The organism is Psychrobacter submarinus (assembly GCF_904846685.1).
Taxonomy (GTDB): domain Bacteria; phylum Pseudomonadota; class Gammaproteobacteria; order Pseudomonadales; family Moraxellaceae; genus Psychrobacter; species Psychrobacter submarinus.
In genome coordinates this window covers 863,096-920,766 of sequence record NZ_CAJHBQ010000001.1, presented here as the reverse complement: position 1 = coordinate 920,766, position 57,671 = coordinate 863,096, and the positions used below count along the sequence as shown (strand labels likewise).

Here is a 57,671-nt window from a genome sequence, read left to right as displayed (position 1 = left end):
CATGTCGAAATAGCTGCTAGTAGCATCTGTTATAACATCTGAGGGCTTATGATCCTCCTTCCTGTTACTTTTAGTATAATGTTTGTTGCTCATGAGATATTCCTCCCTTGATGGAAGCTCTTAGCTAAATATTACCTACATATGATACATTAAAAAATTTAGATAGACTTTAGTATTTATATTAACATTTTATACAGTTATCTGATTATACAAGATAATAGAAGTCATAATATTGTAAGAACGCTAAAGATATGACGGTCATATTTACCTTTTTAATAATCGATGAAAAGACCTTACCATATTACACAGTAAGGTCTTTTTGCTATCAAATATTCAATCTTAATTAAAACTTATATAACAAACCAAGCGTCGTCGTAGCATCAGTACGCGAGTCAACCATAGGGCTATCGTATTGCTCATTAGACAGGTAGCTTAAGCTTTGATTAAAAAAACCTGCCCAGCGCTCGTTGAAATCGTAGTTAGCGCTAACGTTAATATAAGGGTTTAAGCTTGAGTTTGATTTATAAGCGGCGACGCCTGTCTTTGCGGACTCTTCATCGCTAACGCCGTAATAGTATTCGTTGTAGTCATCATCATGATACTCAAAGCCAATGCTCGGATAGACGGTCAGCTTATTCTTAGTGATACGCGCCAGATAGGTTAAGCGGGCAGTATTACCACCACTACGGTCTAAAACGTCAGTAGCGGCTTGAATACGGAAGCCGCCAACCGGGGTACGGCGTAGATAAGTGATACCGGCGGCGGCAGATATCTTACGCTCATCAAGACCTTGCAGCGCGCCATTGGCATCATCAGGATCGAATGAGTTGCCTGCTAATTGGGCGTAGGCAGATAGCTGGTTAGTGCCGTCATTGATCAGATAAGCACCAGCTTGAGCGCCGCGCGCATAGACTCTGTTGTTGTCATAAAACACGCCCGGCAGTACCCGTACTACTTCATCGTCCAAATCATAAGCGCTATTAGAGTACAGTACGTTAACGCCTACGCTAAGTACCGCGTCTTGATCGGTAGGCAGGTTTTTGAAGGGAGCGGCGCTTACGGTGCCAGCTGCCCCTAAGAGCATCGTAGCAGCAAAGGTGGAGAGTACAGCGCGATAAGTCATGCTTGGAGCAGGTAGTTTAGACATAGTTGGGTCTCATGGGCAGGGAGTTAGGAAATAGTTTTAGCGTTATTTGCAACATCAATATTAACTTAATTTGTTATTCAGTAGCAGCTAGTATTTGCAAGATTTGGTTATGAATATCTTGCCACCACCACAAAAAACCAATGACAATAACGAGCATGACTAGCCAAGGCAGTAGTCGCCAGATCAGGCTTACGTCAACAGGCTCTGGCGCAAATTTCTTGGGATCAATATAAGTGGGGTAGTTATTAATGTAGCCCCCACTTTGGTCAAAATCAGCAGTATCCGCGGTGTTGTTTGAGTCTACAGGGGTTTGGCTATTATTATCAGCAAATATATTGGTAAGCGGCGGATTATCGCGCTGATTATCGCGTGAGCTCGTTTGATAGCTTGGCTGATGATTGCTTGCATAGCTCGCTTGGACCGCGTTTTGATAAGCTTGCTGAGCTTGCGCCATAGCTGCTTGCTGTGCCAGCTCTCGCTTACGATAAGCAAGAGCAATAGGCAAGGCGATAAGCAAGCCAGTAATCGCGCCGCCGATATGGCCGGCGTTATCGATACCCGGCACTGCAAAGCCGTAGACTAAGTTGATGCCCATGATGATAATTAAGCTTTTTAGATTGAGCACCATGCCATTGACTGACATCTTAAAAAATGCCGCGACGAGTAAAGCCGCACCGATGCCCATAATTCCGCCAGACGCGCCAGCCGACAGTCCAGGCTGACCGCTACCGTCTATGATCGCTTGCCAAGTCACATAGTTATTGAGGACGTTACCGCCGACCACTGCGAGCAAGAATAGCGCCAAGAATTTAACGGAGCCAAACATCGGCTCAGCAATTTGACCAAAAAAATACATCGCAAAGCTATTAAATAATAAATGCATCAAGCCAATATGCAAAAAGCCGCTAGTGATTAAGCGCCAAGGGTCTTCACCCATGGTATAGGGTAGAGCGTTTGCGCCCCAATTCAATAACTGCTCAGTAGAAGGGTCATTGGCATCGACACCTGTGAGCAGTTGTATGATAAATAGCCCAATAAAACTGATAAGTAATACAGTGGTGATAGGCGCGGTGGCGAATAGCTGCTTAATAGTCATAAATGCCGTTATTTATTAACAGTAGGGCGTGTTGAACATTCGCAAATAGGCACTGCTGATTGCTAAAATTGTTCCAGACAAGGCACAAAGCGACGATAATGCAGATGCCTTAGCGAGATTTGTAACGCAGTATGGGGCAATTTTAGCATCAGCCCTCACGACAACAACAGGGACAGGACTCTTTTTTGCCGCTTCATCGTTAAAAATAAGCGCTTAGAATGACTAAACTTATTATTTTTAACATCGAATCGCCTAAAAAATAGTCGCTGTCAGTGCCATGGTCGAATGTTCAACACGCCCTAATTAAAGAGTAGCAGTATAAAGGTTTGCGTGGCTACAACAAACAATCCGTATGTATCTAGCCATCTTAAATACTCAAGAGTTTAAGCTACGCTTTGTATAGCTTTGAACTTAGTATAGCTTTGAACCTACAAGATAATACTACCAGCGCATCGGCGCAAGATAAGGTAAAGCGGATTTGAGCTGCTCATAAGTACCATTGACTAAGATGTCGTCAGTGACTTTATTGATATCAGTATGACCACAGAACGCCATGCTGACATCGCACTCTTTGTAGATTAGCTCCAATGCGCGGCGCACGCCGTCTTCACCATAAGCGCCCAGTCCATACAGAAACGCACGCCCAATCATCGTACCATTTGCGCCTAATGCTATTGCTTTAAGCACATCTTGCCCTGATCTGATACCACTATCAAGCCAAATCTCAATCTGGCTATTCTCAGCTCTCACCGCTTGCACGATATCGCTTAGCGCGGCGATAGAGGAGGGTGCGCCATCGAGCTGACGACCGCCATGGTTAGAGACGACTAGAGCATCAGCGCCGCTACGCGCGGCTAATATTGCATCTTCAGGCTCCATGATGCCTTTGATAATTAGCTTGCCACCCCATTGATCCTTGATACGCGCCACATCATCCCAGCTCAGGCCAGGATCGAATTGCTCTGCCGTCCAAGCAGAGAGTGATGACAGATCCTCAACATTTTGTGCATGACCGACGATATTACCAAAGGTTCGTCTTTTGGTGCCGAGCATATTTAAGCACCATTCAGGCTTTGTCATCAGATTAAGTATATTAGCTAACGTAGGCTTCGGCGGTGCAGAAAGACCGTTTTTGATATCTTTATGACGCTGGCCGAGCACTTGTAGATCGGCGGTTAATATCAGCGCTGAGCAGTTGGCGTCTTTTGCGCGTCGTATCAAATTGGCCATAAACTCTTGATCACGCATCACATACAGCTGAAACCAAAACGGCGCATTAGTATTCTGTGCGACATCTTCTATTGAGCAAATACTCATAGTCGACAGCGAAAACGGTACGCCAAACTTCTCAGCGGCGCGCGCAGCATGAATCTCACCATCCGCCCACATCATGCCCGTGAAGCCAGTAGGTGCAATGGCGACAGGCATGTTGACTTTTTCACCGATCATTGTGGTTGCCAGCGAGCGATTTTCCATATCGACGAGTACGCGTTGACGCAGCTTAATACGATCAAAATCGGTTTCGTTATTACGATAGGTGGTTTGCGTCCACGAGCCTGAATCGACATAATCATAAAACATACGCGGCACTTTACGCTCAGCAACGCGGCGCAGATCTTCGATTTCGGTGATTTTGGTTAAGTCTTTCATGGCAGTTCCGTTATGCTGGCAAACGTTATGAGATATTGATTAGGGTATTTAGACTAGCAGTTGCTGTAAATCCAGCACTGAAAAAGGATAGTTCAAGCGCTGGGTTGGCGTGAGTACCACCGGAATAGTAGTAGCAAAGTGCATCATTAACGGCTCATTGAAATCGCTGATGTCTATGTAATGATAATTGACAGGCTGTACCGCGGCTAGCTGATTTATTAGACTCTCAGCGACATCGCACAAATGACAGCCTGTGGTGCCGAGCAGCCATGTTTGCTGATGGATATCATCATGGGCAAGCTTAGGTGACGCGGCTATTATGCTTCTTCTGAGCGCTGCGATGGTTTCGTGATTAGCGCCATTATCTGTTTGATGATTTGGTAGGTTGTCATTAGGCATAGTTATACTCATCTTTGATCCATCTTTACAATTATCATATCTTTATGAGCACCGTATACTTTGGGTCTTACTTTAAGCTTGCTTATGCCTTTAACATTATAAGATAGAGGATAATCATATCATATCATAGAGAAATCCTATCTATAATAACAGTAGCCGTGACAGCGATTGTGAGATTGGGTAAGATAGCTTGCTCGCCGACAGTTTAGATTGCAGCAGCAAACGAATATTTTGAATGATCATTTTGAGCTTTTTAGTTTTGCTACATTTTATAACGCTTCATCCTTACTTATTTGGATATATTGTGCATGACAAGTTTTGCTAGTTTTTTTAAGCGCTTATTAGGAGCAATTATACTGATAATCGTTGCTTTTCATATCCTAGTTGCAGCATTGCTACTGGTGTGGAAGAGCCAGCCTATTAACAATAGTATGTTTATGCTGACCCATCGTCTGACCGGCGGCGAGGTCACCCAAGAGTGGGTAGAATATGATCAAATCGCCAAGTCCGCCAAGCAAGCCGCTATTGCTAGTGAAGACTCGACTTTCAGTCAGCATAATGGCTTTGACATTAAAGGCATAAAAGAGGCGCAAAAGAAAAATGAAGCGTCAGGAAAAACGACAGCTGGCGGCTCAACCATCACTCAGCAATTAGCCAAAAATCTATTTTTGACCTCGCACCGCTCTTACGTACGTAAAGCGGAGGAAGCGGTTATCACGGTGATGATTGAGACGATTTGGGATAAGCCGCGCATTCTGACCGCTTATCTAAACGTCGCTGAGTTCGGTAATGGAATCTATGGTATCGAAGCCGCCGCTCGGCACTATTATGGTAAAACTGCCGCCGATCTCAACCGTGATGAGTCAGCACTGCTCATTAGTATGCTGACTAACCCCAAATATTATCAAGACAATCAGGGCAATAAGCGGCTGCGTAATAAACAGCGTATTATCAAAAAACGGATGAACAATGCGGTGTTGCCACAAGCTGCATAGCCACTATTCAAGTCTTAATAGCTCCAAGCACGAGGCTATAACATAAGGGTGTAGTACAAGGCTAATTTTTGACACTAATGTGAGTGCGCTGTCGTATTTTTAATCATAATAAGGAGTAGTGAGATGGCTGATAATCCCAACAAGGCAAACATCACCGATAATGGCACTGATAAAAATCAAGGTGCGTCACTCAGCCATGAGCGCTTAAACAGCCATGAGCGCTTAAACAGCCATGAGCGCTTAACTAATAGTAGCCTTACCCAAATCGACTGGCAGCGTTTTGACGATGGCAGCTACTCATCGAGCAGTTACATTCATCGGGATCTATCTTTATTGCAGTTCAATCTGCGCGTCTTAGCACAAGCAGCCAGACCTCGTCATCCGCTTCTTGAGCGGCTGTTCTTTTTGATTATATTTTCTTCAAATATGGATGAGTTTTTTGAGATTCGCGTGGCAGGCATCATGCAAAAGCTCAATATAGGCGATGTGCCTAGTAGCCCGCATGGGATGCGCCCAAGTGAAGTGCTTAAAGAGATATCAGCGGTGGCGCACGAAGCTATCGATGAGCAGTATCGTATTTTAAACCAAGATATCTTGCCAGCGCTTGCCAAAGAAGATATTCGCTACTTGCGCCGTGATGAGCTAAATGCCGAGCAGTCGGCGTGGATGAAGCGTTACTTTATCGAGCAAGTCTTGCCAGTGCTGACGCCAATTAGTATTGATCCGGCGCACCCGTTCCCGCGCCTGGTCAATAAGAGCCTGAATTTTATCGCCACTTTAGAGGGCAAGGATGCTTTTGGCCGCGATATCAATTTAGCGATTGTACCGGCGCCGCGTAGCCTGCCGCGGGTGATTCGTCTGCCTAATGAGCTGACGGGCGGCAAAGAGCATCATGTCATGCTCTCAGCGGTAATCCATGAGCATGTGGGTGAGCTCTTCCCCGGCATGAATGTCACTGGCTGCCATCAGTTCCGTCTGACTCGAAACGCTGATTTGGACTTAGCGGATGATGTCGACGATATTGCCAAAGCACTAGAGGGCGAGCTTGAAAACCGCCGTTTTGGTGACAAAGTACGCCTTGAGGTTACCACCGACTGCCCAACGCCTATCAGCGATTATCTGCTTGAAGAGTTTGGGCTGCATGATAACCAGCTATACCGAGTCAACGGCCCAGTCAACTTAACGCGGCTGTTATTTGACTTTAATATTCCCAAACTGCGTTATCAGTCCTTTACCCATATCGTTCCTAAGCCGTTTCGCCGTGAGTTCGATAAGCTCGATCGTTCCACGAGTATGTTTGGCGCGATGCGTAAAGGCGATGTGCTCGTCCATCATCCTTTTCATGCCTTCTCGCCGATTGTCAATCTGCTATGGCAAGCAGCAAGCGATCCAAAAGTGCTGGCGATTAAGCAAACCTTGTACCGCTCAGGCACCAACTCTGAGATTGTCCAAGCGCTAGCGGCCGCCGCGCGTAATGGCAAGGAAGTGACAGCGGTGATTGAGCTGCGCGCGCGTTTCGATGAAGCCTCTAATATCGCAGTTGCAAACTTCTTACAAGAGGCAGGCGCGGTCGTCGTCTACGGTATCGTCGGCTACAAGACCCATGCCAAGCTGATGCTTATCGTGCGCCGCGAAGACGACCGCATTCGCCGTTATGTGCATCTTGGTACGGGTAACTATCATGCTGCCAACGCCAAAGTCTATACCGATTATGGGCTGTTCACCGCTGATGATGATATCTCAGAAGATGTGCACAAAATCTTCCAAGAGCTAACGGGGATGGGGAAGCCTGCCACCCTCAAAAAGCTGCTACACGCGCCTTTTACCTTGCACGATAAATTGATGAGCTTCATTGACGATGAGATCGCTCATGCCAAAGCCGGTAAGCGCGCGCATATGATTATCAAAGTCAATGCCTTAACCGAGCGGCGACTGATTGCCAAGCTCTACGACGCCTCGCAAGCTGGAGTCAAGATTGAGCTTATTCTGCGCTCAATCTGCTGTCTGCGCCCGCAAGTCAAAGGGCTGTCTGAAAACATCACTGTGCGCTCTGTCGTCGGACGGTTCTTGGAGCATACACGCATCTATTATTTCCATAATGGCGGCGATGAGCGCATGTATTTAGGCAGTGCTGATTGGATGGATCGCAATCTGTTCCATCGTGTTGAAGTGGCTTTCCCTATCGAAGATAAAAAACTATTCGCGCAAATCTATCAAGACGGTCTGCAAAATTACCTAAAAGATAATGTACAAGCTTGGACATTAACAGGGAACGGGCGTTGGCAGCAGTTGAGTCCAGTTAATGACGTCTTGCCACACGTTGCGCAAAACCATTTACTCAGTGTCATTAACCACGTCAACGAATAAACAATAATCATCGCCTCCTACTATTAGAGGTTACAAACTGTCTTGTAACCTCACATTTATTCACATATTGATACGGCAGTGCACTAGCGTATGGTTTATGCTTTTTTCTATACTTAAAAGTACAGTAATCAAAAGTACAACTTATCTATCATCTAATTATAAGAATAGGAATAATACTATGAGTAACGCTAGTGATAATAAATCTGATGTTCAGCAAGCTGCTAATACAGCCAATGCCGACAAAATCGAAAAAAACTTACAACAAGATAATGATTCAAAAAAGCCTAAAGACTTAGCAGAAAACGAAAAGACACCCTTTATAGATGAGCAAACTCGTACTGACAAATAGCGCGCCGCTAAAAAAGCAAAAGATCATCAGAACAATCAATAGAGGGATAGATTATGGTTAATAAATCGACAATTACGGACAATAAAACACGAACTCGTGTGGATGATATGAGGCCGAATGATGAAGAGGTCGTGCCAATTGACGATCTGGCAGATGCCAAACGGGAGAATCCAACCAATAGCTATGAAGGCCGCAAGCATGAGCCAAAGATAGATGGCCCTGAGCAAGCCTCTCAAGAGACTGACGAGGTCTACGCTGACCCGCGTCGAGAAGAGAATCTTCCGGCAGGTGGTAAGAATGTCGCTGATCTTAATGCGCACGATCTAAGTCAAGACAATAACCAAATTTAATTTATACTCGCTTGTCTTGTATAGATAGCTGTATAGAAGGTTTTTACCTTACTTATTTAAACGACGTCCACATCTATAATTACAACAAAGGATGAAACCATGCAAACTAAAGATCCAGCTTTAACTAAGACACCTATTAGTAGCCATGACGCTATAAGTGAAATGGTCGAAAATACAAATGGCAACAAAGATCCTAAATATTCTGAGCGCGAGCAGCGCCACATTGATGAGACAGTGAGTGCTAGTGACAGAGTAGATGGCGTTGCTACTGTTAGAAATGATGCTAATGTGCCTCGTGAAGGTTCCGAAGAAAACCACGAGGATATTGAGCGCAATACCACTGTTAATAAAGGTACAGATACCTTCGAAGACGACATTGTAGACTCAGAGCATGTCAATGATGGTGATAATCCAGCACGTCAACCGGATCGCCGTGACCAACAAGGCAGTAGCCCCTTTGATGATAATGTCAACGACCGAACTGTAAAAAGCGCAGAGCCTAAGAGCGAAGAGATCAATGATTTAAACCGTTACGCCAGTATCGACAACGCGCAAACGCGTATTTTAAATCCTGATGAAAAAGATTAAATTTCGCATCAGTAAGATTTGAGCATATTCTTAAGTTGAGCGGTTAAGTAATTGAATGGCTCATTTATTTGAATTGAGGATATGCTCTAGCATTAGGGTTTAAAATAAATTATTGAAAAGGATTATTCATGAAAAATAACAAAGAAGACTATAAGTTAAAAGACGCGGATGACAATGAAGGTATTGTGCCCGATGATGCTCTACAAAAGGTAAATCCAGCTGCTGCTGAGCAAGTCTCAGACGATCATGATCCGCATAATATTGCCAAAGATCATAAGCAACACGATACTAGCATTACTGAAACCAAAGATCAGTAAGTATAACCAGAAACAGAAGTATAAATAATTACTGAAAAAGCAGCGTGTTACTGTCTCCTAAAAGATAGTAACACGCTGCTTTTTTTATGGGGAATCAATCAGTGGCATTAAGCCATTTACTAGGGCGTGTCCCTAATTCAAGCGTTTATGACTAAATGGGCTAAAAATGGCTAAATCTTTGGCAAACGGTGTCAAATAGCTGGTCAATATCTTGATATTACCTGCGCTATTTTCCTTGTTTGCCTGCGATTTATCTCATTTTTATCATCATTTTTGAAATAGGGACACGCCCTAGAATTATTGTTAGCTAAACCATGAATTAAACAGGTACGCCGCTATGAAAGCGTAGCTCATTATCAGGACTGGTAATAAGCTCAGCTTCTACCGCTCTAAAAAAAGCCACACGTTCATCGATATTCTCAGCCGCTAGCGACTGCGCTAACTGTATATAATCTTCAAAATGACGACTCTCTGATTTTAGTAAATAACGGTAGTATTTAGCCAAGCGCTCATCATCTATTACATCGCTTAGCGCCGCAAAACGCTCACATGAGCGCGCTTCTATAAAAGCGCCAATGATGAGTACATCAACCATAGCTGCAGGCTCAAAAGTGCGCTTGTGTTTTAGCATGCCTTTTGCATAACGGCCTGCGCCTAGATGTTGCCACGCTTGACCACGCTCTTTCATAATCCCTAATACTTGCTCGTAGTGCAGCATCTCTTCCCGGACTAACTGAGCAAGCTTGCATTGTAAGTCATGGGAGAATTCATAGCGAAACATCAGATTCATTGCGGTTCCCGCCGCTTTTTTTTCGCAGTTCGCATGGTCTTGGATAATGATGGGTAAGTTATTGACCGCCGCATCTATCCAATCCCGTGTCGTTCGCCCTGCCAAAAACGTATAAATCGCTGATAGATCGACATTTGAAGGTGAAGTCTGAGCTAAAGTTTGACCGGCAGCAGCCCGTTCATTTGGTTTTTTATTTTCGCTTGTTGCTTTGATTTTGATATCAGTCATAGTCTAATCAGGTAAAGTGGACAATTTGGTAAATTTTATCATTGAGCGCTTTGCTCAGCCGAAATGATTACTTACAGTTTAATCATACTCGTAAGTCATCAGCACCCTAGCGCTTCCTTGTACGAGTTAAACAAGCCGTGGTAAAGGCTATCATATTTATACAAGGCGACTATTTATCTACTAAATAGCGCGTTCTTGTTAATTTCTTGATTTGATAGTAGGATAATCTTTGATTTTAGAATCATTATGTCATAGATTATTTTAGCATGAGCCTATCATTCATATAAGAACATTGATTATAAGACTTCTAAATGCTTGTTCGCTATAAAGGTATAACGATAATCTCAGTTAAGCACCCTTTATTGCTCAAGCGCCTCCCTAAACTTATTACAAGGATATCATTATGAGTCAGGATTTAAACGCCAATCGCATCCAAAAAGGCAGCCTTGCTATCGATAAGCAGATGTATGACTTTATCGAAAACGAAGTACTGCCAAAAGTAGGCGTCGATTCAGAGAGCTACTGGTCAGGGTTTGAAAAGGTAGTCAAAGAGTTCACTCCGCGTAATAAAGCCCTGCTTGCGACTCGTGATGAGATGCAAAAGCAGATTGATCAATGGCATCTAGATAACCCTACTAATAGCGGCGAAGTCGACTTTGCAAAGTATAAGCAATTCTTACAAGAGATTGGCTACTTATTGCCAGAAGGCGAGGACTTTCAGGTCTCAACTGAGAATGTCGATGAAGAAATCGCTCATATCGCAGGGCCACAGTTAGTCGTACCGGTGCGTAACGCTCGCTATGCTTTGAACGCGACTAACGCTCGTTGGGGTAGCTTGTACGATGCGCTTTATGGTACTGACGTTATCAGTGATGAGAACGGTCAAGAGGCTAAAGGCGGCTATAATCCTACTCGCGGCGCCGCTGTCGTGGCTTATGCCAAGCAATTCTTAGATGAAAACTTTGCGCTTGCATCCGGCTCTTACACTGAGGTTACTGGTTTTGAAGTGGTCGATGGCAAGCTACAAATCACTCAAGGCGACAGTAGTACTGAGCTTAAAGATGCAGAGCAATTTGCAGGTTACATGGGAGAGGCAAGCAGTCCAACAGCGGTGCTACTCAAGAACAATAATCTGCACGCCGAGATTCAGATCGATAAAGACAGCCCAATCGGTAAAGACGATGCAGCAGGTATCAAAGATGTGCTACTCGAATCGGCTATCACTGCCATTCAAGATGGCGAAGACTCTATCGCCGCAGTTGATGCTGAAGAGAAAGTGGAAGTGTACCGTAACTGGTTTGGCCTAATGAACGGCGATCTGCAAGAGACTTTTGAGAAAGGCGGTAAGACTCGCACTCGTCAGCAAAACCCAGACCGCGTTTATACTGCACCAGATGGTAGCGAGCTAGTCCTGCCAGGCCGCGCTTTGCTACTACTACGTAACGTCGGACACTTAATGCAAAACCCAGCTATCTTAGTGGATTTGGGCGAGGGGCAAGAAGAGATCTTTGAGGGCATCATGGACGCTCTAGTGACGCCATTACTGAGCCTAAATGACCTAAAAGGCAAGACTAAGCTGTCAAACTCACGCAAAGGCTCTATGTATATCGTTAAGCCAAAAATGCACGGCCCTGATGAAGTGAAGATGGCCAATGACTTATTTAATGCTTCTGAGGACTTATTAGGTCTTGAGCGTAATACCTTAAAGATCGGTATCATGGACGAAGAGCGCCGCATGACGGTCAATCTAAAGAACGCTATTCGTCAAGCTAAAGAGCGCGTCATCTTCATTAATACCGGCTTCTTGGATCGTACAGGCGATGAGATGCACACCAGCATGAATGCAGGGCCATTCGTACGTAAAGGTGAGATGAAGTCGCAAGCATGGCAGCCAGCTTACGAGCAGTGGAACGTCGATGTCGGTCTTGAGGTAGGTCTGCAAGGCCGCGCTCAGATCGGTAAAGGCATGTGGGCTAAGCCTGATGAGATGAAAGAGATGATGGAGACCAAGGCGGCGCATCCGCAGTCAGGCGCTAGCACGGCTTGGGTACCGTCACCAACGGGTGCAACCTTACATGCCATGCATTACCATCAAGTCAACGTAAAAGACGTACAAGACAAGCTAAAATCGCGTAGCCGCGCCAATGTCGATGATATCTTGACTATTCCTTTGACCAGTGAGGCCAATTGGAGCGAAGAAGAGAAGCGCCAAGAGCTTGAGAACAACGCTCAAGGCATCTTGGGCTATGTCGTGCGCTGGGTGAACCAAGGTGTTGGTTGCTCAAAGGTGCCAGATATCAATGACGTCGGCCTAATGGAAGATCGTGCGACTCTACGTATCTCAAGCCAGCACATCACCAACTGGCTACATCATAATGTAGTAAGCGAAGAGCAAGTCATGGAAACCATGAAGCGTATGGCAAAAGTCGTCGATGAGCAAAACGCGGGCGATCCTAGTTACCAAAATATGGCACCTGATTTCGATAACTCTTATGCGTTCCAAGCGGCTTGTGATCTAGTATTTAAAGGTCGCGAGCAGCCTAGTGGTTACACTGAGCCACTACTGCATCAAGCGCGCCGTGATCTAAAAGCTAGCAGCGCTTGCTAAGTAAGCGGCTCAAAGCTGTCATATAAGGTTTTAGTCTATTATCTTATATGACGCGTTATTAGCCCTCCTATTCGCTCTAGAAGATGAGTAGGGGTGTTATACCTTTACAATCGTAAGTCGCTAGTACAAGCACTCCTATTAAGACGATAGGGGTGCTTTTTTATGGTTAACATATCTCTTAATACACAGCTTTGAGCTACCTTCTAATCCTTATGAAAGACTAACTAGAATCACGAAGTTTATTTCCGCGAATAGTGAAATAAAAAGTGAAAGAATTAGGGCTAAATGTTAAAAAAAATGTTGCAAATTATGTCAAAGTTGTTATGCTTATACTCGAAGTATGAGTTTGGTAACGGATGTTACGCAGTAGGACGCATAAGACTTAAGTTTACATGGCAGTTACGTTGTTTAATCCCAGTCATGTGAGTCATGGTTTTTTATCTTACTGTAATAGAACTTCGCCACACTTGTTTCTGACTAATCTCGGTAGCCAGTTACACATTATATCTTTGAGGATTTGTGACGATACCATTATGGGCGCCAGTTACTTATAGCTTGCTCATTACTACAATTGTAAAGTGGAGATACCCCATGAAAAAACTACTTTTAGCATCAGCAATCGCAGCCCTATCTGTATCTGCCGCACAAGCAGCACCTACCTTATATGGTAAAGCATTCGTTACTACTGACTACGTAAATGCTGAACTTGATCGCGAAACTATGGACGGCGATACTAGCATCAGTACAGACAGCGATTCAGTACAAATCAACTCAAACCTCTCGCGTTTAGGTTTCAAAGGTTCTGAAGCTATGACTGCTAACACTGATGTTATCTATCAGTTAGAGTATGGCATCAATATCGATGATTCTGGCGAAGACAACATCGCTTTCAAAAGCCGTGACACTTATCTTGGTCTAGTCAACAAAGATTTCGGTCAGTTCCGTTTTGGTCGTAACTACTCAGTATCTGATTACATCAACAACGTAACTGTTACTGAAGGCTATTGGTACAACATCGGCTCAAGCTCTCTTGATGAAGGGACATTGAGCGAAGCATTGACCCTTACTGATGGTAGCCGTATCAACAACTCTATCATCTGGTTTGCTCCTAAATACAACGATCTACCATTAGAGCTTGCATTACAGTACAGTGCTGATGAAGCTTTTGTATCTGATAGCAATGATCGTGACAATGGTTATGGTGCATCATTGATGTACAACCCAGGTAACGGCTTCACTGCTGGTATTGCCATGGATAAAGACATGAGTATCGATGGTGAGATCTTACGTGGTAGTGCGACTATCGATTTGAGCAAGTACAGTGCTTATCCAGTAAAATTGGGTGCACTATATCAGCAAGCTGATTATGATGGTGCAGATGAAGAAGATGGTTTAATCATCAGTGCTAAAATGGGTCTGGCTAACTTTGCTCGTCCAGCAACTGTATACCTTCAGTACAACAAAACTGAAAACTTAAGTGGTCTTAACGGCAATGACTCAGACCAAGTTGTATTGGGTGGCACGTACTCTTTCAAAGACAACATGATTGCTCACGCTTATATCGGTCAAAACTCAGCTGACCTAGACAACGGTCTATTCATCGTAAGAGATGCTGAAACTGATCAAGCCGGTGAAGTGATTGATGCACGTGGCGACGCTGATGTATTCGCTATCGGTGCTGGTCTAGAATACTTATTCTAATATCACACGCAAGTAAATAGCATATAAAAACTCATCCTTCGGGGTGAGTTTTTTTTGTTTTGTAATCAATACTGTGTCTTGAACAACAGCGTGTCTTAAATAACAGAATCCGTAAAATTAATAATAACATTTGTGTAAATTTTGGTTTTTTCACCTTACTGTAATATTTGGTTGGTAAAGTTGTGTCTAAGTAATGCTTCTAGCTCATATATATAAATGTACCCCACTCTCAACTTGAAATAAGCAAATCAAACTGAAGAGGCGGGTTACCAAGTTTTTTGTTGAGTACAAAGCACAGATTGTGTGAAAGAATCTTACGAATCAATCGATGAGACAAATGCCATAAATCTCTTGCTCGTACCTTTTGTATATTAAATCGTTCTGATAACTGACCAATGACTGTTTCAACGATACGGCGGGCTTTCATTAGCCGCCTTACCACAGGTTTGGGTCTATCCTCTTTCATGTTGGCTCTGAGTGGCGTTTGTAAATCCACGCCTTGAGCGTCGTAGTACGATGTCAGACTAGGGCTGATATACCCTTTATCAGCGCCAAGTAGCCCATGAATATGAGTGGTGATTTCTGGGGCAACCGCTCTTTCATCAACATTGGCAGGAGCAAAGGTAAAGCCTTTAATCATGCCCGATAAGTTAACAAGCAAATGTCCTTCAAAGCCATAGTACCTCTCTTGCTTAGCCGCACAGTAGCTAAAAGCCGCTAAGTCTTGATAGTTTTTATGCCGATAAGCGCGTCCATAATGACAGACGGGTATCGGAAAGCCATCCATAAAATGAATGTTGTCACGGCCCTCAAGTTCACTGACTTTATCTTGTATCTGCTGTTTGACTTGCCACAGATTGGCGCAGTGCTTTGCGAAGTTAGGGTATGAGCCGATGGCTGGAAACCAGTCTTGCCAATGCTGGGTAAAGTATTGCCAAATTTGTTTGTCTTGATCAAGGTGTAAAAATTCACCGACCATCTCCATGCAAATAACCTCAGGATCACTTAGCTTTGGCGCGTAACCTGCACTTCGCAAGGGTTTGGTGACGACTATTTTGTAATATTGCTCTACCATTAAATAGATATTGATGATAAATTCGTCTATGGGCATCTCACAACTCCATTGTATTCTTGGTCGAAAACAATAGATTAGTGAGGTGCTCTTCTTTTTTCAATCACTTTCGAAGTTGAGAGTGGGGTAAATGTTCTATAGGGTAGTCACCCTGCCATTATATATATCGGCCAATCTTAGCCAATTTATCAAAAAAATTGTAAAGTGGAGATGTCTTTTGAAAAAACTATTTTTAGCCTCATCAGTCGCAATGCTATTAGTATCTACAGCTCAAGCGGCACCGACTGTTTATGGCAAAGCATTTGTTACCGCCAACTATGTCAATGCTTCATTCGAACGAGAAGCTATGGACGATAGTAGTATAAGCATTAATGAAGACAACAGTTCAGTAGAAATCGCATCAAAATCTTCACGTATTGGTTTCAAAGGTTCTGAAGCCATGACTGCCAATACTGATGTGATCTACCAATTAGAGTATGGAATCAAGGTTGATGATAGTGGCAGCAGTAACATCGGTTTTAAAAGCCGTGATACTTATCTGGGTCTAAAGAATAAAGACCTTGGCGAATTCCGCTTTGGTCGTAACTACTCAGTCGTTGATTATATCGATAATGTCACGGTCAATGAAGGTTACTGGGACAATGTGGGTGCTAGTAGTTTAAGCAAAAATACACTAGCCAATGCTTTAACCTTAGCTGATGGTTACCGAGTTAATAACTCTATCGTCTGGAAAGCGCCTAAATACAATGAGTTACCATTAGAGCTTGCGTTGCAGTATGGTGCTGATGAAGACTTTATATCTGACGATAATAGTCGTGACAGCGGCTATGGTGCCTCATTACTATTTAATCCAGGCAATGGCTTTACGGCTGGTGTTGCTTATCAGAGTGATCTGGCTACTAAAAATCCCAGTAGTACTAATACGGGCGGCGATATGATCCGTGGGACGGCTACTGTCGATCTAAGTAATTATGTTGCTTATCCAGTAAAAGTGGGCGCTCTATACCAACAAGCTGATTTTGATGATACTAATGAAACTGAAAAAGGATTGATATTAAGTGCTGAGATGGGTCTAAGTAACCTCGCTCGTCCAGCCTCAATATATGCACAGTACAATAAAACGGATAACTTAAGAGGCATTAATGAAAATAATTCAGATCAAATCGTCGTAGGCGGTAAATATAGCTTTAGAAAGAATATAATTGCACATGCTTATGTCGGTAATAACACTGCAGACTTAAAAAATGATCTTTTCATTGCTGGTCAAGATGACGGTGATAAAGATATTCTTGTCAGAGCGCGTGGTGATGCTAGCGTCTTCGTGGTCGGTGCTGGTCTAGAATACAAATTCTAATCTAAACATTAGAAAACGTATTATAAAAAACTCATCCTTCGGGGTGAGTTTTTTTGTTGTGACCTTTTTAAAGCCGCAGTGGGTTATAATAGCTACGTATTTACGATGATTACGCACTTATGACAATTAAGCGTTAAAAACTGAGTGTTTTAAAGAGTTTGCGCTTTTGCCCTATATTTTGTGGCGTATTTTTAGTAAAATCCTTCTTTACCAATTACCGACAGAGTACTATGACCAAGTTTATATTTGTGACCGGTGGGGTAGTGTCCTCACTAGGAAAAGGTATTACCGCAGCCTCTCTTGCCGCAGTCCTTGAAGCACGTGGCGTGAGCGTGACGATGACCAAAATGGATCCGTATATCAACGTCGATCCAGGTACGATGAGTCCGTTCCAGCATGGCGAAGTGTTCGTCACCGAAGATGGCGCTGAGACCGATTTGGACTTGGGCTATTATGAGCGCTTCTTACGCCACTCTAAGATGAGTAAGAGCAACAACTTCACCAGTGGTCGTATCTATCAAAACGTTTTGAATAAAGAGCGCCGCGGTGAATATTTGGGTGGTACGGTACAGGTGATTCCGCATATCACTGATGAAATCAAAAGTAAAATTCTTGCCAGTGGCGAAGGCTATGACATCGCGATTATCGAGATTGGCGGTACCGTTGGTGACATCGAATCACTTCCATTTATGGAAGCCGTACGTCAGATGCAAGTAGAGCTTGGTCGTAATAGAGCCATGCTAATGCATCTTACTTTGGTACCGTATATTGCTAGTGCTGGTGAGACTAAAACCAAGCCAACGCAGCATTCAGTAAAAGAGCTGCGTTCTATCGGTCTACAGCCTGATATCTTAATCTGCCGCTCGGATCATCATATCTCGCCTGACAATCGCCGTAAGATTGCGCTATTTACTAATGTCGAAGAGCGCGCGGTCATCATGTGCGAAGACGCGCAAAGTATCTATCAAATACCGCGTACGCTACATGAGCAAGACCTTGATGATCTTATCTGTGAGCGTTTTGGTCTTGATGTGCCAGAAGCAGATCTTAGTGATTGGGACAAAGTCGTTGAAGCACAGCTCAACCCAGAGTCGACAGTCACTGTCGCTATGGTTGGCAAATATGTCGAGCTACCTGATGCGTATAAATCCATCAACGAAGCGTTATTGCACGCTGGCTTTACCCATCAGGTGTCTGTAGACATCGACTATATTGATGCTGAACGTCTAGAAACAGATGACAGCCTGTTTGCGCGCTTAAAGCAAGCCGATGCTATCTTGGTTCCAGGTGGTTTTGGTGAGCGTGGCACAGTCGGTAAGCTAAAAGCCGTCACCTATGCACGTGAGAACAACGTACCGTACTTGGGTATTTGCTTAGGTATGCAGCTGGCAGTCATTGAATATGCCCGTAACGTGCTAAAAATCGATGCCAATTCATCTGAATTTGACCGCAAAACTGCTGAGCCGATTATTGGTCTGATTACCGAATGGTTGGATGAGCGCGGCGAGCTACAGATTCGTAGCGATGATTCAGATCTTGGCGGCACCATGCGCCTTGGCGCGCAGCAAGCAGAGTTGGTTGCGGGCAGCAAGCTGAGCCAAATTTATGGCGCAACACGTATCAGCGAGCGTCATCGTCATCGTTATGAAATGAACAACCGCTATATTGAGCCGCTTGAGCAAAATGGTATGAAAATCTCAGGCTACTCTGCCAAGCAGCATTTGGTTGAGTCAGTCGAGATCAGTGAGCATCCTTGGTTTATCGCAGTGCAGTTTCATCCAGAATTTACTAGCTCGCCACGCGGTGGCCACCCGCTGTTTAATAGCTTTGTGAATGCTGCGAATAAATATAGCAGTGCAAAGTAGCGGTAAGTAGACTTCGTACACTGTATGAGCTTGAATAAAAGATCAATCTTCGGATTGGTCTTTTTTTATCACCAACGCTGTAAAACCATGTCCTTCTAGGGCATGGATGTAAGGCGTCAACCGTTGTCACCTAAGATGACATCTACCTTGTCAACTCTGCTTATTGAGATCATAATCATTCTATGAAAACGCTCAAACTACGCACCAAAGACAAACATGCCAAGCAGCTCAATATCTTAGCTGGTGCGGTCAACTTTGTCTGGAATTACGTCAATGAGCTTAGTTTTAAACATCTTAAGCGCACAGGCAAATTCTTTTCAGCCTATGACTTGGCCACTTACACCAAAGGGGCTAGTGAATACCTAAATCTGCACAGTCAAACCTTGCAAGCGATCAGTGAGGTTCACGCTAAATCCCGTAAACAGTTTAAAAAAGCCAAACTCAACTGGCGTACTAATAATCCAAAAGCCAAGAGAAGAAGCTTGGGCTGGATTCCGTTTAGAAAGACTGCCATTAAGCACTTAGCAACCCGTCAATCAGGCAAGAAAAGCCTTAAGTCCACTATCCAACTAAGCCTCGCTAAGGGTAAAAAACTCACAATAGATCTATGGGACAGCTATAATCTAGCCCTGTACAGCATCAATACTCTGGAGCTAGTGCAAGACAATCGCGGCCACTGGTATGCCTGTATCACCGTTAAAGACTTTCCTAAGGTTAAAGGTGGTGATGGTAAGGTTGGTGTTGATTTAGGGTGTAAGGATGCTGCTACCAGCAGCCAAGGCGACAAGCTAACCATTAAGCAAACCCAGAAATGGGCTAAAAAACTTACCATTGCTCAAAGAGCAAACCATAAAAAGCGCGTAAAAGCCATTCACGCCAAGATAAAAAACACTCGTCAAGACTTAATTCACAAGTTTACCACCAGTCTGATTAAGGACAACGCCTTGATAGTGGTCGGTAAACTTCAATCAAGCTCATTTACTTCAAGCAAACTAGCTAAGTCTGTCTATGACGCAGGATGGTTTGAGATGAAGCGACAACTGGACTATAAATGCAAGTATGCAGGTTGTCACTATATCGAAGTTAATGAAAGTTACACCACCCAGACTTGTTCGTGTTGCGGCTCACGCCAAAACAGTCCGAAAGTTAGAGCAGATCTTGGAATAAGAGAATGGATATGCGAGTGCGGTGTCACTCATGACCGCGATATTAACGCGGCCAAAAACATTCTTGCGGTCGGGCTTGACCGTCTTGTAGAAGGAATCCCCTCCGTTTAGGGAGGGGAGGAAGTCAACTGTTGCAATCAAGCACTTTTCTTTAATCTGCTATCGGTTACAATATGAGCTAGAGATAATAATAACGAAGGTAACGACTTTATGGATAATCTATTAACTGCGCGGTCGCATATTGAGCTTAAAAGCGGCAACAACGACATTATTAATATTGGTAACGATCAGCCGTTTGTACTATTTGGCGGCATGAATGTCTTGGAGTCTAAGGAGCTAGCGTTTGAGATCGCTGAGCAGTATATCGAGATTTGCGAGCGCTTAGGAATTGGTTATGTGTTTAAAGCCAGCTTTGATAAGGCCAATCGCTCAAGTCTGCACTCGTTTCGTGGCCCAGGTCTCGAGCAAGGCGTAGATTGGCTCGGACAAATCAAAGAGAAGTTGCAAGTGCCGATTATCACTGACGTGCACGAGCCGTATCAAGCGCAGCCTGTCGCTGAAGTGGCCGATATCATTCAGCTGCCGGCTTTTTTGTCGCGTCAGACCGATCTGGTCGAAGCGATGGCTAAGACCGACGCTATTATTAATATCAAAAAAGCCCAGTTCCTAGCGCCGCATGAGATGCGTCATATTATGAATAAATGCTTAGAAGCTGGCAATGACAAGCTCATCCTATGCGAGCGTGGCAGCGCCTTTGGTTATAACAACTTAGTCGTTGATATGCTCGGCTTTGATACCATGAAGCAAATGGATGTGCCGGTGTTTTTTGATGTGACCCATAGTTTGCAGCAGCCGGGCGCGCGTAGTGATAGTGCTGGTGGTCGCCGTGAGCAAATAACCACGCTGGCGCGGGCTGGTATGGCGACAGGGCTTGCAGGGCTGTTTTTAGAAGCGCATCCCAACCCTGAAGCAGCTAAATGTGATGGCCCCTGTGCGCTACGTACCAGTCAGCTTGAGCCCTTCTTGCGTCAGCTAAAGCAGATTGATGAGCTAGTCAAAGGATTTGCGGTGTTAGATACTCAGTAAGGTATCTGTCAATTTTTAACGGTTGTAGAAGGATAAAGCGATGGCTATTCAAACGGCAAAGGTTAGTATTGAAAATATCGATGACCAAGAGGGCATTGATGGGGTGATGACAGCGCTCAAAAATATCGATGGGGTTACTGCGGTTGAGCTTGATGCTGCTACGAATATCGCGCTAATTCGCTATGATGATACCGATACGAGTATTCATGCCTTTACTGCTGCTATCAGCATGGTGGATTATGTCACCCAGCCTTTTCCTATTGATGCGCCGCAGAACCCGCGTAACATGGAATAATGGTTTATAAATACATAGAGCGGACTTTATTTATCGTAAGTGACAACTTAACAGACACTAATAAAGTGTTAACCAAACACCCTTGTTGTTAGCACCAATATATCTTACCGTATATAGCAGCTACTCATTATTTATAATCACTAATAGTGAGCAGTTAACTCATGAACAATAACTCATAGATAATAATAAGGAGCCGAATATGGCAAATCAAACGAGAATTATAAAAGTCGACGGTATGACTTGTGAGAAGTGTGTAGATAGTGTGCATGGCGCTACCGTTGGTATGGATGGCGTTATCAGTATCGCGGTTGATTTAGCAGATAATCAGGCTACGGTTACTTTTGATGACGCAAAAACTAGTGCAGAAAAAATCGCCACTGCCATCGACGATGCAGGGTTTGATGCCAGCGTCGCTAATTCATAAGTATCCCTTTAATTGCTAGCAGAACCAGTTATTTTAAATGACTGGTTTTTTTTGTAGCTCACTGTTTTATAGCTCGAATCAAATCGCTGTAAGCGCTTGGTTTAAACGACTGACAGTACTCAACCGGTCAATGTCACTTGAAAACCGTCTGTAAAGCCTAATCTTATAACTACTATAATATACTTATTCTTTAATTATCGCTAAATGAGTGCTCCCATGACTGATTATTCCCGCACCGCTACTGACGAATCTTACGAAGTAGATACTGATATTCAGGCCAATACGGCCTTGCAGCCAGAGCGCGCTCATCTACAGCTAGCGATTGACGGCATGTCGTGTCAGGCCTGTGCTTCTAGGATCGAGAAGGTGCTGAATAAAAAGGATGAGGTTTATAAGGTCAATGTCAACTTTGCCGGCGAGACGGCGAACGTTGATTATAATCCTGAACAAACTACGCCTGAGCAAATCGCAGAATGGGTCAATAAGACTGGCTTTGTCGCCAATTTGCAGGCAGGCGATAGCTTATTTGCCAAAACTGATGAAGATACCGCGACTAAATGGCCTTGGCGCTTAATTGCCCTTTGGGTGTGCTTGATGCCTTTTTTGGTCGGTATGGCAGGTATGCTAACCGGCCAAGGTATGGCGTGGATGCCGCCGGTTTGGATACAGTTCATACTCGCAACTATCGTCCAGTTTGGTTTAGCGCTGCCGTTTTATAGTAGCGCTTGGGCCTCGATCAAAGGCGGTTTGGCTAATATGGATGTACTTGTGGTCATCGGCACCTTGGCCATTTGGGGCTACTCCACTTATCTATGGCTGACGCACGGCGATGGTACGTTAAATAGTTTACTACAAAGCGGACATGCTAGCGGTCATGGCGCGGAGAGTCTAGGCGTTTATTTTGAAGCGGGGGTGATGGTCATCGCCTTTGTGCGCACCGGCAAATATCTAGAAGAGCGTACCAAAAAGCACAGCTTGAATAGCATTGATTTACTGCTATCTTTGACACCAGATGAGGTCGAGCTACAGCAGGCGGATGGCAGTTTTCAAGCGCTGCCGCTAGCTGAGGTGAAGATGGGCGATATCTTACGCGCCAAACAAGGCAGCCGCGTTGCTACCGATGGCACAGTGATTGAGGGCAGCGGCTGGTGTGAGGAGAGTCATCTAACAGGCGAGTCGGTACCAATAAAAAAAGAAGTGGGTGATGAGCTGTTAGCAGGGGCTTTGGTCGAGAACGGCAGTTTATTATACCGAGTTGGTGCTAAAGGCCGTGATACCAAGCTTGGCGACATGGTACAAGCGCTGAGCGATGCGCAGGGCTCCAAAGCAGATTTGGCTCGCCTTGCTGATAGAGTGACCGCTATCTTTGTGCCGGTGGTGATAGCTATTGCTATTATTACCTTTGCCATCACTTGGTGGCTGACAGGGATGGTCGATACGGCGCTTATGCATGCGGTGTCGGTATTAGTAATTGCTTGCCCTTGTGCGCTAGGGCTGGCAACGCCTGCCGCGATTATGGCGGGCATGGGAGTAGCAGCAAGGCATGGCGTCTGGTTCAAAGATGCGCAAAGCCTTGAGGCGGCAGGTCATATTGATACGGTCGTACTTGATAAGACAGGGACGTTAACCCTTGGAAAACCGGCTATCGTTGATCAGATGATGGTCGATAAATCGATAGTGGCTGACGATGTATTGCAGCTTGCCGCTAGCGTTGAGGCACATGCTAGCCATCCGCTAGCGACGGCGCTCATCAATGAGGCGAGCGCACGCCAATTACAGCTCATGCCCGTAACAGATATAAATGTAGTCAAAGGCGCAGGTATTCAGGCGACTATCGAAGGTTTAGGGATAGTCAAAGTCGGTATCGCTGAGTTTGCGAGTTTAAAGCTGCCTAGACTGATGCCAAAAGTTTGGCAAATTGCTAGTACAGTCGCCGTGAGTATCAATGATGAGCCGCTCGGCGCTTTTGCCTTAGCAGATGATCTAAAAGCAGATACCCCGCAAGCGATTAGTGCCCTACAAGAGGCCGGACTCAAAGTCATCTTAATGAGTGGCGACAAGCAATCTGTGGTCGATCATGTGGCTTGGCAGCTGGGTATTGATGAGGCTTATGGTCGCATGAGCCCGCGAGATAAGGCCAGTCAAATTGCTAAATTACAAACCGCAGGCCACAAGGTTGCGATGGCAGGCGATGGGGTGAATGACGCTCCTGCTATGGCAACCGCTGATGCAAGCTTCGCCATGTTTGAGGGTACAGATGTCGCGCAGCACAGTGCTTCCGCGCGCTTGATGGGTGAGTCCTTGATGCACATCGATGCGGCGCAAAAAATTGCCAGCGCCACACTGCGTAACATCAAGCAAAATCTATTCTTTGCTTTTATCTATAACTGCCTAGGTATTCCGCTTGCAGCTTTCGGTTTTTTAAATCCTATGATTGCAGCGGCAGCGATGGCGCTAAGCTCTATCTCTGTATTAATGAACGCGCTACGCCTAACGCGGTTTAAAACCCAAGTCGAGCTGGATGACACAACACGAGTTTCAAGTCCTAAAAAACTAGCTGAAGCTAAATAAAGTGCCAGAAAATTTAATCGAATTTATGCTATGATGCCAACTATCAAAGCTCATTATACTTTCCCTTTTTTATCCCACACACTTGGCATGACCAAAGGAATTCACAGACATTATGTACGCTGAAGAAATCACTAACGTTACGGCAATTAAAGACATTCGCGCTCGTGAGATTTTAGACTCACGGGGTAATCCAACGATTGAGGCGGATGTTATCTTAGCTGATGGCACTATAGGCCGCGCCGCCGCGCCAAGTGGTGCCTCAACAGGCTCTCGCGAAGCGCTTGAGCTACGAGATGGTGATAAGGATCGCTACTTAGGTAAAGGCGTCAAAAAAGCCGTCGCTAACGTCAACAGCCAAATCCGCAGCGCGCTGATGGATAAAGACGTCACAGAGCAGCAAAAGATCGATGATGCGATGATTGCGCTTGACGGTACTGAAAATAAAGAAAGCCTAGGCGCTAATGCTATGCTAGCGGTGTCTTTAGCAACTGCTAAAGCTGCGGCAAAATCACAGAGCCTACCGCTACATCAATACATCGCCAATCTGCGTAATCAGACTTCTTTGACGATGCCAGTACCGATGATGAATATCCTAAATGGTGGTGAGCATGCCGATAATACCGTCGATATTCAAGAGTTTATGATTGAGCCGGTAGGTTTTTCAAGCTTCTCAGAAGCACTGCGCGCGGGTACAGAGATCTTCCATAGCCTAAAATCAGTATTAAAATCACAAGGTTTAAATACTGCCGTTGGTGACGAAGGCGGCTTTGCTCCTAATTTGCGTAGCAACGAAGAAGCCATTACCGTTATTATGCAAGCGATTGAGCAAGTCGGCTATAAGGCGGGCGATGATATTCACTTAGCGCTTGATTGCGCTGCTAGTGAGTTCTATAAAAACGGTAAATATATCTTGGCAGGCGAGGGTAATAAGACTTTTGATAGCCAAGGCTTCTCTGATTATCTGGTCAATCTAGCGCGTCAATACCCGATTATCTCTATCGAAGATGGCCTTGATGAGTCAGACTGGGATGGCTGGAAATACCTAACTGAACAAATCGGTGACAAAGTACAATTGGTGGGTGATGACTTGTTTGTCACCAACCCTGCCATCTTGCAAGAAGGTATCGATAAACATATCGCCAATGCTATCTTGATTAAGTTCAATCAAATCGGTACGTTATCTGAGACGTTAGATGCTATCTATATGGCTAAAAACAACGGCTACGCGACTATTATCTCGCATCGTTCAGGTGAGACCGAAGACAGCACTATTGCTGATCTAGCGGTCGGTACAGCTGCTGGCCAAATCAAAACCGGCTCATTATGCCGCTCAGATCGCGTTGCGAAATATAACCAACTCTTGCGTATTGAGCAGCAGGTTCGAGCCAGCTATCGCGGCGCTGATGAGTTCATAGGCCTGCGCGGTTAACACTGCTTGGTCGCTAAACGGTCTTTTTCTACTGGGTTAGAAAGAGACCTTTTATTATCATAATGTGAAGCTCTTTTATGAAGTATTTTAGTCAATTCATGCTCTTAGCTTTAGCCATTGCTGTACTCTTAGGGCTACAGTATCAGTATTGGCTAGGTGAAAATGGCCGCGTTGCTAGCAAGCAGCTGTTGGCGCAGATCGAAGAGCAGCAGCAATCTAATGACAATCAGATAGCGGCTAATGAGCTGCTGCGCACTGATGTCCATGATTTGAAGACAGGTCTAGAAGCCGTAGAAGAGCACGCGCGCTTAGACTTAGGACTAATTAAGCCTAATGAAACCTTCGTTCAGATATCTACCGCTCCTACGACCCATACTCGCTATAATCCATAATTATCAGAAAACAAAGCTACTTTCAGCTGATATTTGCATCTCCACCTTCTCACCCTTTTAAATATCGATGATAGCCCTATCATGAATACTACTCCGAATATACACGCTATGATTGTCGCGGCCGGTCGCGGCAACCGTTTTGGCGCAGCTATTGCCAAGCAGTACACGAAAATCAACGGGCAAACGTTATTACAGCATAGCGTGACTCGACTAGCCTCTAGTGGTTATATAGACCACTGTTATCTTGTCATCGCAGCCGACGATGAAGTGGCCTCTACCTTGACATATACGCTACCGATGAATTATGTCGTAGGCGGAGCAGAGCGTTGGCAATCGGTGCGCGCTGGCGTCAGCGCTATTCTGGGTAGTGGCGCTGATAAAAGCGATCTCGTCTTAATCCACGATGCCGCCCGTCCAGCTGTGCCTACTGAAGACATTGATAGCGTTATTACAGCCGCCATGTCTGAACCTTATGGCGCGATCTTAGCGGCTCCCGTCGCTGATACCTTGAAGCTATCTACAGCGCTACCTGCAAAGCAGCTCGATGATCATAATGACCATTGTACTAATGGTAACGATTATATAAAAACTACCGTTAACCGTCAGCACATGTGGCAAGCACAGACGCCGCAGGTCTTTCGCGTCGGGGAGCTGAGCCACCTACTAGACTATATTAACGAACATCAGTTACATATCACTGATGAAGCGAGCGCCTTTGAGTATTTAGAGTTGCCTATTCGCTTAGTAACGGGTAGTCGCCAAAATATAAAATTAACCTTTCCTGATGACGCAATAGTGCTAGCTGCTATTCTAACCGCCCAAGCACCTTGAAGATAAAACAAACAAAAGTTCTCAAATATAGTAAAAGACAGTCATTTTATATAGTAATAAAATATATTTATATTTCAAAAATAATACGTATAAAGCAGCTAAGTTAGACAATAACCTTTTTCCTCTCAGAGCCAGTAGTCCGCTCCTCTTTGTTTTTGTCTCCAAAAACTATCAAAATCCTCTCAATTACAATTATTTAGCGCTTACAGCAGAGTTTGTTTGCTTTGTTGACCATAAGAGCCTATGATGTAACTAAGTTTATACAATTACACTAAAAAACTTATAATATATATAATAGTGCATTACAGTCCTAATTAATCTTGCTAGGATTTTACAATCATAAATACAAGCATTTGTTTATTAATAGACTGGCCACTCAATTATAGGTTTATACCATAATAAGGAGAATCTAATTGTCAAAGCTCAATGCAGTAAGACGCTCAGACACAACTGATCTCTACCAATTCATCTATATTAGTCGTATTACTTCTATAGGGCTATCTGGCGCGAGTACCCTCAACGATATTGCTGAAGTCTCAATTGCACATAATAAAGCTGAAAATATCTCGGGTATTCTTTGCTATGGCAATGGCTATTTTTTTCAGTATATCGAAGGCTCAGAGCAGGCTTTAACGAATCTCAAAAACCGCATCTTAAAAGACAATAGACACAAGGATATACAGACTTTAGCGTTTTCGGCCATTACTGAGCGCCGTTTTACTGGCTGGTCGTTACGCTCAATCATCCTTGAGCGCTGGATGCTTAAAGATCCTAAAGTAAAAGTATTTCTACCGTTCAAGCCTTATGAATGGACTTCTAATGATTGGGCGAAGTTGTTAGAAATCCTACAAGGCTACTACGAATATCAAGAAATAGAGGACAAAATCGACACTCAGCCTATTAAGTATAGTGCACTAGGTGTCACTTTAAATAAGGTTGTCGGCCAGCATCAAGCCTTTTTCCTTATTCAAAGCGTATTAGGGATACTGATTGTTTTGGCTTTATTATGGTTTATGTTGTCAGATAAGCTATAAAGATAATATCCAAAATTCCATAACCTAGTCTAATAACACCCTTATAAAACCAGCTAACGTCGCGCGTTGGCTGGTTTTTTGCTTTAAGCTTTAGAATTTAATAGCTTTTGTGAGTACTGAGCTGCTGACCATTGAGAATTGCATGGCACTTGGACTAAGGGGCACTTAGACTCAGGATAGAAAGGATATTAATTTTTAAGCATAAAAAAACCTTCAAAATCTAATAGACTTTGAAGGTTTCAAAAATGCTTATTACTAAAAATAAGTATTTTAAAATATGGCGTCCCCAGGGGGATTCGAACCCCCGTTACCGCCGTGAAAGGGCGGTGTCCTAGGCCTCTAGACGATGGGGACTAGGTCATACGCTTCAGCTGCTTTCACCGTTTATGCTGAAGTGGTGCACATTTTAATAGCGTCTGTGCTTACTGTCAAGCTTTTTTCTACGTTTTTTGAGGGTTAAATATCTTTTTTTTAGTGCTCGGCGAGGATGTAGATTATTCTTCTTTAAATGATGGCGAATCCATAAAGAAGTACAAGCACTAATCGTTATTGCCAAAATCATATAACCTAGAATGGTCGCCCATAATTTTGTTTGTGGGTCCATAGCAAAATCCTTTTAATGGCCTCTGTTACTCATCATACGCATAATTGCATCTGACGAGCAAGCGAAGTCAGCTAAAGATTACAAATGCTATTCAACCCCTTGTAGCAGTTTTATTAGCCTTCTGGCTCATCGGTAGCGTCTGGTTTGTCGTCTGGCTCTGGTTCTGGCATATCAGTATGCAAGGCGTTAGCGAGCATCGGATAGCTGTTGAGAATATGACAAAAAAGCTCAGCAGTCTTTTGCGTATCATAAAGCGCTGAGTGGGCGTCATTACCATCGAACTCCAATCCTGCAGCCTTACACGCACGTGCCAGCACGGTCTGGCCAAAAGCTAGAGCGGATAAAGTAACCGTATCAAAGACTGAAAACTGATGAAAAGAGCTGTGGTTTTTGCTATTGGTACGTAGTACCGCAGCGTTTAAGAACCCTAAATCAAAATGAGCATTATGGCCGACCAAGACGCATTGACGGCACTCTTGCTCACGGCGTACTTCTTTGAGCGCTTTAAAAATACGACGCAGCGCTGTCTTCTCATCTTCAGCGATGGCTTTACGCATAGGATTATTAGGATCAATACCAGTAAACGCTAAAGCTTTGGGCTCTAGATTCGCGCCTGCAAATGGCTCAATATGCGCGTTTAATGCTTCTCCTAAATAGAATACTCCCTCGTCATTTAGTAGAATCGGAATACAAGCAATCTCAAGCAGGGCATCGGTTTGAGCGTTGAAGCCTGCGGTTTCGACATCGACGACAACAGGCATAAACTTACGAAAACGCTCTTTTAGAGTCATCGGTGCCGGTGACTCGACGGCCTCTAGGTCTGCTGCAGGAGTGCTGCTTTTATTCTTATTTGCCGTACTCATTGAGTTTTCGGTGGACGAAGTTATCTCGCTTTGCATAGTCATAATCATCTAAAATTTTTTATCATCAGTGAGGAGGCCGTTTTGCGGCGGCTTAATGAGCTGCGCGGGTTGGCGCAGCTTGAGGGTGGCTGGTCTATTCGTTAGGCTTTAATAGACCAAGGTAGTGTTTCACCGGCCATCAGCGGAGTGAGGGTAGAGCCATCGAAGTAAGGATAAGCGCTTGGGACTTGCATCGGAGTCTTAGTCAAAGTGACTGTCTCAGAGTTCAGCTCTAACCCATAGAACTGAGCGCCAAAACGACTGGCGAAGCCTTCGAGTTTATCAATCTTACCGACGCTATCAAACGCTGTGGCATATAAAGCTAGCGCCACCTCTGAGCTATAGCAACCAGCGCAGCCGCACGCAGCTTCTTTTTTATGAGTGGCATGCGGGGCAGAGTCGGTACCCAAAAAGAATTTTGGATTACCACTTGTGGCGACATCTAGTAATACTTTTTGATGGCTTTCGCGCTTTAAGATAGGCAGACAGTATAAATGTGGTCTGATACCGCCTACTAATAGATGGTTGCGATTGAGCATCAAATGCTGCGGAGTAATGGTTGCGGCGACATGATTGCCTTGTGACAATACAAAGTCCGCGGCGTCGCTGGTCGTGATATGCTCCATGACGATCTTCAGGGTCGGGAACTTACCAATGATTTGCCCCATGACCTCTTCTAGAAAGCGTTTTTCTCGATCAAAGATGTCGACATGGTCATGAGTGACTTCGCCATGAATGAGCAGCGGTAAGTTGTGCTTTTCCATAGCTTCAAAGATATCAGCGCGAGCATTAATATCAGTGACGCCATCAGCGGAATTGGTCGTAGCGCCAGCCGGATAGAGCTTGACTGCTTGTACGATGCCGGACTGAGCGGCAGCTTCGATATCTTGTACGCTCGTCTGATCGGTCATATACAGAGTCATACGTGGATCAAAGGCAGCTTTACGCTCCTTTGGAATGTCGCTGATTTGTAGCTGCTGTAAGATACGCTCACGGTAAGCGCGCGCATCATTAGTGTTTTTGACAGGAGGAACGAGGTTTGGCATACAGATAACGCGGTTGAAGCTGGACGCTGCATGCGGCACTGTCGTCGCAAGCGCCTGATCATCACGTAAATGAAGATGCCAGTCATCTGGTTGCAGGATGGTTAACTCTGTAATCGAATCAGTAATAGGAATCATAGCGCTCAATAGGTTAATTGATGAGACAAAAGGCGTAAAAATGCTCTGATAAAACCACATTTATTGTTTTGCTATCATAACAGGTTTACTGACTTGACTGAATATGTGGCTGCACATCTCTACATAATTATTGGCAAAGGCAGTCGAACTGGGGACTGCTTAGCCTGATGATTTAAGCTGCGCGCGCTGTTAGTCTTTTGCCTATAGCAAATATGATGTACACTGGAGATGGAATCTATTTTTGACTCAGTTTTCATCTTTGTTCGTGTTTTTTTATATTATTTATCACTAATTATATTTACTTACCGCTCATTATACTGACAGGAGTTATTTATGGCGCAACTTGATCCAAAAAATATCAATAAAATCGTCTTAGCCTATTCAGGTGGTCTTGATACGTCCATCATTGCCAAATGGCTGCAAGAAACCTATGATGCAGAAGTCATCACCTTTACCGCCGATATCGGTCAGGGCGAAGAAGTTGAGCCTGCGCGTGCCAAAGCTGAAGCGATGGGCATCAAAGATATCTATATCGAAGACTTGCGTGAAGAGTTCGCTCGTGATTATGTTTATCCAATGTTCCGCGCTAATGCCATCTACGAAGGCGAGTACTTACTTGGCACGTCTATCGCTCGTCCGCTTATCGCCAAGCGTTTGGTTGAGATTGCTAAAGAACACGATGCTGATGCCATCAGTCACGGTGCCACCGGTAAAGGCAATGATCAAGTGCGTTTTGAGCTAGGCGCGGTCGCTTTGTCTCCTGATATTGTCACTATCGCGCCTTGGCGTGAGTGGGATTTATCAAGCCGTGAGAGCTTGATGAAATATGCTGAAGAGCATGATATCGCAATCGATTACGCTGGTAATAAGAAAAAATCTCCATACTCTATGGACGCAAACTTACTGCATATCTCCTATGAAGGCGGTATATTAGAAGATCCATACATGGAAGCAGAAGAGGATATGTGGCGCTGGTCAGTGAGCCCAGAAGAGGCGCCTGATGAGCCGCAATATCTAGAGCTTGAATACAATAAAGGCGATCTCGTTGCTATTGATGGCGAAGCGCTCAAGCCTTATGAGGTGATGATTAAGCTCAATGAGCTTGGCGGCAAACATGGTATTGGTCGTTTAGATATCGTTGAAAACCGTTACGTCGGTATGAAGTCGCGTGGCTGCTATGAGACGCCAGCTGGTACTATCATGCTAAAAGCGCATCGCGGCATTGAGTCTTTGACACTAGATCGGGAAGCGGCACATCTAAAAGATGAGATCATGCCACGCTATGCCAAGATTATCTATAACGGTTATTGGTTCAGCCCTGAGCGTCTTATGCTACAGGAGCTTATCGACAAGTCGCAAGAGTATGTCAACGGTACGGTACGTGTGAAGCTGTACAAAGGCTGCGTGAGCGTCGTTGGCCGTAAATCAGATGATTCACTATTTGACGAAAAGATCGCCACTTTTGAAGATGACGCCGGTGCTTATGACCAAAAAGACGCTGAAGGTTTCATTCGTCTAAACGGTCTACGTTTAGCGATCGAAGCCAGTCGCGGTCGCGATCTATCTAAATAAAACGACCCAATGGTATTTTTAGACTTATAGGGCGTGTTGAACATTCACAAATGGGCACTGCTGATCGCTAAAATAGTTCTAGTCTAAGTGAAAATTGCAGATAATGCTTACTGCATTGGTTAGATTTTCGCAACGACTAGGGCGATTTTAGCATCAGCCCTCACGACAACAACAGGGACAGGACTATTTTTTGCCGCTTTATTGATAAAAATAGACGCTTAGAACGACTAAACTTACCATTTTTATCTGCAAATCGCCTAAAAAATAGTCGCTGTCAGTGCCATGGTCGAATGTTCAACACGCCCTAATAAAAAACAGAGACTGATAGTCTCTGTTTTTTTTATGCAAAAAGGCTTTTATCGCTAGAGTTATTTAGCATCCTCTTCGTCATCGACTTTTACAATAGCGACGTCCTGTTGCTCGCGCTCTTCGGCTTTATCGTGTTCTATGACCGCTTCAGTTGCGGTTATTGCTCCGCTTGATTGTTGTGATTGATATTTCAGCGCAGCCAAAGCACTGAGCGCGCCGATAACCAAAACGATAATCAGAATAACGGGGTTTTTCCAAAGCGGCGCGGCAGGCTCGTACTCAATCGGCGTCTCGCTCGTAGTGGCAGGTGTGTTATCGCTATTGCCACCGATCAACGCTAAGCTGACTAATGGCGCGCTAGGCGGATTGATAGGCTCAGAGGCAATGCGTAGGCGCCGACGATTCAGATAGATATCAGAGATTTTAGCCAACTGTAGCAGCCAGCGCTGATGCGGCACACTGATATTAGGCATCTGGGTAAAGACGAGCAAATCATTATGCCGACCTTGTTGCACATTCTCAGGCGAGCGGCCTATTACTTTTAAATAATTGGACGTCGCTTGCTGCATATCTTGCCCAGAAGCAGCCAGATTAGGCGCAAATTTTGTCAGCTCGTACCAGTAAGGGTCAAACGCTGGTGGTCTGATATCAAGTGCTTGCGAATCTGTTTGTTCGCTGTTAGCACTCTCAGCGTTTGTCATTTCAGTGTCTGTTATTTCAGTCTCTGTTACTTTAGCGCTTAGCGCTTCCGGGTTTGTAGCCTTGGATAACTCACTATCTGCAGGTTTCGTTGGAGACCTAGCGTTTGTCAGCACTTGAGTGTCAGCATGGCTGTTGATACTCGCTGCTGAGTCTGCTGCAAACCGCTGCTTGGTTAAGAATTGCGGCTGTAGCGCGAACCATTTATCCAACTCTTCATTATCCAATTGACTATACTCTGTCAAAATAGCCAACTCGCGCAATACAATAATAGTTAAAGTACCAAGAAGGACTTTGACTTGCGCGGCGCTCGCATCGACCTGATCGGCAATATAATCACAAGCCTTATTGACACGAGTACTATCAATGAATAAAGTCTCAGTGACATCTTGACGGTGATAAAGCGTGGCACTTAACGTCGCAAAATTCATCGCATTATACTGGCGTAGCTCTTTAACTGCTGCTCGTGAGAACAGCTTTTTATTCACCGCTTGCGCTTGGTGGCGCTGCTGGTAGGCTAACAAAGCGGCAAGGATGGCCTGTATGCCGCTATTGACGGCTATACGGGTTTGCGGCAGTGAGAGAGTGGCAGTATCAGCCAATAAAGAAGTCAGAGGCTGAATATCTTGATACAAAAAATCATACATCGACACGCGTGTCGGTGAAATAGTAGTCATAATCTGCTAGCATCAAAAAGTGTTTATATATCTTACGGTGCAAGTCATGCGGATACAATCCCCTAATATTAGAAAATTTTAGGGGTTTTTTATGTTGTTGATAGCGCTAATAATTTTATTTGGATTTATATATGAAAAATACCGATATACCAAAGACAGCAGTGGTCATTAACATCGAGGCGCAGACGTTGACGCTATATCGCAACGAAGTAGCGGGTAATCATTATCATATCTCAACTGCCAAAAACGGTATCGGTAGCCAACAAGATAGTGGCTGCACGCCGCTTGGTCGTCATGTTATTGCCCAAAAAATTGGTGACGATGCGCCTATGAATACGGTGTTTGTCGGACGCGTTGCTACTGGTGAGGTATATGACGCAGAGTTGGGGCGTCTACAGCCAAAGCGAGATTGGATCTTGAGCCGTATTTTATGGCTTAAAGGCTTAGAGGAGGGCATCAATAAAGGCAGTAACGAGCAAGGCGGCTGCGATACCTATCAGCGCTATATTTATATTCACGGCACGCCTGATAGTGAACCGATGGGTGTACCACTCTCGCATGGCTGCGTGCGCATGCGAAACACCGATATCATCGAGTTATTTGCGCAAGTAGAAGAGGGCACGCCCGTCACGCTTATAAAGGGTTAGCATGAGAGCGTGCCTTTTTAGGGTTAAATGGCTTTAAGGTATAAAACTTAGACTCTTCTATCTATAACCATTTAGGAAATCAGAGTTCTACCAAAAGCTCGCTGCATCTTGCAGCTTAGTCAAACGTTTTTTGCAGCGTTTAGTATCAGGTTCTAGCTGCGCGGCAAACCATCCGGCGCCATATAGAGCTTGCGTGTCAGTGTGAGATTTTTGCTGATAATAATGCTGATATTGTTGATGGTCTAAATACTTCCCGAGCGCTCGCTGCGTTTTTGTTAGACGTTTTAGCCAACGTTTGCTTTTTTTCTTTGAGTATAGAGGAGCGGCAAACTCACTGAGATAGCGCATTTTTTTGAGATGTTTACGCAGTTGGTGCGCTTTTTCATGGATAGCAGCGCTTTGATCAGTATCATCAGTAGACGCCTCCAAAATGATATCTTCAAAATCATACTCAGCCTTAAGCAGCTTAATATGCTGCTTGGAGAGTCTTTTTGCTAATTTATCTTGCGCACATTTATGGGCTCTTGGCTCTTGAGTAGCATCACTCATAGTAAAGGCGATAAGCTCAAGCAAAGTCAGCTGGAAGTCATTAGCACGAACGGCGTCGATGGGTGTTATTTTCATGTTGTCGATATCAGCACTCCAATCGACGCTAGGCGCACCAGCATGCTGTAGTGTTGGCTCTATATCAGTGACTAAATAAGCGAGCTGACGATAGTCGCCTAGAAGAGTCGCTGTTTGTTTTAGGATAGGTAGCCATTCAGGATTGAGCTGCTCGGAGAATTTTTTGAAGCTCTTTAGGGCAGTACGTAATCGTTGTATGCCTATACGTAGCTGTAGCACATGCTCGTTGTCGTTGCTGCCAGCGGCGATGGCACTACTATTAGGCAGTATTTGTAATAGACAATTATGAACGACTGCACGCATGAACGCCGGCATGCTACTGTCTGCATCGATGCTCAGTGCGCCTAGATTGGCGTGCACGGCAGAGCTAAAGTCTTGCTCATTGAGAAGTAGGCTGCCACGCTCAGCTTTAGTGACTGTTGATAGACACAGCTTATAGCGTTTGCACCATACTTTTGCCGTAGTGAATAAAAAGTCTAGATCGCCTGAGACCAGCTCAAACTCTATCTCTTGTATGTCCTGTACTTTTGAGTTATCTGTTCCATGAATAATTTGACCCTGATCATAAGCCACCTCAATGGTACTTACCGTACTTTCCTCTACGCTGTTCTTTTTATCAGCGACTACTTTTTCTTTATCTACTAATAAGCGAGTGGTGCGCTCGATATCAGTGATGTATTGACGAGTTAGTTTTTTGTTGATTTTTTTGAGTTTAAAGTCTGAAAGAGCTGGAGCAATAGCGGTTTCCTTATATATAGCTAAATCCGGCAATAAACTATCCGTCTCTAGCATCGTCTGCACCAGCTCACTATCTAGAGTCATATTGTGCTCTAAACGCGCGGCAATGCCATCGCCGCCAGCTTTGATAGTCTGCACCCATTCATCGCCCTCTAAGCGAATACGCAGCCCTATGCCGCTCTTGGCAAGCTCTTGCTTAGGCGTATCAAAATAATGAGCGGACATCATTGTCGTCTGTGAGGATTTTACTTTTGCTTGACGCATAAGACCTTTTAGACGCGCTTGCGGCACTAAGAACTTCAATTCAATCTCTTGCACGATGATGTCTCCTATCGTTCTAATAATAGTTATGTTACCTCTATACTTATATTATATCTATCCTATGAACGCTGTCAGTGAATGACAAGTAAAGTTTTGCTTGAGACTAGAGTCGAGGTAGTGATAGCTTCCGTTAGCTTTATATCTATTATTTTTACTTAGCATACCCAAGGATCATTATAAAAGTAAGCTGGCACAGATGCAGTATCTACGATAACCGTATCGAATACCGACAAAATGCCATAGGTAAAATATAGCCATAAAAAAAGCCACCCTACAGTGTGTAGAGTGGCTTTTATTTAAGCTTACATGGCTATGAGTAGTTCATAGTATCTAGCTTGAGATTAGCTGAACTGGTTCATAGTGTTTTTGCCACCACCAGCTTTTAGCGCGTTATCACCTGAGAAGATCTCTTTATGATCATCGCCAAGGTCAGAACCGGCCATTGCTTGGTGCTTCACGCATGAGATGCCTTCACGGATCTCTTTACGCTGTACGCCAGCAGCATATGCAAGCATACCTTCATCACCGAAGTAACCTTTGGCTAGCTCATGCACACTTAGAGCAGTGGTGTGATAAGTAGGTAGCGTGATTAAGTGATGGAAGACACCAGCTTCACGTGAGGCGTCACGCTGGAAGTTCTTGGCAGCTTCGTCAGCAGCTTGATCAAGCTCAGTACCATCATAGTCGCTGCTCATTAAGTCATCTTTGTTGTACTTAGAGATGTCTTTGCCTTCTTCTTCCCACTTAGCGATGATTTGCTTACGGAAGTTCAGCGTCCAGTTGAACGATGGGCTGTTGTTGTATACAAGCTTCGCTTTTGGCTGTTGCTCTTTGATACGATCTACCATCATTTTGATGTGTGCTACGTCTGGAGTCGGCGTCTCGATCCATAGTAGGTCAGCACCGTTTTCTAGAGCGGTTACACAGTCAAGCACAACGCGGTCGATGTTAGTGTCTTCGCGGAAGCTATATAAGCCGTTTGGCATACGTACTGGACGTACTAGTTTGCCGTTATGCTTAAGTAGGCTATCGTTCTCATTTGCGTCTTCAATGCTTATTTCTTCCATTTCTAGGAAGTCGATGTATTTAGAAGCAAGATCGCCTGGCTCTTCTGATACTGGGATCTTTTGAGTAAGTGATGCGCCTTCACTATCAGTACGGGCAACGATAACGCCGTCTTCAACGCCGAGCTCTAAGAAAGCGTAACGAATAGCGTTAAGCTTAGCGATATAGTCTTCATGCGGTACGGTTACTTTACCCGCTTGGTGACCACACTGCTTAGCGTCAGATACTTGGTTTTCGACCTGAATAGCACAAGCACCGGCTTCGATCATTTGCTTAGTTAGCAAGTAAGTCGCTTCTTCGTTACCGAAACCGGCATCGATATCAGCGATGATTGGCACAACGTGTGAGTCGAAGTTTTCGATTTTCTCTAAGATAGCTTTAGTGTCTTGACCTGCTTCTTCAGCAGCGTTTAGCTCACGGAAGTAATCGTTTAGTACTTTAGCATCGGCTTGACGTAAGAACGTGTAGATCTCTTCGATAAGCTTAGGTACTGACGTTTTTTCGTGCATTGATTGGTCAGGTAGAGGACCGAACTCAGAGCGTAGAGCAGCGACCATCCAGCCAGATAGGTAGATATAAGTCTTTGAAGTGGTACCGAAGTATTTTTTCTTCGCGTACATCGTTTGCTGTGCAACAAAACCGTGCCAAGCGCCTAAAGACTGAGTATACTGAGACGTATCATTGTCGTAATCCGCCATATCTTGACGCATGATTTTAGCGGTGTACTTTGCGATATCTAAACCAGTTTTGAAACGGTTTTGAATCATCATACGGGCTGCATCAGTTTCGCTGATATTTTGCCAGTTGCCGTGCTTTTGCTTTAATTCACGTACTAAATCGATAGCTGACTTATAGGTTGTTGACATTTACTGTCTCCTTGGTGGGGTGGAAAAAACGAGGTAAAATAAGAGCTTATCGCAAGTAATATCATACCGGACTATAGTTGCGATTGAATTACGACTACTTTGATACTGATTGATTAATGACTACTAAATGCCTGTCTTGTTGGCCTATAAATGACTTCATAGTAAAGCCGGCATTGGTCTTCTTAAAATATGAGGACTATTACCCTAAACAAACCTGCTTCAAAATACAAGGTGTTTGATTTAAATTATTGACAGAAAAAGAGTCAATCAATCATCAACAAGTAGCGATAAGGCGATAGCGCAGAAGCTACTTGTTATCCATCAGAGATGTTACAATATTCGCCAGTAACACGGCTTAGAGCGGGCTTGCGAGTTAAGCGTTGAGTCTTACTATAGACAGTTTAGTGTAATTTATCTAATTTATGATAGTTATCTTTGGTATTTATTATAACTATAGTATAATAAAATCAGTAAGTTATAAATAAATATATTGAGCTGGCTCGGTCACTAAATGATTTTTAGATAAGCATTGGATACATTGTAGTTTTTAGGTCGTTTGAGAACAGTAGAGCCGTCTATCGTCAGTATTTAAAATCGTCAGTATTTAAAAATAGTAATTATGCAGCTATTAACGCTAAGTGACATTTATTATAAAGCGAAGAGAAACACATATGAATTTGCAGCGGGTTGATTTAAATTTATTGGTACATTTAGATGTATTGCTTCGAGAAAAGAATGTCACACGCGCCGCTGAGCAATTGGGTATCACTCAGCCTGCTATGAGTAACATCTTGCGTCGCCTGCGTAAGCTATTCAATGATCCGCTATTGGTGCGCTCTTCTGAAGGTATGACACCGACTGAGCGCGCGCTTGAGCTGCAGCCGCGTATTCGTGAGATACTCGCTGATTTGACACAAGTGCTTGAGCCGCGTACTGAGTTTCGTCCTTATAGCACCTCCCGTGTTTTCCGGATTATGACCTCCGACTATGCAGAGGCGACTTTGGTTCCTAAACTGGTTAAGGCACTGCGCTCTGAGGCGCCCAATGTTATTTTGGACTTTTTAACCCCATCAGATGTGTCTTATCGTGATATGGAGCAAGGGCGAGTCGATCTGGCGATTAACCGCTTTAATGAGATACCGCAAAGCTTTCACCAAGTACTAGTATGGCGCGATACTTTTAGCTGCCTACTATCTGCCGATAGCCCTTATGTCAATCGCTTCAATCTTAAAAACTACCTCAAAGGTCAGCATGTTTGGGTATCCAAGACAGGTATGGGTGTTGGGTTTGGGGTCAATCCAGAAAAATCGGGCGGCCTTGGCTCCATTGATCAAGCCTTGCAGCGCTTAGGACAAAAACGTCAGATAAGCGTCTTTACTCGTCATTATCAGATGCCAGCGATGCTCGCTGCTAATAAGGACTTGATTGCGACACTGCCAACGCGAGTTGCACGCATGCAAGCGACCAATGATAGTATCGTCATGAAAGAGCCCCCTTTTTTCATTCCTGAATTTGAGCTGACGATGGCATGGTCACCACTACTGCAGCATCACCCAGCGCATCGCTGGTTGCGACAACTGATTATGCATGTCGCTCGGCAAGTCGTGGCAGACGAAGAGGATCAACAGCAAGATATTCCAGTGATTACTCAGTTGTTCTAATGAGATAAGCTGTTTTATTACCTAATAGCCATCTGCCGTTACAGTACTATGGAAGTGCTATTAAAGTGCTTTCAAGGCCAATTCGCATATTGGTCTTTTTTATGCGTATCATTGCATTACAGACGAATTATGCTACTGATTAGCCCGCTGATAGTTTAGGTCTACTTAATAGACTTTATTAAGCAGGCCTTTATATTTCAGTCACATTGTTAACATCAAAATTACACTTCATTATATATTGTAAAATTACGCTGCCAATTATTTGTTATTATAAAATCATCAATTAGATAAGGTTTGAGGGTTTGACTTCTATAGTCTTAATTTTGAAAAAGACTTGACTAAGAAGTAGCTTTTTAGACCATCTTATAATCGATTAACGTTCATTGGCTGATATAGAGTTTTTAGCTAAGAATATTTCTAGACCGCGATAACAAAATAAGGATAGTGAATCATGGCAGATATTACTACTGTGAACCCAACAACGGGCGAAGATATTAAAGAATATAACTATATGACTAATGATGAGGTCAACAAAATCGTTGATGCCTCACATGAAGCTTTTCTCGAATGGCGTAAAAAGAGTCACGAAGAGCGTGCTAAAGTCATTAAGTCTATTGGCGATACACTAGTGAAGTATAAGGAAGAGTTGTCAAAACTAATGACTGAAGAGCGTGGTAAGCTTTATGACCAAAGTTTGAGTGAAGTAGATCTATGTAAAGGGATTTGTGACTATACTGCCGAAAAAGGGGTCACTGCATTAGCTGACGATGAGCGCGATATCGAAAATATGAAAAAAGGCATTGTCACTTATCAGCCCATTGGTGTTATCTACGGTATGCAGCCATGGAACTTTCCAGCATACCAAGTCTTTCGCTATGCCATTGCTAATTTGATGGCCGGTAACAGTGTTTTATTAAAGCATGCTGCCAATGTGACAGGCTCTGGATTATTAATAGAAAAAATCTTCCATGAGTCCGATCTACCAAATGATCTATTCCGTACAATCTTGATCGATCATGATCAATCAGAAAAGCTTATCGGTAATGATAAAGTGCGCGGTGTTACGCTCACTGGTAGTGATGGAGCAGGTAAGATCGTTGGTCAACAAGCGGCTAAAGTCCTCAAAAAAGTCGTACTAGAGCTTGGCTCGAATGATGCCTTTATTGTACTCGAAGACGCTGATTTGGACCTTGCCGTAGAGACTTGTACGCAAGCGCGTTTAATCAATAACGGTGAAACTTGTGTTGCAGCGAAGCGTTTTATCGTTGTTGATAGCTTATATGATGAGTTCCGTGATCGTATTGTTGAGAAGTTCTCGAATAGCAAAGCTGGTGATCCTATGGATGACAGCTCTGATATCGGTCCATTAGCACGTAAAGACTTGCAAGAGAAGTTACACGAGCAAGTTGAAGAAAGTGTTAAAAAAGGCGCGACAATTTCAGTCGGCGGTAAATTACCTGAAGGTAAAGGTAACTTTTATCCCGCTACGATTTTGGAAAATGTCTCCGAGGGACAACCAGCCTATGATGATGAGTTATTTGGCCCAGTAGCCTCATTGATTCGAGCAAAAGATCAAGATGAGGCCATGCGCATTGCTAATGATAGCCGTTATGGTTTAGGCGGCGCTATCTTCTCTAAAGACGAAGATAAAGCCATCCGTTTAGCAAGAGAGCAGTTTGATACGGGTATGGTCTATATCAATGGCTACGGTCTGGCAAATCCAGCACTACCGTTCGGCGGCGTAAAAAACTCAGGTCATGGCCGTGAACATGGTGGCTTTGGTATTAAAGAGTTTGTAAATATCAAAGGTTTGCATGTTCATAGTAACTAAGAGCACAGACAAATCTTATAGCTAAAACAAACTTAGCGCTAGATAAAATGAAGCCCAGTCATTCATATATAGAGTGACTGGGCTTTTTTATGTGTCATTATTTCTAATTGAGAAATCTTAAGATAGAGCTTGCATTTACTGGTCGATGTGCAATGTTAACGGTAGCGCTGGCAAGTAATTAGCATCATCTGATGAATCGGTATTGAGTGTTAATACGCCTTTAGCCAACAGCAAAATCGTCCAAGGCAGCAGTTGATGTTCAAGCTTTTGTACTCGTACTTGTAAGCTATCAGCCGTGTCCTTCAAATTGACTTCCAGTAGCGCTCGAGTCAACACAGCACCCGCATCAAGCTCAGCGGTGACCACATGGATACTACAGCCATGATGACGCTCGCCTGCCTGAATCACTCTTTGATGAGTATCGAGTCCTTTATAGGCAGGAAGCAATGAGGGATGTAAGTTAATCATTGGCGCGATAGCATGATGAATAAAATTGCTACTCAGCACCCGCATAAAGCCAGCTAATACAATCAAGTCAGGTTGCCAGTCTTGTAGCTGCGCAGATGCATGCGTCTCAAAAGTCTTAATACCCATGCGTTTGCCACTTGCCACATGGGACAATACCACGACTGGGATATCGGCATCTGTTGCACGCGTGATTGCATAAGCATCCTCGCGATTGCTGATAACGCCAACTATCTCTATCGGTAGCTCGCCTGCCTGCATAGCATCTATTAAGACTTGTAAGTTGCTACCACTACCTGAGACGAGTACGGCTACTCGTAATGGCTCACTGATGGATGAGGCGCGGCTTTTTAACGAAGTGCTAGACATTAACGATAGACCACAGCGTCAGCTTCGCGGCTGACCATTTCGCCGATTTGCCAAGCTTGTTCACCATTGTCGTTTAAGATCTCAATAGCTTTATCAGCCTGCTGTTCTGGCACCACAATCACAAAACCAACGCCACAGTTAAAGGTACGATACATCTCAGCCTGACTAATATTGCCCTCAGTTTGTAGCCAGTTAAACAGCTCTGAGAATTGCCAGCTAGTAGTATCGATACTAGCAGCAAGATGATCTGGTAATACACGTGGTAAATTATCAGTCAGACCACCGCCGGTGATATGTGACATCGCGTGCAGCGATGAGCTACCAAGCGTGTCTTGCAGCGCTTTGATCGCTTTGACATAGATACGAGTCGGCGCCATCAGCGCATCTGCGATAGGCTGGTCATCAAGGGTCTCATCGCTAGTAGTGACATCAACACCGCTGACTTCGATGACTTTACGCACTAGCGAGTAGCCATTGGAATGAGCGCCACTTGAGGCTAGGGCAATGAGCACATCGCCCTCGCTGACGTTTTTGCCGGTGATGACTTCTGCCTCTTCTACAACGCCGACACAGAAGCCTGCGAGATCATAATCTTCGTCTTGATACATACCTGGCATCTCAGCAGTCTCGCCACCGATAAGAGCACAGTTAGCAAGCTTACAGCCCTCGCCAATGCCGCTGACGACTGTAGCTGCGGTATCTACATCGAGCTTGCCGGTTGCGTAATAGTCCAAGAAGAATAACGGCTCAGCCCCGCATACGAGTAGATCGTTTACGCACATAGCGACTAGATCAATACCAATCGTATCGTGACGATCAAGCTGTAGTGCCAGCTTGAGCTTAGTGCCGACGCCGTCGGTACCTGAGACGAGTAGTGGTGAAGTGTAGCCAGTAGGGATACGGCAGAGGGCACCAAAACCACCAAGCCCGCCAACTACTTCAGGACGGGTAGTGGCTTTTGCCACGGACTTGATACGTTGGACTAACGCATCACCAGCATCGATATCAACGCCAGCATCTTTGTAGCTTAAAGAGGGCTTGTCACTCATAGTCATCTCACAATTGGGGTATGGAACTAAATAAGATAAAACAATTTTTGTGTGCGCATTATACCCAATAATAGCTCATCCTCGCAAAGTAACTTGCTAATATTGTCTATAAAAGCCTTATATTTCTTATAAAACAGCAATAAGTGGTAAAAGAGTGGTCGATACAAAAATCTCACCGCTTTTTATGATTACTTTGCGATAATGTCAGTCTTAGTCTTTAGAAGTTACTAAAAAAACTCTCATCATTAGACTGCTTAGCTTTTATCGCTTATAAGCGCATTAACCATCCCTTACTTGTAGGATCATTAATAATGACATCCCAGCCTATAGATCCTTTTTTTCGACGTCTATTTATCGTCGTCATTATTATTATAGCCTTGTTTTTATTAAAGTTGATGCTGCCTGTCATCATCCCTTTTTTTGTCGCCTTTGTACTGGCCTATTTATTTAATCCTTTAGTAAAGCGGCTGAGCAAATACGTTAGACGCTGGATTGCGATTATCGTCGTTTATACTACGATTACTGTAGGTATGGCGCTATTGTTATGGTGGTTGATACCGACGTTGTGGCACCAGTTGCAGGCAGCTTGGGAGTATCTACCAAGGATTTTGAGTTGGTATAATGATGTGGTTCGCGACTGGTTTGTGAGCAATACCAACATACTACTGCCGGCATTGCAGATCGAAGGCTTTTCTGAGACCTTGGTCAGTTATATGCAGACGCATTACAACATCTCTGATGCGAGCACATGGATGAGTCAAATTCTTTCTTCGGGGATGAGGTTTGTCAATAATGCCGGCTTGATTGTGTTGGTACCTATTTTGACGTTCTACTTTTTATTCAATTGGGAGCAGCGTACTCATAACTGGAAGATGGCCATACCGGCAGGGTATAGCAAAAAAGTGATTACTATTGCTAAGGAGTGTGATCGCGCTTTAATGGAGTTTATTAAAGGACAGCTTTTGGTTATGGTGTTACTAGGCGCTATTTATGCTATACAGCTGCAGCTGATCGGTTTGGAGCTGGGACTCACTATTGGTATGGTCGCTGGTATCGCAAGCTTCGTACCCTATTTAGGTTTTGGTTTGGGCTTTATTGCTGCCATTATCGCGGGACTATTTCAGTTTGGCTTTGATTGGTTCTATCTTTCGTTGATTGTGGGAGCCTTTTTGGTCGGTCAAGCCGCTGAAGGTTATGTGCTGCAGCCGCTACTACTAGGGGACAAAATCGGTCTATCGCCGCTATGGGTCATCTTTGCGGTGTTGGCAGGGGCAAGCCTATTAGGCTTCGTTGGTATGCTTATTGCGCTACCCGTATCAGCGGTAATCAATGTGCTATTTAGGCATCTCTATGCTTATTATCGCTCGACTGACTTTTATAAAGGCCGCGTTCAGTTGGATCTATTCAAAAAAGAATGATCTTATTTGAGAACATATCCTTCTTTGCTATGGCTAAAAAGAGTAAAGCACTTGTCAGTCATTTTAGAAGTATGGTATATATAGGCGCAGTGTTTATAACACAATTTTAGAAGATATGGTTTCTCAATACCGTTTTACCGTGTTATCCAAACTAAGTTGACGATCTATGGCGCAAGCACAGCTAAGTCTCAATCTGGACATAAAGCATGATGCGAGTCTCAGCGACTTTTCAGGTCCCGGTTGGATGTCTATCATCGATGCAGTGCGGCAGCTTCATGTCGGCCTGATAGGTCAGTTGTACCTATTTGGCAGCCCTGCTACTGGCAAGTCCCATTTATTATCTGCTATCTGCGAGTCGTTTATCGATATCGATAAATCAGCCATTTGCCTTTCGCTCAATGAGCTAGTCAATACCGATGTCAATGTCCTATCTTCGCTAGAGAACTTTGATGTTATCGCTATTGATGATTTGGATGTTCTAGAGCATAGTACTCAGTGGCAAGAGGCTTTGTTTCATCTGATCAATCGCAGCCGAGAGGGCCAACGTCAGCTATTATTTGCTGCTAACAAATCTGCAAGCATGCTGCCATTTCAGCTGACCGATCTACTCACTAGGTTGTCGCAGGCGCCAAGCTTCAAGGTCCCTGATGGCCATAAGTTAGTCGATCGTCAAGCGCTGCTAGAATCTATCTTGCGCCGGCGCGGTTGGCAGTTTGATGAGCGTATTTTGACTCATTTGCTCACAGAAGGTCCGCATCGTATTGGGGCGATGATGGAAGTGCTCAATTACATACAGCCTATGTTTTCAAACTTAGGCCGCAGTAATATCTCAAAAGCAGTCATCAGCGATGCTCTGCGTACGATCGATGAGCAGACCTTAGCCGCTGAGCTGGCGGATATCAGTCAAGAAACCCAAGTCGATAGTCAAGCGGCGATCGATGACAATCAGACGATGCCACTCGACTTTTAACCTTATACTCATATTTTTATTGCACAAAACAGTTTATTGCACACAGTATTGTATTTTATAAAATAATTTTACTATCGATAGGATATCTTATGACACTCTCAGCCTCTTTATACAAAAAACTATCCGTCGGTACGTTACTGATGGCCGCAAGCTCAGTATCTATGCTAACGCATGCCGACGTGACGCTGCTCGTGGATGACAATATCAAGGTTACCGCGATTAATGGGCAAGAGATTTCTCAAAGTATCTTTCAGCCATTGATTAAAAGCTTCACGCTACAGCCGGGTAAGCATGCGATAACAGCCAAATACGATCGTCTGTATAATCTTCCTCGTGATGAGCATGACTATCTGCGTTCGGGTAACGTCAGTGTTGTCGCTGAAATGGCGGACAATCAGACCTATCGTTTGGTTATGCCAAACCAGCCAGAGGATTATAAAGCTGCTAAAGAGTATGCAAAACAGCCAACGCTTGCTGTGCAGCAAAACAATACCATTATCGCCAGTCAACAAAGCGTAGCTGGCAACAGTGGCGGAATTTTCTCTGGGTTGAGTAAAGCGATTGGCGGCGTATTTGGCGGTGGCGAAGATGCGCAGATGCAAAACCAACGCGCTATCGCTGCTATTGACCAGCCATCACCTGCACCGGCAGTTCAGCCACAACCGACAAGGGCGACTACAGGAACTACGCTAGCCACGAGTACTTATAGCGTAGCACCCACTACAAAAGCGGCATCAGTGCAAAGCACCAATACTCTAGATAGCTTTATGCAGCTTTGGTTACAAGCAACGCCAAACGAGCGCGCAAAAATACGCCAATGGGTACAAGAATAGGCTATTATAATCAGTAAGCTACTGTAGATAGCAATCATTGTGCCAAAATTTAGATATAAAAAAAGCACCTAATTCTATAGGTGCTTTTTTGTGCATAACTGATTACTAAACACGACTTATATAATGCTATTTTCCTAAAAATGCGTTATACATCCATACTAGCTTCTCTTGCTGCTGCACATACTCATCAAGCAAGTCAGCAGTACCTTGGTCTTCCGCTTCTTCCGCTAGAGCTGATACTTTACGCTGCTCTTCGATAAGCGTCTGTAAACCTGTAACTACACCTTTGACGCAGCTATTACCATCATGGACGTTTTTGTCTTCTTTGATGCTAGTATGCTGAGCAAAGTCGCTATAAGCATGTAGTGGCGTTTTACCTAGAGTTAGAATGCGCTCGGCAATCTCATCGATCTCTACTTGCAAGTTAGTGTACAGCTCTTCAAACTGCTCATGCAATGAAAAGAAGTGCTCGCCTTTAACGTTCCAGTGATAGCCGCGTACGTTGATATAAAACATATGATAGCTCGATAGTAAGCTGTTAAGCTTTTCAACGACAGCGCTCATATCTGCTCTTTCTAGGCCAATCTGATTAGTAGTGTTATCTTGATTACTCATAATATTATCCTTTTAATGTGAGTGTTAATTTAAAAACTGTATTTAAAGACTATGCTAAAAAAACTGTAATTAAAGTACGATTAAAAATATTGGTGACTATTTTTTACATTTTAATCAAAATTATTTTATCTTATTAAGCAGACAGTAGCAAAACCCGTCTGCTAGCTCCTGCCTCTTTAATGACTGCTATCATAGCAAAGGTAGGTGGTTAGGTTAATTGAATTAAATAAACCAATATGATGAGTTTTATAAAACATGGAAAAGTGATAACTACTAACAGCTTTAACTAGTGCAGCTAATGCGCTAAGCAGGAGGCTGTAAGCTCTCGGGGTTTAGACCGCGAATAGGAACGACTTCTTGTAGATGTTGACGTACCGTATCGATAGGGAATTTTTGCGTAGTTAAGCGCTTAGGTATAATTTGACTGCCTTGCTGACCTTTCATCTCAAACATCATAAAGATATAGTCATCAGTCTCATCCCAGCTCTTGACCGCGCTCCAAGGTATCACTGCTTGCTGAGTTGCGCCGGCACGCATTTGCATACCGCGCATTTGCGGGTTTTGCATCAGATCAGGCTGATTGGCAGGCATCGCCATCACTAGGCCATGCTTTTGTACGCCAAGCTTGATTTGGCGCATCTCATCAGGCATCTCTTGCCCCGACACTTGTTTTTCAAACTCTTTTTTGACGTACCATTTAAAGCCAAGGGTCCGAACCAACAAATAGATGACTACGGATACTAGCATTAGCCAAAAAATAATCGTTGAGTAGCCCGTCAAAAAGACCAGTCCAGCGATGGCTAGGAGGACGACTATCCCTATGATGATCCACTCTTTCATTTTTAGACTTTTTAGACCAAAAGAGGGGCTTGCATTAGTAAATAGCTCGTATTGGGCTTGCTGAAATTCAGCTTCCGTCAAGTTGAGGGCGATAGGTTGCAGCGTATAGGGATACAGGGCCATAAAAGGTTCTCAGATACTCAGATAAAAAGTGTTAGACGACTTTGGCACACTATAATGGGCTAAAGAAGGATATCGGTAGGTGCTTATCTTACCGAAAAGCGCCTATAAAAGAAATAGATTCGCCTATCTATCGTTATCTGTTGCAAAACTATGCGAAAACGTGGTCAAATCCGCTGTGTCTTGGTATCATAGCAACCATTTAGTTTTACTCATCTAACTTATAGCGCGACAGGCAATTCTTATGATAGACCCCAAACTTTTACGCGGTGACTTAACTGATTTACAGCAGCAATTGACCACGCGTGGTTATCCGCTAGATATAGAATTTTGGCAAACGATTGAGTCAGAGCGTAAGTTTTTGCAGGTCAAAACAGAAGAGCTGCAATCGCGCCGCAATGCGGGAGCCAAACAAGTCGGCGCGCTCAAAAAGGCCGGTGAAGATGCAAGCTCGCTACTTGCTGAGATGCAAAGCGTCAGTGGTGAGATAAAAACGGCAGAAGATGAGCTACGTACTTTGCAAGAGCGCATCAATCAAGCGGCGCTACAAATCCCTAATCTTCCAGCTAGCGATGTGCCAGTAGGGGAGTCAGAGGACGATAATGTAGAAGTACGCCGCTGGGGTAGCCCGCGTGAGTTTAATTTTGAAATACAGGATCATACCCATATCGGTGAGACATTAGGGATGCTTGATTTTGAAGCTGCTGCGAAGCTAACAGGTAGCCGCTTTAATGTGCTAAAAGGTCAATTGGCGCAGCTGCATCGCGCGCTGATTCAGTTTATGCTGAACACTCATACTATTAAGTACGGTTATCTTGAGACTTATGTACCTTATATTGTCAATTCTGAGAGCCTAAAAGGCACAGGTCAGTTGCCCAAGTTTGAAGATGATCTGTTTAAATTGACTAACCATACTAATAACGACGGCACCGACTTTTACTTGATTCCGACCGCTGAGGTGCCAATGACTAATCTAGTACGCGGTGAGCGTTTGGATGTTAAAGAGCTGCCGCTTAAGTTCACCGCGCACACGCCGTGCTTTCGTAGTGAAGCCGGCTCGCACGGGCGCGACACACGCGGCCTGATCCGTCAGCATCAGTTTGAAAAGGTTGAGATGGTCAATATCGCCACCTCCGAGCAATCAGATGAGCTGCTAGAGGCGATGACGGGACAAGCAGAATATATCTTGCAGCAGCTCAATTTGCCGTACCGCACCGTTATGCTATGTACCGGCGATATGGGCTTTGCCGCGCAAAAGACTTATGACATCGAAGTGTGGCTACCGAGCCAAGAGACCTACCGTGAAATCTCCAGCTGCTCAAACTGCGGCGACTTCCAAGCACGCCGTATGGGCACGCGGGTTAAAGACGGTAAGCAAACCAGTCTGGCACATACCCTAAATGGCTCAGGTCTAGCAGTAGGGCGTACTTTGCTCGCGGTAATGGAAAATCATCAAAACGCTGATGGCAGCATTACGATTCCTGAAGTATTGCGTCCATTTATGGGCGGTGCTGAGACGATTGCAGTATAAGTAGCGCTTTATCCTATCTATCGATTCTGCCTATTCATGTATCTACATGTCTGTCATTTAATAAAACCAATAGGAGTGATTGCGAAATGCAAACGCTCCTGTCAGCGCATTTTTAGCTAGGATTATCGCAAATATGTTAATATTGCCCCTGACTTAAATATCTTGTTATTTATCTAGGGCGTGTTGAACATTCGACCATGGCACTGACAGCGACTATTTTTTAGGCGATTCGATGTTAAAAATAATAAGTTTAGTCATTCTAAGCGCTTATTTTTAACGATGAAGCGGCAAAAAAGAGTCCTGTCCCTGTTGTTGTCGTGAGGGCTGATGCTAAAATTGCCCCATACTGCGTTACAAATCTCGCTAAGGCATCTGCATTATCGTCGCTTTGTGCCTTGTCTGGAACAATTTTAGCGATCAGCAGTGCCTATTTGCGAATGTTCAACACGTCCTAATTATCGAGCGCGCGTAGTTATTACGCTCTAGTCTTATTACTCAATCGCTTTTCCTTTTGTCTTCTTGACTTATCATCCGAATATTAGGACCTGCTATGCCTACCCCAATTAATGAACGTAAACTTGCTAATGCTATTCGTGTGCTCTCGTTTGACGCGGTACAAAAAGCCAACTCAGGCCACCCCGGCGCGCCGATGGGTATGGCCGATATCGCTGAAGTGTTATGGCGCAAGTTTTTGAAGCATAACCCTGCTGATCCTAACTGGCATAACCGTGACCGCTTTGTATTATCAAACGGTCATGGCTCGATGCTTATTTATTCATTATTGCATCTTTCAGGGTATGACGTCAGCGTTGACGATCTAAAAGGCTTTCGCCAGCTGCATTCAAAGACGCCAGGTCACCCAGAGCTGGGTTATACCCCTGGTGTGGAAACGACGACAGGTCCACTAGGCCAAGGTATCGCTAATGCGGTAGGTTTTGCTATCGCCGAAAAAACGCTTGCCGCGCAGTTCAACCGTGACGGTCATGAAGTTATCGACCATCATACTTATGCGTTCTTAGGCGATGGCTGCTTAATGGAAGGCATTAGCCATGAAGTCTGCTCGCTTGCAGGAACGTTAGAGCTGGGTAAACTAGTATTCTTCTATGATGATAATGGCATCTCTATCGATGGCGACGTCGAAGGCTGGTTCACCGATGATACACAAATGCGCTTTGAGAGCTACGGCTGGCAGGTGATCAAAGTCGATGGTCATGATACCGACGCCATTACTCAAGCGACCGAGCAAGCGATCAATGAGACGACTCGTCCAAGCTTAATCATCTGCAAAACCACTATTGGTGCAGGTAGCCCAAACAAGCAAGGCAAAGCTTCTAGCCACGGCGCGCCACTTGGTGATGATGAAATCGCGCTAACTCGTGATGAGCTGGCATGGAAACACGCGCCATTTGAGTTAGATGATGAGATCTATGAAGCATGGGATGGTAAGGCCAAAGGCGATGTCATGCAAAAGAACTGGAACGCGACTTTTGAGGGCTATAAAAAAGCCTATCCAGAGCTTGCAGAAGAGCTGATGCGCCGTCTAAATGGCGAGCTACCAAGCGACTTTGAGGCTCAAGCAAAAGACTATATCCAGCAAACTCAAGAAGCAGGCGGTGATGTCGCCAGTCGTAAAGCCAGTCAAAACGCGATCAATGCGCTACAGCCTTTGCTACCTGAAATCATGGGTGGTTCAGCGGATCTGGCTGGCTCAAACTTAACCCTTTTCAAAGACGCCAAGGGTATCGAAACCGACGCTGACGGTAACTATATTTACTACGGCGTACGTGAGTTCGGTATGACCGCGATTGCTAATGGTATCGCGCTACATGGCGGCTTTATCCCTTATGTTGCGACCTTCCTGATGTTTATGGAGTACGCGCGTAATGCAGTGCGTATGGGCGCATTAATGAAACAGCGTGTCATTCATGTCTATACGCATGACTCTATCGGTCTGGGTGAAGATGGTCCAACGCATCAGCCTGTTGAGCAATTGACGAGTCTGCGTACTACGCCAAACTTGCGCACATGGCGTCCGTGTGACGCGACTGAATCTGCAAGTGCTTGGGTTGAGGCGATTAAGTCTGAAAACAACCCATCAGCGCTTATCTTTAGCCGTCAAGGCTTGCCGCATCAAGCGCGTGATACAAGCCAAGTCGCTAATATTGCTAAAGGTGGTTATGTACTAGCGAAAGAGCAAGGCGAGCTGCAAGCCATTATCATCGCTACCGGTTCAGAAGTCGGCCTTGCGATGCAAGCATACAAGACACTTAGCGAAAACAGTGTAGGCGTGCGCGTGGTCTCTATGCCGTGTGCTGAGATCTTTATGGAGCAAGATGCCAGCTACCGTGATTCAGTACTACCTGCCGATATCCGTGCCCGTGTCGCAGTCGAAGCAGCGCATGTGGACTACTGGTATAAGTTCGTTGGCCTTGATGGCAAAGTCATCGGCATGACAACTTATGGTGAGTCAGCGCCTGCTAGCGACTTGTACAAAGAGTTTGGTATCACAAGCGAGGCGGTGGTTGAAGCGGTAAATAGTTTGGTTTAATTTGTAGGCTGGGGCTTTAGCTTTAGCCCAGCACTTAGCTATGGTTTATAGTTGAGTTAATAATATTGTGCGAAGAAGAGCTACCAGACAATTCTGGTGGCTCTTTTTATTGCTTCGTTTTTGCCGAGGGACGAGGCGCGCATAAGCTTTTAAAGAAAACTGAGCCATGTCTCGCATATTTCACGATTATTAAAATGCTCACATCTAGAGGCTATTTTTCCCTAATTTAGTGTATTGAGATTAGGGCGTGTTGAACATTCGACCATGGCACTGACAGAGACTATTTTTTAGGCGATTTGCAGATAAAAATGGTAAGTTTAGTCATTCTAAGCGTCTATTTTTATCAATAAAGCGGCAAAAAATAGTCCTGTCCCTGTTATTAAAAGAAGGATGCTGTCACTTTATTATGACTGTTTAAATAAAATACTAGCCAATGCAAATAAGCATTATCTGCAATTTTAACGACGACTAGAACACAGCTTTGATTAGTAGCAGTGCGCATTTGTGAATGTCCAACACGCCCAATCGATTGGTAATTGTCGTTCGTCGCCCAGCTGGTATTGCCATGCTGACTCTGTGCCTGATACCGGCTTTATTCATTTTTTTTTTTTCTGAATCTTATGCATCTATTTTCTTAACGTTTTTGATTGATATTGGTCTATCAAGCCTTGATCTTCTTTTACATTCCTACGACGGATCTATCACTTACAATTTGACGTGCTTTATCTGTTTTTTTATCTGTTTTTGACGCAAATTTATTTGAGTTTATTAGCTTGTCTTTTTACAGGTAATATTATTGTTGCTAAGATTGACATAATAGCTTCCATCAGATTATAGCAACTTTCTTGTGTTTCGATACGCCACACTCGATAAGTGTCACCGTATCCTGCCTAATCAACGCTCAGCGGTGGACACAGCCCCTTAACTGTCCTGCCTGGCCGATCTACAGACAGATTAAGGGCGTGTACCTGTTTTGTAGTGACGCGTTGATTAGGCAGGGATACTGACTTACTATCGAGTGTAAGCATTATCAAGTACAAAGAGAGTTTATATAATCTGATAAAGGAGAGCTATTATGTCGAATAAATCTGCTAATAACCAAGCGAAAGATGATATTACCTTAAGTAAAAAGGCAAAAAAGCAGCTGAGTAAGCTCAATAAACTGCGTCAAAAAGAGCAAGATAAAATAGATAAAGCGCGTCAAAAAGAGTTAGCTAAAGTTGATAAGGTCCGTCAAAAAGAGCAAGACAAAGTGGATAAGAAGATCCAAGGCTTGATAGATGATATCAATCAAAAAGCGTTAAAAAAGCAAGAAAAAATAGATACTAAGATTCAGAAAAAAAGAAATAAAATAGATAAAGCCGGTATCGAACAGGATCAGCCTTGGCAGTACTAACAAGGCAGTATTAAAAAGACCTGACAATTACTGTAATCGTTAGGTCTTTTACTAGGGCGTGTTGAACATTCACAAATGCGCACTGCTGATAGCTAAAATAGTTCTAGTCGTCGTTAAAATTGCAGGTAATGCTTATTGCATTGGCTAGCTGATTTTATTTAAACAGTCGCAACGACTAGGGCGATTTTAGCATCAGCCCTCACGACAACAACAGGGACAGGACTATTTTTTGCCGCTTTATTGATAAAAATAGACGCTTAGAACGACTAAACTTACCATTTTTATCTGCAAATCAGCTAAAAAATAGTCTCTGTCAGTGCCATGGTCGAATGTTCAACACGCCCTACTTATCTATTGCTATTAGAACAGGGTATAGATAATACATACTCATTAGCAATCAAACTAAAATCCGGCGTAAAACGTCAATAACAAACGTTTGGCGCTGGGTTTTTATGCTTAAGTCAAAGCGTCATAAATATTACAGTCGCTGTATTCCCTTTAGTTTGCCGCTACAAGCTGTCCTGTGATGTTAATCGGAATGACTGTACCCACCATATTTGGGAAGGCGGTCACGCCATAATTGAGGCGATTCACTTTACCAATAGCTTGAAAGTTTAAAAACGGACGCGCGGTTTTGGGGTCTTTTTTGACATCAGATAAGACTACTTTTACGGTTAAAGGTTTGGTTTTTCCCAAAACCGTAAAGTCGCCTGTGACATGCGCTTCTTTGGCATTAATCATGCTGACCTTTTTGGAGACAAATCTCATAGTCGGGTATTTAGCTGTGTTGAGTAGCTCCTTGCGCCGCAAAAAGGCATTACGCAAATTGCCACCAGCATCAATACTGCTCGTTTTTACAGTAAAATTAACGGTAGTACTTGTTGGGTTGTTTACATCGTAATTGATAGAACCATCCATGTTATGAAACTGGCCTTCAACCGTACCATTCCCTAAATATGCTACCTCAAAGTCGACTTTGGTTTTTGGGGTATCTAACTTCCATTTTTGCGGCACTGCTGCCATCACAGGTAGTGATAATAGTAAGCTGGCGCTAAGCGCAGTTTTTAGTAGGGCGTGTCCCTAATTCAAGCGTTTATGACTAAACGGGCTAAAAATGGCTAAATCTTTAGCAAACGGTGTCAAATAACTGGTCAATATCTTGATATTACCTGCGCTATTTTCCTTGTTTGCCTTTAATTTATCTCATTTTTATCACCATTTTTAAAATAGGGACACGCCCTAGTGTGCTGCTGACAATATTCATAAAGTTAGTCCAAAAAGCTAGTATTTGGTAGTAAAAATAATTGGATAGCATATCGCATTTATAGGCTTATGTTGTATTATTAAGGTTTTATTCAAGCGCTTTATACTGATAAATAGAGATAAAAACGATGTCCTTGATGTCTAGCTTTAAAGGTGTCCTCGGTGAGACCGTTATCAACGTCGCTATGTGGCTTAAGCTCGATAAAGATATTTATCACCGGCTAAATAATATAACTTTGCCACTTGCCAATGGTGGTAGCACGCAGATTGACCATATTATCGTCTCAGTACACGGTATCTTTGTCATTGAAACTAAGAACTATAAAGGCTGGATCTATGGTAATGAAAAGCAGCGCCAGTGGACGCAGGTATTCGCCAACGGTCGCAAGTATAAGTTTCAAAATCCGCTCAGACAAAATTATTTACACATTAAATCACTAGCCGATTTGCTTGATTTAGAGATGAGCTACTTTCATTCGATGATAGCGTTCATTGGCGAGTGTGAGCTAAAAACTCGCAATGTATTGCCCGAAAATGTGCTTACTAGCGGTATGGCCTCTTATGTAAAGACAAAGCAAGAAGTAATATTAACCGGCGCTGAGGTTAAGTCGATTGTAGAGCAGATTGAGAATAACCGCTATAGCAAATCTTGGCGAACCAATCGAGAGCACAAAGCTTACCTTAAAGATAAGCACAGTGGCTCTAATAGTCCAGCAAATAAACCATCTTCTGCCTTAAAACCTAAAGAGGAAGTAGAGGCTTCTTATACTCAAAACGTGTCAGTTGAACCCAAAAAAAGAGACATTCTAAAAAGTAGAGAAGTTGCAGGCTGGTCAGGACAAACGCTACAAGCCAATGAAAGTTTCGTAGTTAGTGAAAAGGAAGAAGCGTTTTATATCACGCCGTTTGAGCTACCAGAGTCTGAAATAAAAGCCAAAGTTAACTCTCAAAGTGATAATCAAATTAACGAATCTAAGATTAATATAGTGGCTAATAACGACATTATGGCTAAGCAAATTCCAAACTGTCCTAGATGTGGCGGCGAAATGGTTGAGCGCGTCGCCAAAAAAGGCGCACGTCAAGGTCAAAGCTTTTATGGTTGTAGTCAGTTTCCAAAATGTCGCGGGGTTATGAATGTTAGTGAGTTTAAATAATTAATCCACCGCGCAAACCTCAGAGCGCACGATAAAGCGCTTGCCTTCAGGTATCTCAAGCGAAAAACTTGCGCCGCGACCATCGACTACATCGATAGTTAAGTCAGTATGCTGCCAGAGCTCAAATTGTGCTTTACCCATATAAAACGGACAGCCTACCAGCTCGCCAACAAGCACATCTTGCGCGCCAGTTTTGAAATCGCCTAGCGGATAGCACATCGGTGAGCTACCATCGCAGCAGCCGCCAGACTGATGGAACATTAAATCACCATGCTTGGACTTTAAAAGCTCGATTAATTCGGCGCAAGACGCTGTCGCTGCAAGTTTCATAGTGTACTCCTTATCTTTTAGTTAAGATTTTCCAAAATTGCCCTGTCATAACATAAAAGGTCGCATTGTTCTTAGTCATACTATTAATAGTATGGCATCAAAAACAATACGACCATTTTTTAGAGTTTCAATGACAAGTGATAGCAATACTGATATAACATCGCAATGCTACCTGTTAATCACTACATGGCATAGTCAATCACAATACGTCCCTCGATCTTGCCATCACGCATACGATCGAAGATATCATTGATATTCTCGAGTGGTTCAGCGGTAACGGTCGCTTTCACTTTGCCTTTAGCTGCCATATCTAACGACTCCTGTAGATCAAGGCGTGTACCGACAATTGAGCCGCGAATAGTAATACCGTTCAATACCGTATCAAAGATAGAAACTGGGAAGTCGCCTGTAGGTAGGCCATTACAGACCAAAGTACCACCACGTCTTAACATGCTCAGTGCTTGCTCAAACGCTGTAGAGGATACCGCTGTGACTAGTACTCCATGCGCGCCGCCGATTTCCTGTTGTAGGTACTCGCCAGGATCTGTGTTTTTGGCATTAACAGTAACTTTAGCGCCGAGTTTTTCGGCGAACGCTAGCTTTTCATCATCAATATCGACTGCAGCAACATTAAGTCCCATAGCCACAGCATACTGTACCGCCATGTGACCGAGGCCGCCGATACCTGAAATCACTACCCAATCACCAGGCTTGGTATCCGTCATTTTTAGGCCTTTATAGACAGTGACACCTGCGCATAAGACAGGGGCAATCTCTACAGAGTCGACGCTTTCTGGGATAATGCCTACATAGTCGGCGTCTGCCAGAACATACTCTGCAAAGCTACCATTCACCGAATAACCTGAATTTTCTTGCTTTAGGCACAACGTCTCCCAGCCACCTAAACAATGCGTACAGTGTCCGCAAGCAGAGTAGAGCCAGGGCACACCGACTCGGTCGCCTTCTTTG

49 protein-coding genes and 1 tRNA gene (1 of these 50 cut by a window edge) are annotated in these 57,671 nt (G+C 44.1%); 30 read left to right on the top strand and 20 right to left on the bottom strand.

Annotated elements, in window-relative coordinates:
- Positions 1 to 343: 343 nt before the first annotated feature.
- The 4 genes from JMY03_RS04170 to JMY03_RS04155 all read right to left on the bottom strand — a co-directional run bounded on the left by JMY03_RS04170 (position 344) and on the right by JMY03_RS04155 (position 4,304).
- Complete coding sequence (locus tag JMY03_RS04170) at positions 344 to 1,147, bottom strand: MipA/OmpV family protein (protein ID WP_201601327.1); 804 nt, start codon at positions 1,145 to 1,147, stop codon at positions 344 to 346.
- Between the two features lie 73 nt (positions 1,148 to 1,220).
- Entirely contained in the window at positions 1,221 to 2,243 is a 1,023-nt protein-coding gene (locus JMY03_RS04165; protein ID WP_201601325.1) for a rhomboid family intramembrane serine protease, read from the bottom strand.
- Between the two features lie 441 nt (positions 2,244 to 2,684).
- The gene (locus tag JMY03_RS04160; RefSeq protein WP_201601323.1) at positions 2,685 to 3,893 is read right to left on the bottom strand and encodes an alpha-hydroxy acid oxidase; all 1,209 of its coding nucleotides are present in this window, start codon (positions 3,891 to 3,893) and stop codon (positions 2,685 to 2,687) included.
- A 48-nt stretch (positions 3,894 to 3,941) separates the two neighbouring features.
- Positions 3,942 to 4,304: a glutaredoxin family protein gene (locus JMY03_RS04155; protein ID WP_227675473.1), complete on the bottom strand. Its 363-nt coding sequence runs from the start codon at positions 4,302 to 4,304 to the stop codon at positions 3,942 to 3,944.
- Positions 4,305 to 4,600: 296 nt separating this feature from the next.
- On the opposite strand from JMY03_RS04155, the gene mtgA reads away from it, so the two are divergent.
- The 6 genes from mtgA to JMY03_RS04125 all read left to right on the top strand — a co-directional run bounded on the left by mtgA (position 4,601) and on the right by JMY03_RS04125 (position 9,258).
- Positions 4,601 to 5,287 (top strand): monofunctional biosynthetic peptidoglycan transglycosylase, encoded by a 687-nt coding sequence (gene mtgA / locus JMY03_RS04150; RefSeq protein WP_201601320.1) that lies wholly within the window; start codon positions 4,601 to 4,603, stop codon positions 5,285 to 5,287.
- A 123-nt stretch (positions 5,288 to 5,410) separates the two neighbouring features.
- Entirely contained in the window at positions 5,411 to 7,654 is a 2,244-nt protein-coding gene (gene ppk1 / locus JMY03_RS04145) for a polyphosphate kinase 1 (RefSeq protein WP_201601317.1), read from the top strand.
- Between the two features lie 178 nt (positions 7,655 to 7,832).
- Positions 7,833 to 8,003, top strand: a complete 171-nt coding sequence (locus JMY03_RS04140) for a hypothetical protein (RefSeq protein ID WP_201601314.1) — start codon at positions 7,833 to 7,835, stop codon at positions 8,001 to 8,003.
- A 53-nt stretch (positions 8,004 to 8,056) separates the two neighbouring features.
- Positions 8,057 to 8,353, top strand: a complete 297-nt coding sequence (locus JMY03_RS04135) for a hypothetical protein (RefSeq protein WP_201601311.1) — start codon at positions 8,057 to 8,059, stop codon at positions 8,351 to 8,353.
- A gap of 99 nt (positions 8,354 to 8,452) precedes the next feature.
- Positions 8,453 to 8,941 carry a hypothetical protein gene (locus JMY03_RS04130; RefSeq protein ID WP_201601308.1) on the top strand — a complete coding sequence of 163 codons (489 nt, stop codon included), beginning with the start codon at positions 8,453 to 8,455 and terminating at the stop codon, positions 8,939 to 8,941.
- A 128-nt stretch (positions 8,942 to 9,069) separates the two neighbouring features.
- Positions 9,070 to 9,258, top strand: a complete 189-nt coding sequence (locus JMY03_RS04125) for a hypothetical protein (protein ID WP_201601305.1) — start codon at positions 9,070 to 9,072, stop codon at positions 9,256 to 9,258.
- A 319-nt stretch (positions 9,259 to 9,577) separates the two neighbouring features.
- Here JMY03_RS04125 and miaE read toward each other — a convergent pair whose 3' ends face one another.
- Complete coding sequence (gene miaE, locus JMY03_RS04120; RefSeq protein WP_201601302.1) at positions 9,578 to 10,276, bottom strand: tRNA-(ms[2]io[6]A)-hydroxylase; 699 nt, start codon at positions 10,274 to 10,276, stop codon at positions 9,578 to 9,580.
- A 403-nt stretch (positions 10,277 to 10,679) separates the two neighbouring features.
- Here miaE and JMY03_RS04115 point away from each other — a divergent pair, with 403 nt between their 5' ends.
- Both JMY03_RS04115 and JMY03_RS04110 read left to right on the top strand, forming a co-directional pair.
- On the top strand, positions 10,680 to 12,884 hold the full coding sequence (locus JMY03_RS04115) for a malate synthase G (RefSeq protein ID WP_201601299.1): 2,205 nt from the start codon (positions 10,680 to 10,682) through the stop codon (positions 12,882 to 12,884).
- A gap of 591 nt (positions 12,885 to 13,475) precedes the next feature.
- On the top strand, positions 13,476 to 14,585 hold the full coding sequence (locus JMY03_RS04110; protein WP_201601296.1) for a porin: 1,110 nt from the start codon (positions 13,476 to 13,478) through the stop codon (positions 14,583 to 14,585).
- Positions 14,586 to 14,814: 229 nt separating this feature from the next.
- Here JMY03_RS04110 and JMY03_RS04105 read toward each other — a convergent pair whose 3' ends face one another.
- Entirely contained in the window at positions 14,815 to 15,696 is an 882-nt protein-coding gene (locus JMY03_RS04105; RefSeq protein ID WP_201595979.1) for an IS982 family transposase, read from the bottom strand.
- A gap of 178 nt (positions 15,697 to 15,874) precedes the next feature.
- Between JMY03_RS04105 and JMY03_RS04100 the strand changes: the two genes are divergently transcribed.
- The 11 genes from JMY03_RS04100 to JMY03_RS04050 all read left to right on the top strand — a co-directional run bounded on the left by JMY03_RS04100 (position 15,875) and on the right by JMY03_RS04050 (position 28,104).
- Positions 15,875 to 17,011: a porin gene (locus JMY03_RS04100; protein ID WP_068036869.1), complete on the top strand. Its 1,137-nt coding sequence runs from the start codon at positions 15,875 to 15,877 to the stop codon at positions 17,009 to 17,011.
- Between the two features lie 230 nt (positions 17,012 to 17,241).
- Positions 17,242 to 18,876, top strand: a complete 1,635-nt coding sequence (locus tag JMY03_RS04095) for a CTP synthase (protein ID WP_201601293.1) — start codon at positions 17,242 to 17,244, stop codon at positions 18,874 to 18,876.
- Between the two features lie 182 nt (positions 18,877 to 19,058).
- Positions 19,059 to 20,153, top strand: coding sequence for an RNA-guided endonuclease InsQ/TnpB family protein (locus JMY03_RS04090; RefSeq protein ID WP_201601291.1), 1,095 nt, complete (start codon positions 19,059 to 19,061; stop codon positions 20,151 to 20,153).
- Between the two features lie 99 nt (positions 20,154 to 20,252).
- Positions 20,253 to 21,128, top strand: a complete 876-nt coding sequence (gene kdsA / locus JMY03_RS04085; RefSeq protein WP_201601289.1) for a 3-deoxy-8-phosphooctulonate synthase — start codon at positions 20,253 to 20,255, stop codon at positions 21,126 to 21,128.
- Positions 21,129 to 21,168: 40 nt separating this feature from the next.
- On the top strand, positions 21,169 to 21,423 hold the full coding sequence (locus JMY03_RS04080; RefSeq protein ID WP_025643884.1) for a cation transporter: 255 nt from the start codon (positions 21,169 to 21,171) through the stop codon (positions 21,421 to 21,423).
- Between the two features lie 199 nt (positions 21,424 to 21,622).
- The gene (locus JMY03_RS04075; protein ID WP_201559353.1) at positions 21,623 to 21,847 is read left to right on the top strand and encodes a heavy-metal-associated domain-containing protein; all 225 of its coding nucleotides are present in this window, start codon (positions 21,623 to 21,625) and stop codon (positions 21,845 to 21,847) included.
- 216 nt (positions 21,848 to 22,063) lie between these two features.
- Positions 22,064 to 24,418, top strand: coding sequence for a heavy metal translocating P-type ATPase (locus tag JMY03_RS04070; protein WP_201601287.1), 2,355 nt, complete (start codon positions 22,064 to 22,066; stop codon positions 24,416 to 24,418).
- Positions 24,419 to 24,530: 112 nt separating this feature from the next.
- Complete coding sequence (eno, locus tag JMY03_RS04065; protein ID WP_201601285.1) at positions 24,531 to 25,847, top strand: phosphopyruvate hydratase; 1,317 nt, start codon at positions 24,531 to 24,533, stop codon at positions 25,845 to 25,847.
- Between the two features lie 77 nt (positions 25,848 to 25,924).
- On the top strand, positions 25,925 to 26,239 hold the full coding sequence (locus JMY03_RS04060; protein ID WP_025643876.1) for an FtsB family cell division protein: 315 nt from the start codon (positions 25,925 to 25,927) through the stop codon (positions 26,237 to 26,239).
- A gap of 81 nt (positions 26,240 to 26,320) precedes the next feature.
- Positions 26,321 to 27,070: a 2-C-methyl-D-erythritol 4-phosphate cytidylyltransferase gene (gene ispD / locus JMY03_RS04055; protein ID WP_201601284.1), complete on the top strand. Its 750-nt coding sequence runs from the start codon at positions 26,321 to 26,323 to the stop codon at positions 27,068 to 27,070.
- 413 nt (positions 27,071 to 27,483) lie between these two features.
- Entirely contained in the window at positions 27,484 to 28,104 is a 621-nt protein-coding gene (locus JMY03_RS04050) for a BLUF domain-containing protein (RefSeq protein WP_201601282.1), read from the top strand.
- Between the two features lie 278 nt (positions 28,105 to 28,382).
- Here JMY03_RS04050 and JMY03_RS04045 read toward each other — a convergent pair.
- The 4 genes from JMY03_RS04045 to pyrC all read right to left on the bottom strand — a co-directional run bounded on the left by JMY03_RS04045 (position 28,383) and on the right by pyrC (position 30,791).
- Positions 28,383 to 28,458: transfer RNA gene (locus JMY03_RS04045), tRNA-Glu, on the bottom strand.
- A gap of 52 nt (positions 28,459 to 28,510) precedes the next feature.
- Complete coding sequence (locus tag JMY03_RS04040) at positions 28,511 to 28,708, bottom strand: hypothetical protein (protein ID WP_025643870.1); 198 nt, start codon at positions 28,706 to 28,708, stop codon at positions 28,511 to 28,513.
- Positions 28,709 to 28,821: 113 nt separating this feature from the next.
- Positions 28,822 to 29,499 (bottom strand): ribonuclease T, encoded by a 678-nt coding sequence (gene rnt / locus JMY03_RS04035; RefSeq protein WP_227675516.1) that lies wholly within the window; start codon positions 29,497 to 29,499, stop codon positions 28,822 to 28,824.
- A gap of 212 nt (positions 29,500 to 29,711) precedes the next feature.
- A complete protein-coding gene (gene pyrC / locus JMY03_RS04030; protein ID WP_201559281.1) occupies positions 29,712 to 30,791 on the bottom strand; it encodes a dihydroorotase in 1,080 nt (359 codons plus the stop codon).
- Between the two features lie 333 nt (positions 30,792 to 31,124).
- Here pyrC and JMY03_RS04025 point away from each other — a divergent pair, with 333 nt between their 5' ends.
- Complete coding sequence (locus tag JMY03_RS04025; protein WP_201601280.1) at positions 31,125 to 32,363, top strand: argininosuccinate synthase; 1,239 nt, start codon at positions 31,125 to 31,127, stop codon at positions 32,361 to 32,363.
- 368 nt (positions 32,364 to 32,731) lie between these two features.
- On the opposite strand, the gene JMY03_RS04020 is transcribed toward JMY03_RS04025, so the two are convergent.
- A complete protein-coding gene (locus tag JMY03_RS04020; protein WP_201601278.1) occupies positions 32,732 to 34,048 on the bottom strand; it encodes a hypothetical protein in 1,317 nt (438 codons plus the stop codon).
- Positions 34,049 to 34,179: 131 nt separating this feature from the next.
- Here JMY03_RS04020 and JMY03_RS04015 point away from each other — a divergent pair, with 131 nt between their 5' ends.
- Positions 34,180 to 34,695, top strand: a complete 516-nt coding sequence (locus tag JMY03_RS04015; protein ID WP_201601276.1) for a L,D-transpeptidase — start codon at positions 34,180 to 34,182, stop codon at positions 34,693 to 34,695.
- Positions 34,696 to 34,782: 87 nt separating this feature from the next.
- On the opposite strand, the gene JMY03_RS04010 is transcribed toward JMY03_RS04015, so the two are convergent.
- Complete coding sequence (locus tag JMY03_RS04010) at positions 34,783 to 36,375, bottom strand: CYTH and CHAD domain-containing protein (protein WP_201601274.1); 1,593 nt, start codon at positions 36,373 to 36,375, stop codon at positions 34,783 to 34,785.
- Positions 36,376 to 36,719: 344 nt separating this feature from the next.
- Complete coding sequence (locus tag JMY03_RS04005) at positions 36,720 to 38,309, bottom strand: isocitrate lyase (RefSeq protein ID WP_201601272.1); 1,590 nt, start codon at positions 38,307 to 38,309, stop codon at positions 36,720 to 36,722.
- Between the two features lie 671 nt (positions 38,310 to 38,980).
- Here JMY03_RS04005 and JMY03_RS04000 point away from each other — a divergent pair.
- Positions 38,981 to 39,970: a LysR family transcriptional regulator gene (locus JMY03_RS04000; RefSeq protein WP_025643854.1), complete on the top strand. Its 990-nt coding sequence runs from the start codon at positions 38,981 to 38,983 to the stop codon at positions 39,968 to 39,970.
- A gap of 451 nt (positions 39,971 to 40,421) precedes the next feature.
- Positions 40,422 to 41,801 carry an NAD-dependent succinate-semialdehyde dehydrogenase gene (locus tag JMY03_RS03995; protein WP_201601270.1) on the top strand — a complete coding sequence of 460 codons (1,380 nt, stop codon included), beginning with the start codon at positions 40,422 to 40,424 and terminating at the stop codon, positions 41,799 to 41,801.
- A 135-nt stretch (positions 41,802 to 41,936) separates the two neighbouring features.
- Here the strand turns inward: JMY03_RS03995 and purN are convergent, their stop codons facing one another.
- The gene (purN, locus tag JMY03_RS03990) at positions 41,937 to 42,635 is read right to left on the bottom strand and encodes a phosphoribosylglycinamide formyltransferase (RefSeq protein WP_201601267.1); all 699 of its coding nucleotides are present in this window, start codon (positions 42,633 to 42,635) and stop codon (positions 41,937 to 41,939) included.
- Positions 42,635 to 43,684: a phosphoribosylformylglycinamidine cyclo-ligase gene (gene purM, locus JMY03_RS03985; protein WP_201559289.1), complete on the bottom strand. Its 1,050-nt coding sequence runs from the start codon at positions 43,682 to 43,684 to the stop codon at positions 42,635 to 42,637. Before purM ends, purN begins: the two co-directional genes overlap by 1 nt.
- A gap of 311 nt (positions 43,685 to 43,995) precedes the next feature.
- Between purM and JMY03_RS03980 the strand changes: the two genes are divergently transcribed.
- The 3 genes from JMY03_RS03980 (at position 43,996) to JMY03_RS03970 (ending at position 46,905) form a co-directional block, all read left to right on the top strand.
- Positions 43,996 to 45,102, top strand: coding sequence for an AI-2E family transporter (locus JMY03_RS03980; protein ID WP_201601264.1), 1,107 nt, complete (start codon positions 43,996 to 43,998; stop codon positions 45,100 to 45,102).
- A gap of 166 nt (positions 45,103 to 45,268) precedes the next feature.
- Positions 45,269 to 46,072, top strand: coding sequence for a DnaA regulatory inactivator Hda (gene hda, locus JMY03_RS03975; protein WP_201601261.1), 804 nt, complete (start codon positions 45,269 to 45,271; stop codon positions 46,070 to 46,072).
- 89 nt (positions 46,073 to 46,161) lie between these two features.
- Complete coding sequence (locus JMY03_RS03970) at positions 46,162 to 46,905, top strand: DUF2057 family protein (protein ID WP_201601258.1); 744 nt, start codon at positions 46,162 to 46,164, stop codon at positions 46,903 to 46,905.
- A gap of 126 nt (positions 46,906 to 47,031) precedes the next feature.
- Here JMY03_RS03970 and JMY03_RS03965 read toward each other — a convergent pair whose 3' ends face one another.
- A complete protein-coding gene (locus tag JMY03_RS03965; RefSeq protein ID WP_201601255.1) occupies positions 47,032 to 47,520 on the bottom strand; it encodes a Dps family protein in 489 nt (162 codons plus the stop codon).
- Positions 47,521 to 47,823: 303 nt separating this feature from the next.
- Complete coding sequence (locus JMY03_RS03960) at positions 47,824 to 48,483, bottom strand: YcxB family protein (RefSeq protein ID WP_025643833.1); 660 nt, start codon at positions 48,481 to 48,483, stop codon at positions 47,824 to 47,826.
- Between the two features lie 241 nt (positions 48,484 to 48,724).
- Here JMY03_RS03960 and serS point away from each other — a divergent pair, with 241 nt between their 5' ends.
- The 3 genes from serS to JMY03_RS03945 all read left to right on the top strand — a co-directional run bounded on the left by serS (position 48,725) and on the right by JMY03_RS03945 (position 53,955).
- On the top strand, positions 48,725 to 50,011 hold the full coding sequence (gene serS / locus JMY03_RS03955; RefSeq protein ID WP_201601251.1) for a serine--tRNA ligase: 1,287 nt from the start codon (positions 48,725 to 48,727) through the stop codon (positions 50,009 to 50,011).
- 550 nt (positions 50,012 to 50,561) lie between these two features.
- Positions 50,562 to 52,559, top strand: a complete 1,998-nt coding sequence (tkt, locus tag JMY03_RS03950) for a transketolase (RefSeq protein ID WP_201601248.1) — start codon at positions 50,562 to 50,564, stop codon at positions 52,557 to 52,559.
- A gap of 1,075 nt (positions 52,560 to 53,634) precedes the next feature.
- Positions 53,635 to 53,955 carry a hypothetical protein gene (locus tag JMY03_RS03945; protein WP_201601245.1) on the top strand — a complete coding sequence of 107 codons (321 nt, stop codon included), beginning with the start codon at positions 53,635 to 53,637 and terminating at the stop codon, positions 53,953 to 53,955.
- 498 nt (positions 53,956 to 54,453) lie between these two features.
- Here JMY03_RS03945 and JMY03_RS03940 read toward each other — a convergent pair whose 3' ends face one another.
- Positions 54,454 to 54,978, bottom strand: a complete 525-nt coding sequence (locus JMY03_RS03940; protein ID WP_201601242.1) for a YceI family protein — start codon at positions 54,976 to 54,978, stop codon at positions 54,454 to 54,456.
- A 368-nt stretch (positions 54,979 to 55,346) separates the two neighbouring features.
- On the opposite strand from JMY03_RS03940, the gene JMY03_RS03935 reads away from it, so the two are divergent.
- A complete protein-coding gene (locus JMY03_RS03935) occupies positions 55,347 to 56,372 on the top strand; it encodes an NERD domain-containing protein (protein ID WP_201601239.1) in 1,026 nt (341 codons plus the stop codon).
- Here JMY03_RS03935 and JMY03_RS03930 read toward each other — a convergent pair whose 3' ends face one another.
- Positions 56,373 to 56,702 carry a DUF779 domain-containing protein gene (locus JMY03_RS03930; protein WP_201601236.1) on the bottom strand — a complete coding sequence of 110 codons (330 nt, stop codon included), beginning with the start codon at positions 56,700 to 56,702 and terminating at the stop codon, positions 56,373 to 56,375.
- A 182-nt stretch (positions 56,703 to 56,884) separates the two neighbouring features.
- A protein-coding gene (gene adhP / locus JMY03_RS03925) for an alcohol dehydrogenase AdhP (protein ID WP_201601233.1) crosses the window boundary here: on the bottom strand, positions 56,885 to 57,671 show its 3' portion. The gene runs 242 nt beyond the window's last position; 787 of the gene's 1,029 nt are visible here — the last part of the coding sequence; its start codon lies off the right edge, out of view; it ends in the stop codon at positions 56,885 to 56,887.

What these genes read in the sequence shown, in the direction of transcription:
- JMY03_RS03995 (WP_201601270.1), top strand. Translation starts at nt 40,422, where the DNA reads ATGGCAGATATTACTACTGTGAACCCAACAACGGGCGAAGATATTAAA.
- kdsA (WP_201601289.1), top strand. Translation starts at nt 20,253, where the DNA reads ATGGATAATCTATTAACTGCGCGGTCGCATATTGAGCTTAAAAGCGGC.
- JMY03_RS03930 (WP_201601236.1), bottom strand. Translation starts at nt 56,702, where the DNA reads ATGAAACTTGCAGCGACAGCGTCTTGCGCCGAATTAATCGAGCTTTTA.
- ispD (WP_201601284.1), top strand. Translation starts at nt 26,321, where the DNA reads ATGAATACTACTCCGAATATACACGCTATGATTGTCGCGGCCGGTCGC.
- JMY03_RS04060 (WP_025643876.1), top strand. Translation starts at nt 25,925, where the DNA reads ATGAAGTATTTTAGTCAATTCATGCTCTTAGCTTTAGCCATTGCTGTA.
- JMY03_RS04025 (WP_201601280.1), top strand. Translation starts at nt 31,125, where the DNA reads ATGGCGCAACTTGATCCAAAAAATATCAATAAAATCGTCTTAGCCTAT.
- JMY03_RS04140 (WP_201601314.1), top strand. Translation starts at nt 7,833, where the DNA reads ATGAGTAACGCTAGTGATAATAAATCTGATGTTCAGCAAGCTGCTAAT.
- tkt (WP_201601248.1), top strand. Translation starts at nt 50,562, where the DNA reads ATGCCTACCCCAATTAATGAACGTAAACTTGCTAATGCTATTCGTGTG.
- JMY03_RS04040 (WP_025643870.1), bottom strand. Translation starts at nt 28,708, where the DNA reads ATGGACCCACAAACAAAATTATGGGCGACCATTCTAGGTTATATGATT.
- JMY03_RS03970 (WP_201601258.1), top strand. Translation starts at nt 46,162, where the DNA reads ATGACACTCTCAGCCTCTTTATACAAAAAACTATCCGTCGGTACGTTA.
- JMY03_RS03940 (WP_201601242.1), bottom strand. Translation starts at nt 54,978, where the DNA reads ATGGCAGCAGTGCCGCAAAAATGGAAGTTAGATACCCCAAAAACCAAA.
- JMY03_RS04165 (WP_201601325.1), bottom strand. Translation starts at nt 2,243, where the DNA reads ATGACTATTAAGCAGCTATTCGCCACCGCGCCTATCACCACTGTATTA.
- purM (WP_201559289.1), bottom strand. Translation starts at nt 43,684, where the DNA reads ATGAGTGACAAGCCCTCTTTAAGCTACAAAGATGCTGGCGTTGATATC.
- JMY03_RS04110 (WP_201601296.1), top strand. Translation starts at nt 13,476, where the DNA reads ATGAAAAAACTACTTTTAGCATCAGCAATCGCAGCCCTATCTGTATCT.
- pyrC (WP_201559281.1), bottom strand. Translation starts at nt 30,791, where the DNA reads ATGATTCCTATTACTGATTCGATTACAGAGTTAACCATCCTGCAACCA.
- JMY03_RS04005 (WP_201601272.1), bottom strand. Translation starts at nt 38,309, where the DNA reads ATGTCAACAACCTATAAGTCAGCTATCGATTTAGTACGTGAATTAAAG.
- rnt (WP_227675516.1), bottom strand. Translation starts at nt 29,499, where the DNA reads ATGACTCTAAAAGAGCGTTTTCGTAAGTTTATGCCTGTTGTCGTCGAT.
- JMY03_RS04115 (WP_201601299.1), top strand. Translation starts at nt 10,680, where the DNA reads ATGAGTCAGGATTTAAACGCCAATCGCATCCAAAAAGGCAGCCTTGCT.
- eno (WP_201601285.1), top strand. Translation starts at nt 24,531, where the DNA reads ATGTACGCTGAAGAAATCACTAACGTTACGGCAATTAAAGACATTCGC.
- JMY03_RS04090 (WP_201601291.1), top strand. Translation starts at nt 19,059, where the DNA reads ATGAAAACGCTCAAACTACGCACCAAAGACAAACATGCCAAGCAGCTC.
- serS (WP_201601251.1), top strand. Translation starts at nt 48,725, where the DNA reads ATGATAGACCCCAAACTTTTACGCGGTGACTTAACTGATTTACAGCAG.
- JMY03_RS03965 (WP_201601255.1), bottom strand. Translation starts at nt 47,520, where the DNA reads ATGAGTAATCAAGATAACACTACTAATCAGATTGGCCTAGAAAGAGCA.
- JMY03_RS04095 (WP_201601293.1), top strand. Translation starts at nt 17,242, where the DNA reads ATGACCAAGTTTATATTTGTGACCGGTGGGGTAGTGTCCTCACTAGGA.
- JMY03_RS04135 (WP_201601311.1), top strand. Translation starts at nt 8,057, where the DNA reads ATGGTTAATAAATCGACAATTACGGACAATAAAACACGAACTCGTGTG.
- JMY03_RS04130 (WP_201601308.1), top strand. Translation starts at nt 8,453, where the DNA reads ATGCAAACTAAAGATCCAGCTTTAACTAAGACACCTATTAGTAGCCAT.
- JMY03_RS04170 (WP_201601327.1), bottom strand. Translation starts at nt 1,147, where the DNA reads ATGTCTAAACTACCTGCTCCAAGCATGACTTATCGCGCTGTACTCTCC.
- JMY03_RS04080 (WP_025643884.1), top strand. Translation starts at nt 21,169, where the DNA reads ATGGCTATTCAAACGGCAAAGGTTAGTATTGAAAATATCGATGACCAA.
- JMY03_RS03960 (WP_025643833.1), bottom strand. Translation starts at nt 48,483, where the DNA reads ATGGCCCTGTATCCCTATACGCTGCAACCTATCGCCCTCAACTTGACG.
- JMY03_RS04015 (WP_201601276.1), top strand. Translation starts at nt 34,180, where the DNA reads ATGAAAAATACCGATATACCAAAGACAGCAGTGGTCATTAACATCGAG.
- JMY03_RS03935 (WP_201601239.1), top strand. Translation starts at nt 55,347, where the DNA reads ATGTCCTTGATGTCTAGCTTTAAAGGTGTCCTCGGTGAGACCGTTATC.
- JMY03_RS04125 (WP_201601305.1), top strand. Translation starts at nt 9,070, where the DNA reads ATGAAAAATAACAAAGAAGACTATAAGTTAAAAGACGCGGATGACAAT.
- ppk1 (WP_201601317.1), top strand. Translation starts at nt 5,411, where the DNA reads ATGGCTGATAATCCCAACAAGGCAAACATCACCGATAATGGCACTGAT.
- JMY03_RS03945 (WP_201601245.1), top strand. Translation starts at nt 53,635, where the DNA reads ATGTCGAATAAATCTGCTAATAACCAAGCGAAAGATGATATTACCTTA.
- JMY03_RS04160 (WP_201601323.1), bottom strand. Translation starts at nt 3,893, where the DNA reads ATGAAAGACTTAACCAAAATCACCGAAATCGAAGATCTGCGCCGCGTT.
- JMY03_RS03980 (WP_201601264.1), top strand. Translation starts at nt 43,996, where the DNA reads ATGACATCCCAGCCTATAGATCCTTTTTTTCGACGTCTATTTATCGTC.
- miaE (WP_201601302.1), bottom strand. Translation starts at nt 10,276, where the DNA reads ATGACTGATATCAAAATCAAAGCAACAAGCGAAAATAAAAAACCAAAT.
- hda (WP_201601261.1), top strand. Translation starts at nt 45,269, where the DNA reads ATGGCGCAAGCACAGCTAAGTCTCAATCTGGACATAAAGCATGATGCG.
- mtgA (WP_201601320.1), top strand. Translation starts at nt 4,601, where the DNA reads ATGACAAGTTTTGCTAGTTTTTTTAAGCGCTTATTAGGAGCAATTATA.
- JMY03_RS04000 (WP_025643854.1), top strand. Translation starts at nt 38,981, where the DNA reads ATGAATTTGCAGCGGGTTGATTTAAATTTATTGGTACATTTAGATGTA.
- JMY03_RS04075 (WP_201559353.1), top strand. Translation starts at nt 21,623, where the DNA reads ATGGCAAATCAAACGAGAATTATAAAAGTCGACGGTATGACTTGTGAG.
- JMY03_RS04155 (WP_227675473.1), bottom strand. Translation starts at nt 4,304, where the DNA reads ATGAGTATAACTATGCCTAATGACAACCTACCAAATCATCAAACAGAT.
- JMY03_RS04105 (WP_201595979.1), bottom strand. Translation starts at nt 15,696, where the DNA reads ATGCCCATAGACGAATTTATCATCAATATCTATTTAATGGTAGAGCAA.
- purN (WP_201601267.1), bottom strand. Translation starts at nt 42,635, where the DNA reads ATGTCTAGCACTTCGTTAAAAAGCCGCGCCTCATCCATCAGTGAGCCA.
- JMY03_RS04070 (WP_201601287.1), top strand. Translation starts at nt 22,064, where the DNA reads ATGACTGATTATTCCCGCACCGCTACTGACGAATCTTACGAAGTAGAT.
- JMY03_RS04020 (WP_201601278.1), bottom strand. Translation starts at nt 34,048, where the DNA reads ATGACTACTATTTCACCGACACGCGTGTCGATGTATGATTTTTTGTAT.